Genomic DNA, 56608 nt, shown 5'->3' on the forward strand with positions numbered 1-56608 from the left:
TGGTGATGATCGTCACATCCCGGCCTGCGCCCGTCAGCGCGTCCGCCAGCAGCGCGCAGCAGCTTCCGCTCTCGATCATGACCGTCTCGCCGTCCCGCACCAGCTCCGCCGCGCGCGCCGCGATGCGGCGTTTCGCCTCATAGTGGTAGGCGATGCGCCCGTTGAGGTCGTCCGGACTGCAAAGCACGGCCCAGCCGTGCTCCCGGTGGATGACCCCCTTCTCCTCCAGCGCGTCGAGGTCCTTGCGGACCGTCACCTGCGAAACGCCGATCTCCCGCGCCAGCGCGGCCACTTCGATCCGCTTGCGCTCGGTCAAAAGCTCCAAAATCCGGTATTCCCGCTGTTTCACTGCCGTCACCTCATTTGTTGTTCCATCTTAGCACAACGCGATAACGAAATCAACCCGTTTTTCTTTCAAATGAAGCGGAAAGGGGCGGGCAGCCCTTGGCTGCCCGCCCCTTTTGTCCTGGATTACCGGTTGGTCACGGCGACCTGGAGGCCCTCCATCACGTCGAGCGCCTTTTCGTTCATCGCCGGGTCGGCGCAGGCGGTGCACCGCGCGTCGACCGACACCCGCGCCTCGGGCAGCGCGGCCTTGACGAGCACCGCGTTGGAGATCACGCAGATGTTGGAAACCAGCCCACACAGCTCGACCTCCTCATAGCCCTGCGTCTTGGCGTAGTAGGCCAGCGCCATCGATCCGAAGGCGGGCTTGTGGAAGCAGGGGGTCAGCGCGTCGCAGTAATCGGCCACCCTCCCGTAGAGCTCCCAGCCCGGCATCCCCCGCACACAGTGGGTGACGGGCAGGTTTTTGCCCTCCTGCGTCTCCAGGTAGTCCTCCCCGTGGGTGTCGAAGGTGAACGCCACGTCGTCCCCGCGGGCCTTGTACTCCTCGATCTTGCGGCAGATCGGCTCCTCGAGCGCCTCCGCGCCCGGGAACCCGAGGCTCCCGTTTACAAAATCGTTCTGGTAGTCCACCACAACCAACAGCTTGCTCACTTGCTTGTCCTCCCCTTTGAAAAGGGCCGGATTCCTCCGGCCCTCTTTTTCAGATTTCGTATACGGATACCTGGTTATTGACCATCGCGACCGAGATGCGCCGGGGCGGGTTCGTGCCCTCCACGAGGCAGGAGGCCGTCCCGAAGGCCGCCGCGAACTGCAGCGAGCGCTTGGGGTCGTACTTGTAATCGTGCGCGATGATGAAGCCCGCAAGGGCCGCGTCGCCCGCGCCGATGGTGGATTTGATCTCCGAAAGCTCGGGGACGTCGGCCTTGTATGTAACCTTGCCGTCCCCGTAGACCATCCCCTCCGCGCCCATGCTCGCGAGCACGTGGCGCACGCCGAGATCGGCAAGCTGCTTGACGGCGGCCTTGATCTGCTCGAGCGATTCGAGCGGGCGGCCGACGAGCATGCACAGCTCCTCGAAGTTGGGCTTGATCACCCACGGCTGGATCTTGGCGATATTTTCCAACGTGGCGGAGCGGGTGTCCAGCGCGACCGTGCCGCCGCACTCCTTGATGAACATGCAGATTTCGCAGAAGATGTCGTCGGTGACCCCTTCGGGCATCGCGCCCGCCACCACGACCAGCGTCGCCGGGCGGATCTCCTCCGACAGCGCCGTCTCCAGCTCGTCGATCGTGCGCTGGCGGATCTTGGGGCTCTTGCGGATCAGCCGGGTGAAGGTGCCGTCCGGGGTGACGATGCTGATGTTCTCGCGCATCCGACCGGGCGCGAGGATGACCCGCGTCCGGACATGCTCGTCGTTGAGGCGCTCGAAATAGCGCTTGCTGTTCTCCTGTCCGGCCACGATGAGCGCGGTGTTCGCGAGCTCATAGCTTTGCAGCACGCGCGAAACGTCGACCGCCTTGCCCGCCGAATCGTACAGTTCGCTGGTGACGTTGTTCTCGCTGCCCATGATGAACCCGTCCACATAGAGGGTGATGTCCGCCACGGGGTTGAGCGACAGCGTGATGATCTTGTCGAAGAGCATCTTCCTTACCTCCCGCTAAAAGTGATTCCATTCCTCCCCGAACGGCGAATGGTCCGGGTGCTCCGCGGGGGGAGCCTGCCCTCCCGGGGCGGGTTCCTCTTTGGGGGCGGTGTCCTTGGGCGGCTCAGGCTGCCGGCCGGGCGCGGCGCGGTAGAAGGAGGAGCCGGAGGTCTCCGGGACCGGCCTGCCCTCCATCATCGCGGCGAACTGGTCCTCCTCCATCTTCTCGTGCTCGAAGAGGTACTGCGCCACCTGGTGCAGCTGATCCATGTGCTCGGTGAGGATTTCGACCGCGCGCTCGAAGGCGGTGTCGATGATCTCGCGGATCTCCGCGTCGATCTCGGCGGCGACGTTTTCCGAGTAGCTCGGAGTGCTCGAGAAGTCGCGGCCGAGGAAGATCTCGTTTTCGTCGTGCCCGTAGACGATGGGCCCCAGCTTCTCCGAGAAGCCGTAGCGCATGATCATGTTGCGCGCGACCTTGGTGGCGCGCTCGATGTCGTTGGAGGCGCCGGTCGAGATGTCCTCGAGCACGAGCTTCTCCGCCACGCGCCCGCCGAGCAGGGTGACGATCTCCTCGTTCATCTCCCGCTTGGTCATGTAGGATTTGTCCTCGCCCGGCAGCGAAAGGGTGTAGCCGCCCGCCATGCCGCGCGGGATGATCGATATCTGGTGCACCGGGTCCTGCGTGGGCAGATAGTAGGTGCAGACCGCGTGCCCCGCCTCGTGGTAGGCGGTGAGCTTTTTGTCCTTCTCGGTGACCACCCGGCTCTTCTTCTCGGGGCCGGCGATCACCTTGATGGTCGCCTCCTCGATCTCGGTCATCGTGATCGCCCGGAGGTTCTTTTTGGCGGCGAGCAGCGCCGCCTCGTTCGCGAGGTTTTCGAGGTCCGCGCCGGTGAAGCCGACGGTCGACGCGGCGATCGTATGCAGGTTCACGTCGGGCGCGATCGGTTTATTCTTGGTGTGGACGCGCAAGATCGCCTCGCGCCCCTTGATGTCGGGATAGCCGACCGCGATCTGGCGGTCGAAGCGGCCGGGGCGCAGCAGCGCCGGGTCGAGGATGTCGCGGCGGTTGGTCGCCGCGATGATGATGACGCCCGTGTTGGTGCCGAAGCCGTCCATCTCGACGAGCAGCTGGTTGAGGGTCTGCTCGCGCTCGTCGTGCCCGCCGCCGAGTCCCGCGCCGCGGTGGCGGCCGACCGCGTCGATCTCGTCGATGAAGACGATGGACGGGGCGTTCTTTTTGGCCTGCTCAAAGAGGTCGCGCACACGCGACGCGCCGACGCCGACGAACATCTCGACGAAGTCGGAGCCGGAGATCGAGAAGAAGGGCACGCCCGCCTCGCCGGCGACCGCCTTGGCAAGCAGCGTCTTACCGGTTCCGGGAGGGCCCATAAGCAACACGCCCTTGGGGATGCGCGCGCCGAGAGAGTTGAATTTGGAGGGGTTCTTGAGGAACTCGACGATCTCGACGAGCTCCTCCTTCTCCTCGTCCGCGCCCGCGACGTCCTGGAAGGTCACCTTCGGGCCCTCCTCGGGGGCGCGGGGCTTCGCCTTGCCGAAGCTCATCACGCCGCCCGTGCCGCCGCCGCGCGCCTGCTTCATCATCATGTAGTAGAAGAAGACGAGCAGGCCCACGAGCACGAGGGTCGGCAGCAGGCTCACCCACCAGGGGGTCTGCTTGATCGGGAAGTGGTCGTAGACCATCGGGGCGTCGGGGTGCGCCTCGTTGTACTGCCGGACGAAGCTCTTGGTGCCGTCCGGCTTGTCGGAACTGATATCGTCGAGGAAGAGCACGACGTTGGGGACCTTGTAGTCCTTGGTCGTGTCGTCCTGGAAGGTCATCTTCAGTTCGCCGGTGCCCAGGTCGAGGGTGTATTCCTTGACCTCCTGCCGCTGGAAATACCCGAGCACGTCGGAATACTTCTCGGTGACGGGGGTCTGCCGCATCGACGAGAACATCAGCACGGCCATGAGCATCAGCAGCAGAAAGGTCGAAAGCCAGATGCCGATGCCTCTTGACTTTTTGTTCAAATCAGATTCACTCCTGTCAAATCATTGCGCGCCCAAAGCACGCCGCACGGCGGCGCGGGACTACTTTTCGTAGACCTCCGGCTTGAGCACGCCCACATAGGGGAGGTTGCGGTATTTCTCCGCGAAGTCGAGCCCGTAGCCGACCACGAACTCGTCGGGCACCTCGAAGCAGGTGTAGTCCGCCTGGATGTCCGCGGCGCGGCGGGCGGGCTTATCCAGCAGCGTCGCGATGCGGATGTCCGACGCGTGCCGCTGCATGAGCAGCTCCTTGAGGTATTTGAGGGTCAGGCCGCTGTCGAGGATGTCCTCGACGATGAGGATGTTGTAGTCCTGGGGGTTGATGTCGATATCCTTGATTATCTTAACCACTCCCGAGGATTTTACGCCGGAGCGGTAGCTCGAAACAGCCATGAATTCGATCTCGCAGGGGACGGTGATCGCGCGGATGAGATCGGCCATAAAGACGAACGATCCCTTGAGCACGCCGAGCACCAGCAGCTTTTTGCCCGCGTAATCCGCGGAGATTTTCGCGCCGAGTTCCTTTACCTTTTCCGCGATCGCATCTTCCTCGATCAGTACCTTCAGGATGTCGTCCGTCATATTCCCTTTCGCCATGCCTATTCATCCTCCGCTCGTTTGTCCCCCGCCCCGGGCTCCGGCGCGAGGGTGATCATCATGATGTTTTTCGTCCCGCGGCCGACCCGCACCCGCTCGTCCACGCCGGCGCCCTCCGCAAAGAAGACCCCTTCGCTGTCGGCCAGCACGCACAGCCGCTCGCGTCCGTCGAGCCCAAGCTCGGAAAAGAGCTTTTTGAGCGTTTTCGTACATCCGCGCCCGGCGGGCTTCATCCGGTCGCCCGCCTGCCGTGAACGTAAAAAAATATCAACATTTATTTTATCATAGTCGGCCGCGTTTTTTAATCCCTTATCCGGAATGTTCTCAAAAATTTCATAATCTGCACAGTTTATAACCGAAAATTCTATTGCTTTTCCACCGTCCAGCGGAATCCGCGCGCCGTCAAGCCGCGCCTTCTCGAGCTGCCGCGGCGCGATCGGCGCGAGGCGCTCCCCGCGCCGTTCCAGCCGCAGCACCCCTTCCCGCACGGTGACGTAGAGCCGCGGCCCGACCTGCATCGTGTGCCTGCGGCTGTTCACCAGCATGCCGGCGACCGCGCCGATCCGCTCGGCCGAGCGTTCGACGCCGCCCTCCTCGAGCAGCGAGGCGATGATGCGGGAGCGGAGCGCCGGGTGCAGCGCCGCGAGCCCCGCCGCGTCGCAGCCGCCCTCCCGGCGGAGCTTCTCCCCCGCCTCCCCCGCGAGCCGCGCGAGGCAGTCGGCGTCCCGCCGCAGAGAGTCGGTCATCCGCCCGACGGCCGCGAGCGCCTCGGGATTCACCCGGAAAAGCTGCGGCAGGACGTTGTGGCGGATGTGGTTGCGGGTGTAGCGGTCGGTCAGGTTGGTGCTGTCGGTGACGTAGCAGAGGCCGTGGGCCGCGCAGTAGTCCTCCGTCTCCCGCCTGGTGCAGCCGATGAGCGGCCGCACGACCGCCCCGCGCACCGGCGGGATGCCGCACAGCCCGGCGATGCCGGTGCCGCGCGCGAGATTCAAAAGCACCGTCTCGGCGGCGTCCGAGAGGGTGTGCGCCGTCGCGATCCTGCAACGGTATTTTTCCGCGAGCTCGTCGAAGAAGGCATAGCGCGCCTCCCTCGCCGCGACCTCGATCGACACGCCCCGCTCCCGCGCGAGCGCCTTGACCTCGACCCGGCGCAGGTCGAGCGGGATTCCATACTGTTCGCACATTGTGCGCACGAGCTGTTCGTCCCGGTCGCTCTCCTCCCCGCGCAGGCAGTGGTTGAGGTGGCAGGCGCGCACCGTCAGGCGAAGGTCGGTGAGCGAGCACAAAAAATCAAGCAGGGCGACCGAGTCGGCGCCGCCCGAAACCGCCGCCGTGACCGTGTCACCCTGCCGGAGCATGGAAAACTCTTCAATTGTCGCCCTCGCCTTACGGTTCATCGCGCCCCAGCTCCAAATTCGTAAATCTCGTGTAACGGTTGTCCCAGCCGAGCTTGACGACCCCCACCTCGCCGTGGCGGTTCTTGGCCACGTCGCACTCGGCGATGTTGCGCTCCTCCGCCTCCTCGCGCGCGTAGTAGTCCTCGCGGTAGAGCAGCAGGACGATGTCGGCGTCCTGCTCGATCGAGCCCGATTCGCGCAGGTCGGAGAGCATCGGCTTGTGGGTGGTGCGGCTCTCCGGTCCGCGGGAGAGCTGGGAAAGGGTAATGACCGGGACGTTGAGCTCCTTGGCCATAATCTTGAGGTTTCGGGTGATCTCCGAGACCTCCTGCACGCGGTTTTCGCTGCGCCGCCCGGTGGACATCAGCTGGAGGTAGTCGATGATGACGAGGTCGACCTTTTTGAGCCGGCGCAGCTTCGCCTTCATCTCCCCCACCGTGATGCCCGGCGTGTCGTCGAGGTAGACGTCCGCCTTGGAGAGCACCTGCGACGCCATCGCGATGCGCACCCAGTCGTCCCCCGTGAGCTCGCCCGTGCGCAGCAGCTGCCCCTCGACCGACGCCTGCGACGAAAGCAGGCGCTGCGCGAGCTGCTCGCTGCTCATCTCAAGGGAGAAAACGGCGACCGTGCGCCCCCCCTTGGTGGCGACGTTCTCCGCGATGTTGAGCGCGAGGGAGGTCTTGCCCATGCCGGGGCGGGCCGCGATAAGGATGAGGTCGGTCTTGTTGAGCCCGGTGATCACCCGGTCGAGCGCCGGGTAGCCGGTCGAGATGCCCTTATACTTGTCCCGGTCCTCGCCCGAGAGGTGCTGGAGCAGCTCGTAGGTCTCGGTGATCGCCGTGCGGATATGCTTGAAGGAGCTCGTGTTGCGCCCCTGGCGGATGTCGAAGATGCTCTGCTCGGCCGAGTCGAGCAGCACGTCGGACTCCGCCTGGGACTCCTGCGCCATGTCGATGATCTCCCGCGAGGCGGTGATCAGCCGGCGCACGTAATATTTTTCGCGCACGATCCTGCAATACGCCTCGACGTTCGCCGACGAGGGCACCACCTGCGCGAGATTGGTCAGGTAGATTTTGGCGTCCTCGTCGGTCTCGAAGATCTGCTCCCCCTTGACCGCGTCGAGGATCGTGATGAAGTCCATCGTCCGGTTCATATTGAACATGTTGGTCATCACGTCGAAGATCTGCTGGTGCTGGGGGCGGTAGAACGCCGCCGACCGCAGGTTCTCCATCACCAGCGCGAAGCAGGAGGGATCGATCAGCACCGCGCCGAGCACGCTCTGCTCCGCCTCGAGGCTGTAGGGCATCTGCCGGCCGTATTCCCCCGTGTCCAGATTAAATTCCGCCAACGCAGCCCCTCCTTCCCTCACAGCATCCGGTTATTCCGCTTCGCCGACGACCACGTAGACGTCCGCCGCGATGCCCGGGTGCAGCTTTACCTGCACGGTGTAGCTGCCGAACGCCTTGATGTCGGAATCCATGACGATCTTGCGCTTGTCGATCTGCGCGCCGAACTGGCGGGAGAGCTCCTCGGAGATCTCCTTGCTCGTGACCGAGCCGAACAGCTTGCCGTTCGCGCCCGCCTTGGCCGCGATCTTTACCGTCTTGCCGCCGATCTTCCCGGCCATCTCCTGGGCCGCCTGCTTTTCCACCGCGGCCTTGTGCTCGACCGACGCCTGCCGCGCCTTCATCTCGCCGAGCGCCTGGGCGCTCGCCTCGATCGCCAGCCCCTTGGGCAGCAGGAAATTGCGGGCGTACCCGTCGGAAACCTTGACGAGCTCCCCCTTCTTGCCGCTTCCCTTGACGTCCTGTGTCAGAATCACTTTCATTGTTCCGTCTCCCTTCCGGCCCCCTTCCGGGGGCCTGCCAAATGCGATCTCCGTCGGGCGCGGGCGCCTTCCGGGACTAATTTCTGCTGTTTTCCTCGAAGTATTGGTCGATCGCCGCGACCAGCCTGCGGTACGCCTCGTCGAGCGGCATGCCGGAAAGCTGCGCCCCCGCCATCGTGAGGTGCCCGCCGCCGCCCAGCTTTTCCATGATGATCTGGACGTTGAGCTGCCCCATGCTGCGCGCCGAGATCGACACGCCGCCGTTCATCTCAAAGACGAGGAAGGACGCCTGCACGCCGATGATGCCGAGCAGTTCGTCCGCGGCCTGCGCCGCCGTCACCTGGATGTCGGGCGCGTCGCGGTCGGGCGACACGGCGATCGCGCAGCCGCGGTAGACCTCCGCGTTGGCGACCAGCTTGGCGCGGCGCTGGTAGCTCTCCATCGACAGGGCGAACATCCGCCGCACCTCCACCGTATCCGCGCCGATCTTGCGCAGGTAGGCCGCGGCCTCGAAGGTGCGCACCCCCGTCTTGATGATGAAGTTCTTGGTGTCGAGCATAATGCCCGCCAGCAGCGCCTCGGCCTCGGGGCGGCCGAGCCGCAGCTTGTCGCCGAAATACTGCACCAGCTCGGTGACCATCTCCGACGCGCTCGACGCGTAGGGCTCGTGGTAGAAGATGACGGCGTTGTCGATGTGGCCGACCATCTTGCGGTGGTGGTCGACGACGACGACGTTCTTGCAGGCGTCGAAGACCGCCTCCGACTCGAGGATGTGCTTGACGTGGGTGTCGCAGATGACGAGCAGCGTCTTGCGGGTGATTCTGGGCAGCGCGTCCTCCGGCTCGAGGAACATCCCCTCGAATCCGTTCTGGAGCAGCCGCTCATATTCGAGCGTCACGAGGTTGGTGCTCCTGCGGATGACGACGTAGGCGTCCTTGCCCATGAGGCGGGCGGCTTTCATGATGCCCACCGACGCGCCGAAGCAGTCGAGGTCGGCGGCGCGGTGGCCCATGACGAGCACGTTGTCGCTGCCGGAGATCAGCTCGGCGAGCGCGGTCGCGACGATGCGCGTCTTGACCTTGGTGCGCTTCTCCATGCCGCTCGAGACGCCGCCGAAGAACTCGTAGCCCGACGCACCCCGCACCGCGGCCTGGTCGCCGCCGCGCCCGAGCGCCATATCGAGCGCCTGGCGCGCGAACCGCTCGCTCTCCTCCAGGGTGGCCGCGTCGCGGCCGACGCCGACCGACAGGGTCGGGACCATCTTGGTCTCCGTCTCGATCGCGCGCACCTGCTCGAGCAGGGTGAACCGCGCCGAAATGACGCCGCGCAGGCTTCGCTCCTCCATCACCGCGGTGAACCGGTCGCGCTCGGTCTTGAGCAGCAGCCCGCCGCTGTCGGTGACGAACTTGCTCACCGCGTATTCGATCTGGCCCATCACCCGCGCGCGCTCGTTGTCCTTCATGTTCTGCTGGAGCTCCTCGTAGTTGTCCACCAGGATCAGCATGACCGACGGGCGGGTCTCAAAGTATTCGCGCGCGTAGCGCTTGAGCTCGGTGTTCTCGAAGAAGTACACCATGTAGAGCTCTTCCTCTTCGCTGACCGCGCGCGCCACGTAGGCGGCGTAAAACCGCCCCTTGTATTCGGTGTCGTAGCCGCCCTCGGGACAGGTCCGGGTGATGTCCACGCCGGTCAGGATGGTGTAGATGCTCTTGCCGTAGCAGTTCTCCTCCCCGAGGATCTCCTTCTGCCCGAGGCGGTTGCACCAGACGATCTCCCCCTCCCCGCTGCACACGAACACCGGGATGGGGAACCCCGTCAGCGCGTCCTGCTGCACGGTGGTCAGCGTCTGCCCCATCGTGACCAGGAAGCGGCTGATCTGCCGCTTGGCAAGCTGGACCTGCCACACGAGCAGCACCGCGCACGCCACCGTGACGAACGCGCAGATATAGAACAGCCGGATATTGAAGAACAGCGTGGCCACCGTGACGGCCGCGCAGCACCCGATTGCGATCAGCAAAAAGGATTGGAACGGATGATTACTTTTCTTCACTTCAAAACCTCGTTTGTAACGATGTTGTCGGTTTCCCAAGCGGGGCCGGCCCACTCATACATAGACTATTATATCACGTCCGCCCGTCTGTTGCAATCCACAACCTGCCGCTTGACAGGCGAGGGCGCCTCTGCTATAATTCAAATTAGTAAATGACTAATTTAGTAAATGGAGGATTCCCCATGAACATCCCGACAACGTTAAAACATAAACCCGTCATCGCGGTCGAGGACTACGAGGCGATCGATGAGCACCGCTTCCCCGGAACCGACGCCAAGGGCCTCTCCCTCGGGCTTGCCCAGTGGAACGACCGCGGGAAGCTCGACATCTCCGCCAAGGTGTGGCGCCACACGGGCGGCAAATGGTCCCGCCAGTCGGAGGAGCTGCCCCTGCACCGGGTGCTCGACCTGGCCATCCTCACCGCCCGCGCCTGCCAGTTCTTCCGCGAGGAGAGCTACCGCCACCCGGAATTCTACGACCCGGAGCACCCGGTCATCGACCGGGTGGGGCTCGAGGGGGACGCGATGACCGTCTCGGTCTGCACCGAAAACCCGATGATCGGGGAGGACATCAAGCTCTTCAGCCAGGCCCTCTCCGACGAGGGGGAACGCCTCGGCGAGCGGTTTTCCGTCCTCGCGCGGCTCTTAAAGGAGATGGGATACTGATGGACGCGCATAAAAAGGAGCTGCTGAACGCCTACAAGAGCCGTCCCCTTTCGGGCGGCGTCTACATCATCCGCAACACCCGGAACGGCCGCTACCTGCTGGCCGCCGAAACGAACCTCTCCGGCTCGAAGGGCAAGTTCGAGTTTTCCCAAATGACCGACTGCTGCAACTGGCACAAGCTCTCCGCCGACTGGAAGGCGTGCGGCAAGGACGCCTTCGTCTTCGAGGTGCTCGACGAGCTCACCCAGAAGGAGACCCAGACGCCCGAGGAGTTCTGCGCCGACCTCGCCGCGCTCGGCGAGCTGTGGGCGGAAAAGCTCGACCCCTCCCTCGCCTATTAGCCTCCCCACCCATTCGTTCCCCGCCTATTTCAATGTTCCAACCACGCAACAAAGCGGCCGCCCAATCGGGCGGCCGCTTCTGTATGCAGTTCATCAGGGTGTGGTCCATGGAGGGGGACGACCCGGCCCCCTCCATGAGGCGCGCCGGGCGGGCGTCGGCGCAAAGCGCCGCCCCGGCCCATCGGGCCGGGCAGTCCCGCCCCTCCTTAACGTGCTTTTGGGCGGGAGCCAAAAGCACGCGCGCCCTAGACCTCCTGGATGACCGGCAGGATCATCGGGCTGCGCTTGGTGCGGCTGTAGAAATAGGAGGAAAGGGAATCGCGCACCTGCGTTTTGAGGTTGCCCCAGTCGCTGACATGCTTTTTGGTGCAGCCTTCAATCGTCTGCTTGGCGACGGTACGCGCCTCGGCGAGCATATCCTCCGCCTCGCGCACGTAGACGAAGCCGCGCGAGATGATGTCCGGGCCCGCGACGATCTGGCCGTTGGTCCCGTCGATGGTGGTGACTACCACGATGAGGCCGTCCTCGCCCAAATGCTTGCGGTCGCGCAGCACAATGCTGCCGACGTCGCCGACGCCGAGGCCGTCGACGAGAATGCGCCCGGACGGGACGATCTCTCCCGTCTTGACCGACACGCCGTCGAGCTCGAAGACGTGGCCGTTCTCGCCGATAAAGATGTTTTCGGGCGGGATGCCCATCGCCAGCGCGAGGCCGGCGTGGCGCTTGAGCTGCTTATACTCGCCGTGCACCGGGAAGAAGAACTTCGGCTTGGTGAGCGCGAGCATGATCTTCAGCTCCTCCTGGCAGGCGTGGCCCGAGACGTGCACCTCGTACATCCGCTCGTAGATCACGTCGGCGCCCAGCCGCATCAGGTCGTTGACGACGCGGCCGACCGTCTTTTCGTTGCCGGGAATGGGGTTGGCGCTGATGATGATGAAGTCGTTTGCGGTGACCGACACCTTGCGGTGGTCGCCCGACGCCATGCGCGAAAGCGCGCTCATCGGCTCGCCCTGGCTGCCCGTCGTGATGAGGACGACGTCCTCGGGGCGGTAGCGGTTGATGTCGTCGATGTCGATCATGACGCCCTCGGGGGGCTTGAGGTAGCCGAGCTCGGTCGAGACGAGCACGGTGTTGACCATGCTGCGGCCGGAGACGGCGACCTTGCGGCCGTATTTCGCGGCCGCCTCGCAGACGAGCTGCATGCGGTGGATGTTGGACGAGAAGGTCGCAACGATGATCCGCTTATGCTCCGCCTGCTTGAAGAGCTTGTCGAAGCTCTCGGCGACCGTCACCTCGGTGGGGGTGAAGCCGGGGCGCTCGGCGTTGGTCGAATCGGACAGCAGCGCGAGCACGCCCTTGCCGCCCAGCTCGCCGAACCGCGCGAGGTCGATGATGTCGCCGATGATCGGCGTATAGTCGATTTTGAAGTCGCCCGTCTGGATGATGACGCCCGCCGGGGTGTGGATGGCCAGCGCGACCGCGTCGGGGATCGAGTGGTTGACGCGGATGAACTCGACCTCGAAGCAGCCGAGCTTGATCGTCTCCTGCGGAGCGATCTGCACGAGCTTGACCTTGCCGTAGAGTCCGTGCTCGCGCAGCTTGTTCTCAATGAGCCCGAGGGTCAGCCGGGTGGCGTAGACGGGGACGTTGAGTTGCTTGAGGAAGTAGGCCAGCGCGCCGATGTGGTCCTCGTGGCCGTGGGTGATGACGATGCCGCGCACCTTGTCGCGGTTTTTCATCACATAAGTGAAGTCGGGCAGCACGAGGTCGACGCCCAGCATGTTTTCATCCGGGAAGGTCATGCCGCAGTCGACGAGGAACATGTCGTCCATGCACTCGTAGACCGTCACGTTCTTGCCGACCTCCAGAAGGCCGCCCAGAGGGATGACGCGCACCGGGGTCTTGCGCTGTTCCTTCTGGCCCTTGCGCCTGCGGCCCTGCTGTTTGGCCGCGTCCTGGCGCGCCTCGGCCGCCTGGCGGGCCTTGCCCGGCTCGGAAAGCTCGATCGTCGCGCCGACGACCACCGGGGCCTTTTTGCCGCCCCTGGAAGACTTTTTCGGCGCCTTCGGCGCCTGCTTGGCAGCCGCGGACTTCGGGGCCGCGGGCTGTTTCGCGGCCTGCTTGGGCGCCTGCTGCTTCGGGGCCTGCTGTTTGCCCGCCTGCTGCTTGGCGCCCTGCTTGGGCTGCTTCTGCTGTTTCTGGAGCGCGTCCTGTTTTTCATTCTGCGCCCTGGCGGCGCCGTTCCCCTGCTTCTCAGAGGTTTTGGGCGCGGCTTTTTTCGGCGTCTCCGCTTTGGGGAGCGCCTTCTGGATCAGCTTGGCCGCGGCCTCTTTCACCGGCTGCCGGGGCTTTTTCTTCTGCGCGCCGCGTTCGACGACCGAACGCTTTTCGAGCGCGTCAAGCCCCATGCCGAGCTGTTCGTCGGTCAATTTTCCACCGACTTTTTTTTCATCTGTCACAAATGTACCTCCATGTTTTATGCAATTAGCAACTGCTCTTATCAAAATCCGGCAGAAAAGATCACAAAATCAGAACCCATCCTCCAACTGCTTACCCGGTCATGCCCAATCCACGAAACGGGTCAGCATCCCCGCCGGAAAGGACATCAATCGCAGTGAGAGAATAGGCGATGAAATTCCGTCAGCCGAATTCTTCTACCATCAAACGCATTGTGAAAATGCGTAAACCGAACACATGATTATTATACATTTTACCCGATTTCCCCCTCTTTGTCAAGCAAGCTCTCCAGCCGCCTGGTAAAATCTGTACAAAGCTCCTCCGCGATCTCCCAGCTCGCGGCCTCCGCGAAGACGCGGATGGCGCCGCCGTTTTTGCGCGGGCGCAGCAGCACGACGCCGCGGTCGCCCCGCACGACGACCCCCTCCCCCGCGCGCTCCCCGGCAAACTGCCCGAGCGCGCGCGCGGGCGGCGTCCGGATGGGCACCATCCGTTCCGCCTCGGCAAAGGGCGGGAGCTGCCGGTCGAGCTCGCGCAGCGAAAGCCCCCCGCGCTTCATGAGCGCGAGCAGCTGCACGGCGAGCATCAGCCCGTCGCGCGCGCACTGCTGGCGCGCCGCGAGCTTCCTGCCCTGCGCGTCCGAGCCGTCCGCCGGACAGAGCAGGTAGCGGTAGACCCGCCGTCCCCGCTCGCCGGCCAGCGTGTCGAGCGCCCGCGGAAAGTCGTTTTCCACCGCGACGTCCTCCTGCTGCTCGAACTGCGCGAGGCACCACGCCGCCACCGCCCGGTGGCACCCGAGCTTCGTCTCCCCCTCCGAGAGCTCCAGCCGCCGCCCGTCCTCCGAGAGGGTGAGCTGCAGCGCCGCCTCCTCCGCGATCTCGCAGCCGAGCTTCGTCAGCACGTCGGAGAGCAGCCGCCCCGCGGCGGCGTTGCCGCAGGCGACCCGCGCGCGCATCCCGTCGAGCCCGTCGGGGGCCTGCCGCAGCAGCTCGGTCAGGTACATGACCCCGATGCCGCTCATGTCCACGCAGTCGCCGAACCCGTCCGCCCCCGCGCGGGCGAACTCCCCGCGCGAAAGCGCCAGCTCGATCTCCCGCTCGACCCGGCGGGTGGCGGGCAGCCCCGCCTCGCAGAGCACCTTGATCGCGTTCTGCTCCCCGGCGCAGAGGTAGACCCCCAGCGTCAGGGCATTGTAGCCCATCGCGAAGCCGAAGAGCGCCTCGAAGACGCTCCCGAAGTCGAGCACCGGCGCGCCGGTCGAGCGCACCCCCGCGATGAGCGCCGCGCCGAGCACCTTGGCGCACCGCGCGTCCCCCGTCGCCACGCCGACCGGGCGGCCCTTGGCGAGGGTGCCGACCGCGCAGCCGATCCGCACGGCAAGCTCGGGGGTCAGCTCCACGCCGACCTCGCCGCACATCCCCTCGTCGTCGAAGGCGCAGGCCGCGCCCCCCTTTGCCGAGAGATGGTCGGAGACGGCCGCGCCGTCCGGGACCTTCACGCCGCCCGCGACCCGGATGCCCGCGCGGATCTCCGCGCCCGCGCCGACGGCGGCGCCTTCGCCGACCGCCGCGCCCTCCCCGAGCCGGGCGCGCGACTTGACCGCCGCGCCGGGGCAGAGGACCGCGCCTTCGGCGGCGGCGTGCTCGCCGAGCACGCTGCGGGGCAGCAGCACGCTCCCCCGCACCTGCGCGCCCGCGCCGACGGTGCAGCCGTCGTCGAGCACGCTGCCCTCCCCGACCTGCGCGTTGCCGCCGATCCGCACCCCTTCGCCGACCCACACGGGCGGCGTCAGCTCGTAGCGGCCGGCGGGCCGCCTGCCCGCGAAGTAGTTGCCGGCGGCGTCCCGCTCCCCGCGCAGGCGGCAGCGCACCCGCCCCGCGAGCAGGTCCGCCTGCGCGCGCCGGTAGGCCCCGAGATCTCCGATGTCGCACCAGTAGCCCGACAGGGTGCAGTTTTTGAGGAGCATCCCCCGCTCGAGCATCGCGGGGAAGAGATCGGATGCAAAGTCGAATTTCCGGCCCTCGGGAATCATATTGACCGCCTCGGGGGACAGGATATAGATGCCGGTGTTGGCAAGCTCGCTCGTCGCCTGCGCGTAGGAGGGCTTTTCCACGAAGCCGGTGATCCGGTCGGTTTCGTCCGCCACGACCAGCCCGTATTCACGCGGGTCGTCCACCTTCGCGGTCACGATGGTGACCGCCGCGCCGCTCTCCCGGTGCGCCTCCGCCGCCTGACGCAGCGGGAAGTCGCAGAGCGCGTCGCCGCTGATGACGAGCGCGGGGCCGTCGGGCGCGCCGAGCGCGTTTTTGACGCTGCCCGCCGTGCCGAGCGGCGCCTCCTCCTCGCAGAAGGAGAGCTTCACCCCCGCGAACTCCGCGCCCTCAAAATGGCCGGTGAGCCGCTCGGGCAGGTACTGCAGGGTGAGCACGCTCTCAAAGATCCCGTTTTCCGCGAGCAGCTCGAGGATGTATTCCACGACGGGGCGGCCGCACAGCCGCGCCATCGGTTTGGGGACGTTTTCCGTGAGCGGGCGCAGGCGCGAGCCCTGTCCGCCCGCCATAATGACCGCTTTCATCAGATGGGGAACCCTCCGTACAAACAGATTTACCGCTAGTATGGACGAAATCCCCCATCTTTACACTTTCCCGGCCGTCTGGGCGCAAAAAAACGGCCGCGCCCCTTGTAAAAAAGAGCAAAATCGTCTACAATATTTTCCGGTGTCTATCGCCGGGAAACCGGCAGTTTCACGGCACGGAGGAACGGATGCGTAAACAGGTCGAAATCTTTACCGACGGCGCCTGCTCGGGCAACCCCGGCGCGGGCGGCTGGGGGGCGGTCCTGCGGTTCGGGCGGCACGAGAAGGAGCTCTCGGGCGGCGAAATGCAGACCACCAACAACCGCATGGAGCTCACGGCGGTGATCATGGCGCTATCGGCGCTCAAGGAGCCCTGCACTGTCACGATCACCACCGATTCCAAATACGTCGCGGACGCGGTCTCCAAGGGCTGGGTCTACGGCTGGCAGAAGAAAAACTGGATGCGCGCCCCCGGCGAGCCGGTCAAGAACCCCGACCTGTGGAAGCGGCTGCTCGCGCTCCTCGCGGAGCACGACGTGACCTTCCGCTGGGTGCGCGGGCACAACGGGCATCCCGAAAACGAGCGGTGCGACGCGCTCGCGGTCGCCGCGATCGAAAAGGTGCGGGAAAATCCGTGATTTTTCGCGGAACCCCTTGCAAAATATACTTTATCGGTATACAATAGAGGCGTAATCAAAAACAACCCTCACATTTCCGGATAGAATGGTGGTAAGCGAATGAAACGGTTTGTATACGCGGACAACGCCGCGACAACACAGATTTCCCCCGAGGTGCTCGAGGCGATGATGCCCTGGCTCACCGAGGGCTACGGCAACCCGTCGAGCATCTACGAGCTCGGGCGCAGCGCGGGCTTCGCCATCGAGGATGCGCGCAAAAAGGCCGCCGCCGCGCTCGGCGCCCAGCCGAACGAGATCTACTTCACCGGCTGCGGCTCGGAGAGCGACAACTGGGCGATCAAGGGTGCGGCGCACAAGCTCGCCGCCAAGGGCAAAAAACACATCGTCACGACGGTGTTCGAGCACCATGCGGTGCTGCACACCTGCGCGGCACTCGAAAAGGAGGGCTTCGAGGTCACCTACCTGCCGGTGGACGAGCGGGGCCTCGTCACGGCGAAGCAGGTCGCGGACGCCATCCGCCCCGACACGGCGCTCGTGACGATCATGTACGCGAATAACGAGATCGGCACCATCCAGCCGATCCCCGAGATCGGCGAGCTCTGCCGCGAACGGGGCGTCTGGTTCCACACCGACGCGGTGCAGGCGGTCGGCAACGTTCCGATCGACGTGCAGGCCCAGAAGATCGACATGCTCTCCCTCTCCGGCCACAAGATCCACGCCCCCAAGGGGATCGGCGCCCTCTACATCAGGAAGGGCATCCTGCTGCCCAACCTCATCGACGGCGGCGAGCAGGAGCGCGGACGCCGCGCCGGCACCGAAAACGTCGCGTCGATCATCGGACTCGGCCGCGCGATGGAAATCGCCTGCGCCGACATCCCCGCCAAGATCGCTAAGGTCACCCCGCTGCGCAACCGCATCATCGACGAGCTGCTCACCCTTCCCCTCTCCCGCCTCAACGGCGACCGGGAACGGCGGCTCGCGGGCAACGCGAACCTCTCCTTTATCGGCGCGGAGGGCGAGGCGCTCCTGCTGGGACTCGACATGCAGGGGGTGTGCGCCTCCTCCGGCTCCGCCTGTACGACCGGCTCCCTCGACCCGAGCCACGTGCTCCTCTCGCTGGGGCTCTGCCACGAGGTCGCGCACGGCTCGCTGCGCCTCACGATCACCGACTGGACCACCCCCGACGACGTCGAGCAGATCATCGCGGCGGTCAAATCGGTCGTGGAACGCACCCGCGCGATGTCCCCGCTGTGGGAGGATATCCAAACCGGTAAAAAAGCCTTTAGGGTCTAAGCATAGAAAGGACTGGATGCAGAATGTTATATTCGGATAAGGTGCTCGAGCATTTCGCCAACCCCCACAACGTCGGAGAAATCCCCGACGCGGACGGCGTGGGCGAGGTCGGCAACGCCAAATGCGGCGACATCATGAAGATGTACCTCAAAATCAAGGACGGCGTCATCGAGGACGCGAAGTTCAAGACCTTCGGCTGCGGCGCGGCGATCGCGACCAGCTCGATGGCCACCGACATGATCAAGGGCTCGACCATCGAAGACGCTCTGAAGCTCTCCAATCAGGCGGTGGTCGAGGCGCTCGACGGCCTGCCCGCGAGCAAAATCCACTGCTCGGTGCTGGCCGAGCAGGCGGTCAAGGCGGCGCTCGCCGACTACTACCGCAAAAACGGCGTCGACCCCGACCCCATCGTCGGGACGATCACCGAGTGCGAGGCCTGCCACGGGCTGTAAACGAGAATTGAAAGAGCCGCCCATCTGGGCGGCTCTTTTTCTGCCTTGCGGCGGACGTTCAGTGGAACATATCCTTCTTGACGAGGATGAAGGTGCCGATGCCGGCAATGATCAGCGAGATGACGATCGGCACCCACCAGACGGGGAACGGCAGCCCCGAAACGTTCATGCCGTAGAAGCTGAACACCATATTGGGGATGGCCATGACGATCGTGATGGCGGTGAGCACCTTCATGACGATGTTGAGGTTGTTGGAGATGACCGACGCGAAGGCGTCCATCATGCCCGAGAGGATGCCCGAATAGATATTGCACATCTCGATGGCCTGCTTGACCTCGATCAGCACGTCCTCGAGCAGGTCCTCGTCCTCCTCGTAGAGCTTGATGATGCGGCCGCGCAGGATTTTTTCGAGCGTGACCTCGTCCGATTTGAGGGAGGTGGAGAAATAGACGAGCGACTTTTCCAGCCCGAGCAGCTGGATGAGCTCCTTGTTGCGCATCGACTGGTGCAGGCGGCTCTCGGTGGTGGAGGAGAGCTTGTCGATCTGCTTGAGGTAGATGAGGAAGCGCGCGGCGATGCGCAGCAGCGTCAGCAGCAGAAAGCGGGTCTTGAGGGAGGTCTGCAGCCCCTTGACGCGGCCCTCCGCCATGTCCATGATCGTGAGGTTGTCGTTGAGGCAGACGGTGATGACATAGTCCCGCGTGATGATGATGCCCATCGGCAGGGTGGTGTAGAGCAGCGTCTTGTTCTCGTCGGTCTGCTCCTCGGCGGAGGGATAGTCGACGATGACGAGGGTCTGGTCCTCCTCGCTCTCGATGCGCGAGCTCTCCTCCTCGTCGAGCGCGGCCCGGACGAAATCGGGCTCCACGCCGAGGTCGCCGGTCAGGTAGGCGACCTCCGCCTCGGTGGGGCTGACGACCGAAATCCAGCAGCCCGGCTCGGGCGCGTCGATCTTGAGGATGCGGTTGTCCACCGTCTTATAGAAATTCAGCATAGAATGGCCCCTTTCTCAGGGGCTTCTAAGCACGGTGGGATGCGCCCCTGACGATATTGTGTTTTTTGACACAGAGCTTCCACCAGCGGGTACTTCCCGGGTCAGGGTTCACATCGGCACCTCCAAACTGTTTGATCGGTTCAAATTCCATATCCGGCGCCCGTTTGACGCCTTTCCCATTATAGCACATGATTCCCCGATTGCAAGCGCAAATTCCCGCAATCCGGACCCTCTTCCGCCTAGCCGCGCAAAAACCGTCCAAATCGGCCTGATTTCCGAAAATCCGGGTCAATACCGTCAAAATTGCGTAAAACTGGACCGCGAGAAAGCCCCCGCGGGAACGGTACGTTCCCGCGGGGGCGTCCGGCAGTCAGAACTGCGCTTCAAAGGTCTTTTCCACGGAGGAGGTGTCGTCCGCCATGACGAGCAGGACATAATTCCCGTGGGTCAGCACGAGCGCGCCGCCAATCTTGGTCATCTCCTCGGGCTTGTAGTCCTCGTAGGAGAACTTCTGGTCCTCGATGCGCACATCGATCGCGTCCTTGATATGCTGCACGTCCGCCGCGTCCTTCGCCTTGATGACGGTGACCTCCTCGGCGGTCGAGCGGGTGCCGCTCATGTACATCGACGCGTCCGCGACCTTCTCCTTGTCAAGCGAACTGTAAAGGCTGTAGAAGACCGTCTCGTCCGCCGTGACCATCTGGTCCTTGAGGTCGAGGCCGCCGGCCACCGCCGCGACAACGTCCGCCGCCGCGGGCTGCTTTCCGGAATCCGCCTGCTTGCCGCACGCCGCCAGCGAGAGGACCGCCAGCGATGCGAGCAGGACTGCTAAAATACGTTTCATGATGACAGCTCCTTATTTATGATACGGTGTGGGTTTTGAGGTATTCAAACCACTTGGTGTAATATTCCGGCCCAAAGTGCATCCCGTCGGTCGGGGAGGCCTCCTCGGGCAGTTCACCCCTGTCGTTCTTGAGCGCCTCGGCCACGTTGACGAAGTAGACGCCCTTCTCCTTGCTGAGCTCGAGCAGCGCCGCGTTGAAGGCGTCGATGTGGCTGTTGTCCAGGTTGTAGATGTTGTCCGGCGTCACCGGAAGGATCGACTGGACGTAGATCAGCGCGTTCGGCTGGAGCGCCTTGATGTCGTCGAGCAGCTTGCCGTAACGGGCGATGAAGGTCGCGGTGTCCTCCCGGGCCTCGTTCCCGCCCAGCATGATGTAGAGTTTGGCATAGGGCTTCTGCCCGAGCGCGTCCATGATCGTGATGCGCCCCTCCTCCGTCTTGACGACCTCGCGCGTGTAGACGGTGTCAAGGTTGACGCTGGTGCCCGCGAGCACCGTGGTGTTGGACATGAGCCCGTAGAGGCCGATCCCCTCGGTGATCGAATCCCCGACGAACGCCGCGTCGTCAAAGTAGGTGCCCATCACCCGCTCCGATTCGGGGACCGCCCCATCGGGCAGCGCGGGCTTCTCCGGCGCCTCCGGTTCGCTGCTCTCCTCCGGCTCGGAGGAGGACGCCTCCGGCTCGCTCGATTCCGGCGCGGCGCTTTCCGCCACGGAGGGCGCGCTCTCCTCCGGTTCGGCGGCCACCTTCTGCCAAATCCCGGCCACGGCCAGCGAAAAAACCAGCGCGAACGCCAGCAGGCCGAGCACCGGCCAGAGCATATTCCGATTGTGCCCGCGGATCACCTTGGGCGGTTTCTTTTCAAACATCCCTTTACTCCTAACGGCGGGAGCCGCCCCCCGCGTATTCCGTCCGTCCCCCCGCCGCCCCTCCGGCCGCGGTAACGTGCTTATTATACAACATCGGCATTTGCCTTGTAAAGCCAGAAAATGGATGCCCGCAGCGCCCAAAAGGTTGCAAAACCGGCGAAAGCAGAGGCGTTCCGCCCCATTTCTGTGACTGTGGCAAACGGTTCACAGAATATACACAAAGTTATAAACACTTTCCACCGAGTTTTCCACAGGACCGTTTCCCCGTAATCAGCGAGACGGCCCCCTTCTCCCCCGTCGTTTCAACAGCTTATCCACTGTATATTCGTCCGGGGCGCGGAAAATATACATGCATTTGTCCGCCAATGAAGGGCGGCGCCTGTCCGGAAGAAGGATTATACTTGAAGTCATACACCCCTTACGTGTCAAAATCTAACCGGATTCCTGCACACCGCGCCCGCTTTTTTCCATCGCGGTGCCTCCGGTGCGGGAAGGCAAAAAAATCCGGACGCTTTGCGTCCGGATTTTCGGCATGTCCGGAAGAGCGCCGCTATTCGGCGGCCTCCGTCTTTTCCCGCGCGCGTCGGGGTAGGATCGGCGGGAACAGCCCCATTTTCACGCCGATGCGGTGGAAGAGCAGCGCGAACCCGACCAGCAGGACGAGCTGCATTGGGACGACGATGTATCCGTTGAGGGTGTCGTAGCCGTAAACGGCGTGCCCGCCCTCCATGTCCACCATCAGGTCGGTGCGGGTGAGCCCGCCGTAGGGGGCGAATCCCTCGACAAGCTCCGCCGGCAGCTCCCCATGGACGATCGTCCCCACCGGCAGGAGGATGTCGTGGCTGTAGAGGCCTGGTTCCCCGTCGTCCCGGATCGCGTCATGGTTGATACTCGCCGCGATCCGGCTGCCGTCCTCCAGTTCGAGCGCCTCCCACCGCCGGCTTTTGTAGAAGGGGCCGCCGTTGTTGAGGACGGCGTACAGGTCGCCGCCGAAGGTGAACGTCCCGTGCTCCAGCATCTCGTCCAGTGTGCGCGCCCGGAAGGTGTCCCCGGCGGCGGGCGCGCCCACCGTCCCCGCCTCACCCGCGTTGGAAGCGGCGTAGGACTCGTAGAGCGCGGGGAAAACGGCGTGGTTGAAGAGCCAGACGATCCCCAGCATGATCGGCAGAGCCAGCAGCAAGGAAAGCCAAATGTCAAAACGCAGTCTCCGTCTCAAGGAAAAGCCTCCTCTATTCGACGCCCGGCGCGCCGGACAAAAATAAAAACACCAGCCGCCGCAGCGACTGGTGTCTTTTTTGGTGCGGTGGATGGGACTTGAACCCACACGCTCGCGCACACGCCCCTCAAACGTGCCTGTCTGCCGATTCCAGCACCACCGCATGTCCATCAGGACCGAGGGCAAATCAAAAGCCGAGCTTCACTCGACGAATTATACCTTACCATATTGATGCGGGAATGTCAAGGTGAAAAAGAGAATTTGTTGGAAAAATTGCCTTTACAACGGACAGCTTTTTGATCACGCCGCGCAGCCGCGGCGCGGATGGTTTTTCCTCCGCCGTTCGACAGATTTCGACATTCCCAGTATTTTCCGGAGGGTACAATGGGTGCAGGAGGTGTTGTCCCATGAAAAAAATGCTCTGCGTCCTGCTGTCCGTCCTGCTGCTTTCGCTGCCGGTTTCCGCCCATTCGGGGCGCACCGATTCCGCCGGCGGCCACCACGACAACAAAAACGTCAGCGGGCTCGGCCCCTACCACTACCACCACGGCTATCCCGCGCACCTGCATCCGAACGGCGTCTGCCCCTACGAGAGCGCGCCGGCGGCCCCCGCCGCTTCCGCGCCCGGCGCGGCCTCCGCCCCCGCGGCGGCGGCCGCGCCGGCCGTGACCGGCAAGACGGACGCCGAGAAGGCGCTCTTCCTCGACACCTATATCGCGCTCATCCAGGGGGAGGGCTCCACCGTCTACCACAGGCTCGGCTGCACCGACTTTGACGAGACGGCGGGCTTTGTGGCCTACAACACGGCGAACGCCGAGGCGATGGGTTACACCGCCTGCACGAAATGCCACTGAGCGGGCAGCGTCCCGCGCCGCAGAAAAGCAGCCGCTTACGCGGCTGCTTTTCATTTTCCCAATCCCCGCCTACGGCTTCTCCGGGGCGGCCTGCCAGAGCGGGAAGGGCGGCTCCGCCAGCGGCTTCACCGCGATGGACATGAGCAGGGCGGGGTTGTCGTCCGCCGCGATCCGGTTCGAGCTGAGCGCGCCGCACGCCCGGCAGCGGTGGATGAGGGCCCACTCCCCGTCCTTGCGCACCCAGACGCCGATGGGGTCCATCGTGCCCCCGCAGAGCGACGCCCGGTCCCCCGGGCGGTTGTCGACATGGACGCTCGACAGGCAGCGGGGACAGTGGTTGCGGTGGCGGCTCCCGGCGTCCTCCGGCGTCACCAGAGCGCCGCAGACCTTGCAGGTGAAGCTCTCCATGCAGGGCTCATGGCGGTAGTCCGCCTTCTTCCACTGCCGCAGGGTCTTGGAGAGCTCCTTCTGCCGGCGCTGCTTTTCCCGCAGGAAATCCGCCTTGCTTCCGGAAAGCCGCGATTCCTCCCGGAGCTTCCGGTAGGACTCCCAGCGTTCGGGCGAAAGCTCGCCGCGCCGGATCGCCTCCGCCACCGCGCAGCCGGGCTCCCCCTGGTGGCGGCAATCGCTGAACCGGCAGTGCCCGAGGTGCTCCTCGACGTCGGGGAAGCCGCGGGAGATTCCCTCCTCCGCCTCCCACATCCCGAGCTCGCGCATGCCGGGCGTGTCGATTGCCAGCACGCCGTTTTCCAGCAGGAGCAGCTGGCGGTGGGTGGTCGTGTGCCTGCCCCGCCCGTCCTTTTCGCGGATGCCGGAGGTGCGCATGACCTCCCCGCCCGCCAGCGCGTTCACAAGGGTCGACTTTCCCGCGCCCGACGGGCCGAGGAAGACGACCGTCCTGCCCGGCTTCAGGTAGTCGGCGAGCTGGTCGAGGCCGTACCCCGTGCGGGCGCTGACCGCGAAGACCCCCGTCCCGGCGGCGAGCTTTTCCGCCGCGCGGAGCTGGTCCGTGAAGTCCTCCACGGCGTCCGCCTTTGTGAGCAGGACCGCCGGGACGGCGCCCGACTGCCACGCGAGCGACAGGTACCGCTCCAGCCCGCGCGGGCGAAATCCGCTCCCGAGCGGCTGCAAAATGAAGACATAGTCGAAGTTCGCCGCCACCGCCTGCTCCCCGTGCCCGGACGAGGAGGGGTCCCGGCGGGAGAACCGGGTCCTGCGGGGCAGCGTCTCCAGGATGCGGCTTTCCCCGTCCTCCCGCCAGTCGAGCAGGACGAAATCCCCGACCGTCGGGCCGGTCTCCCCGTCCTCGCGGCGGGCGTCCGCCGCGAGGCGCGCGAGGCCGGCGCCCCTGTCGCAGACGATCTCAAAGCAGCCGCGGCGGACCGCCGTTATGCGCGCCGGGATTCCCCGCGCATCCTGCGGCAGGTCTGTCCGGCGAAATCCATATTGTTCGATATTCAAATGTTGTTCCCTCCGAATAAAATACAGGTTCCAAATGTTCGGCCGTTCCGGCCTCTCCTTTCCATCCAGGCTTTCCTCACCAAGACGCAAAAATCCCGCGGAAACAGAACCTTTCAGCCTGTCTCCGCGGGATTGTCCGGCGTGCCGCTGCGCGCGATCAGGGCGCAAAAAAGGACACGCCAAACGTGTCCTGCGCTGCGCGACAGTATTCACGAAAGGTGGCGCAAACGTCGCAAAAGCGCCGGGCGTTCCCCGCGCTCCCGCTCCGTTCCGGGCTATTCGGTTTTAGTGGAAAGCCACCTCATAAATTGCCGACATCAAGCGTTACTCCCTGTATGTTCCGATCAAACGGAAGGATTTGCAGATATCATATCCCATTTCGCGCAAAAATGCAAGGGGGAATTTTTCCCGCGCCGCGCGGCCGCAGGAAAAACCGGCAAAATCTCCGCCGGGTCGGGGGCAGGCGCGCAACCGTCACGCCGTCCTGGACGGCGGCGCGCCGGGGCTCGACGCCTGCGCCTAGAGCCGCGCGGAACTCTTCCGAGGCGCGGCCCGGCAGGGCATCTGACAAAAAAGGCCCCGGACAATGTCCGGGGCCTTTTACCGTTACCGGTAGGACTCCTCCAAAATTTTCAGCGCGTCCGCGTCGGAGAGGGGCGCGGGGTCGACCTCGTAGAGGCCGCCCATCGTCTCCCGCGCGTTGCGGGCGTACTTTTCAAGCTCCTCCCGCTTCATGCCGTAGTCGCTCATCCTGATGTCGTCCACGCCGCAGGCGCGCATGAGCTCCTCGAGCGCGGCGACAAAGTCCATCGGCTCCTTCGCGTCCTTCCTGCCGAGGGCCTTTGCCATATCAACCATCCGCTCGTCGCAGCAGCCCGCCTTCGCCCAGTGGGTATAGTAGGCGCGGCTCACCGAGATGAGCGCTGCGCCGTGCTCGAACTGCGGGTGATAGGCGCTGATTGCGTGGGCGAGGCTGTGCTCGGAGGTGCAGCCGGAGGTCGATTCGACCATGCCTGCCAGCGTGTTGGCCAGCGCGACGTCGGCGCGCGCCTCGAGGTTGCCGCCGTCCGCGACCGCCGCCGCGAGGCTTTTGCCGATCAGCTCGATCGCCTTGAGTGCGTAGAGGTCGCTGAGCACGTAGGCGGTGCAGTTGAGGTACCCCTCGGTGCTGTGGAAGAGGGCGTCGAAGCCCTGGTAGGCGGTCAGCCGCTTCGGCACCGTCAGCATCAGCTCGGGGTCGACGACCGACAGCACCGGGAAGGTCTTGTCATAGCCGCCGCCGATCTTCTCGTTCGTCTCGGTCTTGGTGGTCACCGTCCAGGGGTCGGCCTCGGTGCCGGTACCCGCCGTCGTCGTGATCGCGACGACGGGAAGCGGGTCGTTCGGAGGGGTGAGGCCCTTTCCGGTGCCGCCCGAGATATAATCCCAGTAGTCCCCCTCGTTGGCCGCCATGATCGCGATCGCCTTGGCGGAGTCGATCGCGCTGCCGCCGCCGAGCCCGACGACGAAGTCCACGCCGTTTGCCTTGGCGAGCGCCGCGCCCTCCATAACGTGGTCCTTGATCGGATTGGGCAGGATCTTGTCGAAGAGCAGGTGCTCCGCGCCCGCCTTGTCAAGCTGCTCCTCTACCCGCGCGAGGTAGCCGTATTTTTTGACCGAGGTTCCGCCCGTCGTGACGATGAGCGCCTTTTTGCCGGGCAGCTCCTGCCGCGACAGCCGGTTCAGCATCCCCTTGCCGAAGAGGATGCGGGTGGGAATGTAGTAGTTGAATTTCATCTGATATCGCTCCTTTATCTCGTTTGAATCAGGGCAGGACGTTGCCCGCCGCCTGATAGATCGCGTACCACTCCTCACGGGAGAGGATGACGTCCGCCGCGCGGCAGATATCCGCGAGCCGCCCGGGATTCATCGTGCCCGCGACCGGCTGCATATGGGCCGGATGGCGGAGGATCCACGCGATGGCGACCGTCGTATTGCTGACCCCATGCCGCTCCGCGATCCCGTCGATCACGCGGTTGAGCGCGGGAAATTTGTCGCTGCCGAGGAAGACCCCCTCGAAAAACCCGTACTGGAAGGGGGACCAGGGCTGGATCGTGATGTCGTGGAGCCGGCAGAAGTCGAGCACGCTTCCGTCGCGGCAGAGGGCGGAGTCGTTTTCCATGTTGACGTTGAAGCCGTTGGAGATCATGTTGCAGTTGGTGATGCTCAGCTGGAGTTGGTTGGCCACGATCGGGCGGGGACCCATCGCGCGCTGGAGCAGCTTCATCTGGCCGGGGTTCTGGTTGGAGACGCCGAAGTGCCGCACCTTGCCCGCGGCGGCGAGCTCCTCGAACGCGCCGGCGACCTCGTCGGGCTCCATCAGCGCGTCGGGGCGGTGGAGCAGCAGCACGTCCAGATATTCGGTCCCGAGCCTGCGCAGGCTGCCCTCGACCGACTCGATGATGTGCCGCCTGCTGAAATCGAACATGCGCGGGTTCTTGACGATGCCGCATTTGGACTGGAGGATCAGTTTTTCCCGCACCGACGGGCTCATGTGCGCCGCCTTCGCGAAGATCTCCTCGCAGGCGCCGTCCCCGTAGATGTCCGCGTGGTCGAAAAAGTTCGCGCCCAAATCGAGCGCCGCCTGCACGAACCGTTCGGCGGCGGGGCCGTCAAGGTTGTTTATCCGCATACAGCCGACCGCGACGACCGGAACGGTCGGCCCGGCGGCGCCCAGCTTCATCGTTCTCATGCTTTCACCGCATCCTTTCTCCGCTGATGATATTCCGCCGCTTGCGCCGCGGCGGCGTTTCTGGTACGATATGATTATAGACCTTAGAGTATGCTCGAAGTCAATACCCCCAAAAAATATTCTTCCCCGGTGAAAGGAGGCGTCCCGGCGTGATCGGTCTCTACCTGAGCGGAACCGGCAACACCAGATACTGCGTCGAATACCTGCTGCGCCTGCTCGACGAAACGGCGGAGGCGGTGCCCATCGAGGAGGAAAACGCCGCCGAACGGGCCGCGGCGCATTCCTCGATCGTTTTGGCGTACCCCATCCAGTACTCCAACGCCCCGCTGATGGTGCGCGCGTTCATCCGGGACCACGCGGAGCTCTGGCGAGGAAAGCAGGTCCTCTGCCTGGCGACCATGGGCGCGTTCAGCGGCGACGGCGCGGGCTGCGCCGCCAGAATCCTGAAGAGGTGCGGCGCCGCCGTCACCGGCGGCCTGCACCTGCGCATGCCCGACTCCGTCTGCGACAGCAGGCTTCTGAAAAAGCCGCTCGAGGAAAACCGGAAAATCGTCAAAGCGGCGGAAAAAAAGATGCGGGAGGCCGCCCCCCGCATCCTGGCCGGGGACTTCCCAAGGGACGGGCTGGGGCTCTCCCGCCGCATCGCGGGCCTGCTGGGGCAGCGCCTCTGGTTTTACGGCAAGACGGCGCGCTATTCCGATGGGCCCAAATTCAGCGGGGCGTGCGTCGGCTGCGGCCTCTGCGAAAGGGTCTGCCCCATGTGCAACCTTTCCATGCAAAACGGAAGGCCCCTGCCGCGCGGCCGCTGCACCATGTGCTACCGCTGCATCAGCCTCTGCCCGCGGAAGGCCATCACCCTCCTCGGGAAGGAAGTCACAGAACAGTGCCGCATCGAAAACTACCTGTCGAATGAAAAGGAGGACGCGGAATGAGCTACACCATCGCGCAGGCGGCGCGGCGCGCGGGGCTGACCGCGCACACGCTGCGCTATTACGACAAGGAGGGGCTGCTGCCCTTCGTGGACCGGTCCCCCTCGGGGTTCCGCGCCTTCAAGGAGAGCGATTTCGAGTGGCTGTCGGTCATCACCTGCCTCAAGAGCACGGGGATGCCCATCCGGGATATCCGGCAGTTCATCGACTGGTGCGTGCAGGGCGATTCCACGCTGGCCGACCGGCTGGCGATGTTCCGGCGGCAGAAGTCGATCGTCGAGCAGCAGATCTCCCAGCTTCAAAAGCACATGGAAAAGATCAACCACAAGATCCGCTATTACGAGATCGCCTGCGAGGCCGGCACCGAGGACGCGGTCCGCGGCATCCCCTGCGACGAGCTGTGAGGAGAAAAGGCCGGGAGCCCCGCGGGGCTCCCGGCCTTTCTTCTCAGCCGTCCTTTTTGCGGAAATGGAGGACCAGCATCGCCGCCGCCCAGGCCCCGAGCGGGACGAGCAGCCACCGGTAGGACACGGCGATATACGCCGAGGTCAGCGCCAGCAGAATGAGCGCGACCAGGGCGACGCAGAGCAGCCCGACGAGGAACAGCTTCTTTCCCGACATCCCGTTCCCTCCCCCACTTTTTTCTGCCCCTATCATACCATATCGCGCGCCCAAGAAAAGCCCCCGCGCCGATTTCTAACGGAATCTTAATCCGCGCCCGCGCCGGACGGCGAAAGGCCCGCGGCAGCGCCGCGGGCCTTTCGCTTTCGGGGAGCTCTATTCATCCGTGGGTTCAGGAGGAGCCTGTTCATCGGACGGCACGCCGCCCGCCGCAACCAGATATTCCGCCTCCGGTACGCCATCCCCGGGCGCGTCCCCGTCCTCCCGCAAAACGGGGGCCGGTTCCTCCTGGCAGAGGGGCAGCGTCACCGTGGCCTTGAAGAGGTCGCCGTCCAGCTCGATCGACAGCGCGCCGCCCGAAAGCTCCACAAAGCTCTTGGCGATCGCGAGCCCGAGCCCGCTGCCCTCTCCGGTGCGGGAGGCGTCCCCCCGCTGGAACCGCTCGACGATGTCCTCGGCGGTGAAGGTCATCTCATAGCTCGCCACGTTTTTGAAGGAGATCTCCGCCGTCTCCTCCGCCTGCCGCACGACGATGTAGACGCGGGTGCCGGCGAGGGAATATTTGAGGGCGTTGCCCAGCAGGTTTTCAAAGACGCGGTGCAGCTTCCTGCCGTCCGCCCATACGAAGAGCCGCTGGGGGGCGAGCTGCGCCTTGATCTCCACGCCGGACGGGTTCATCCTTTCGTCCATCTCGGCGATCGTCTGCTCGGCCAGCGCGACCACGTCGATCCGCTCGGGTTCCAGATCGATCGCGCCGCTGTTCGCCTTGGAGATTTCAAACAGGTCCTGCACGAGGTGGCTGAGCCGTCCCGCCTTCTGCCCGATGATTTTCACATAGTCGTTGGCGAAATCGGGGGTCAGGTTCTCCTGCCCGAGCAGGTCGGCGTAGTTGATGATCGAGGTGAGCGGCGTTTTGAGATCGTGGGAGACGTTGGTCACCAGTTCGACCTTCATCCGCTCGCTGCGCACCTGCTCCTCGACCGCGCGGCTCACGCCGCTCATGATGTCGCTGAGGTCCTCCCCCAGCCCGGCGAAGTCGCCCCGCAGCAGAAGCGGCCCCTGGACCGTGCCGCCGCGGACGCCCGCCGTGTAGTCCACCACCTTGGAGAACTCGTCCATGTTGCGGTTATATTCGAGCACGAAGCGCGCGAGCAGGAAGATGCCGAGCGCCAACACGCCGACGTCGAGGATCCATCCGACCGGCCCGAGCAGGATCAGCACGCCGAACACGACCAGAAGGATGAGTTCCACGCCGATCAGCACGGCCAGCCGGGTCTTCATCCGCTCGAGGAACTCATAGGGGCTCTCGAGGCTCCTCATGAACCGCACGACCGACATGGGGATGTTGTTCCGGAAAAACTCCCTGCCGTTGACGGCAAGGTCGGCCAGCACGAGCCAGCACCACCAGAAGCAGAGCAGAAAGACGGAGATGCCGGGCGCGGGGCCAAGCTCCCCGCTGAACGTCGCCCACAGCGTCCACCCGCCGAAGCCGAGCGCGGCGGCCGAGAGGAGGAGCTTGACCTCCATCCACAGCCGGCCCATCGCGGAGGCGATGGCGCGGTGCGCCGCGCCGAGGGTGCGGTGGGCGATCAGCGTGCCGAGCAGCACCAGCAGGGCGAGCCCCGCGACGGCGCCCGCGGCGGAAAGCACCATCATCCACCGGAACCAGCGGTAGTATTCGCTGTAGACGGGACCGTAGTTGAGCATCTGGTCCCGCGCCTTGACCGCGATGGCGATCGTCGGGGATTCGACCCCAAGCCCCCCGGAGGAGAAGCTCGCGGCGTAGGGGGAGCGCCAAAGGGAGTCGTATTCGCGCTCCTGAACGCCGCTGCCGAAGGTGAAGAGCCGTTCCTTCATATGGATCCCGTTGATGTAGACCACGTGGTCGTACTGTCCCGCGCCCACCTGCTCCAGCAGGTCGGCGGCGAGCAGCTCCCCGTTTCCGGAGGCATTCTTCGACCAGTTCTCCCGGGTGGCCCCGTCATAGATGTCGAAGCTGACGTTGTCCTCCCCCCACAGCAGGGTGTCCGCCTCCTGCTTGCCGCGCGCGATGTCGTAGGCGTCCCCGATGAGGGAACCCATCAGCCTGCGGTAGCTCGCGGTGTCCTTGTAGTCGGCCGCGACCTCGTTTTCCAGCGCGAACGGCGTGAGAATCCCCGCCGTCAGCAGGATCGACAGGCTGAGGAAAAAGAGGAAGAAACACAGCCCCGGCCTACGCTTTTTCGATTTTGTAGCCAATGCCCCACACCACCTTCAAATATTTTGGTTCCCGCGGATTGATTTCGATCTTCTCGCGGATGCGGCGGATGTGGACCGCGACGGTGTTTTCCGGCGCGAAGCTCGGCTCGTTCCACACCCGTTCGTAGATTTCATCGATCGAGAACACCCGCCCCTGGTTGCGCATGAGCAGCTCCATGATCTTGTATTCGATCGGGGTGAGCTTGACCTCCTCGCCGTCGACGGTGAGGCGCTTCTGGTGCACGTCGAGGGCGAGCCCGCCCACCGACAGCACCTCCGACGCGCCGCCCGCGTCCGCGGCGGTGCCGAGCTGCACATAGCGGCGGAGCTGGCTTTTGACCCGCGCGATCAGCTCAAGGGGGTTGAAGGGCTTGGTGATGTAGTCGTCCGCGCCGAACTCCAGCCCAAAAATTTTGTCGGTGTCCTCGCTCTTCGCCGAGACGAGGATGATGGGGATGTTGTGCTCCTCCCGGAGCTTCAGCATCGCCTTGATGCCGTCTAGCCGGGGCATCATCACGTCCATCAATATCAGGTGGATGGTGTGGCTGGCCACGACGTCGAGCGCCTGCAGGCCGTCGTACGCTTTATAGATCTGTAAATTTTCCCTGCTCAGATAGATCGCGATCGATTCCACGATCTCCCGGTCGTCGTCCACGACCAGCACACTCAGTCTCTCTTCCATTCGTTTTGTCCCCCCGCAGGCGATTTGCGGCCTCGGCGCAATCCGTCCGGCCGCGACCCTCGTTTTCATGATTATACCACACCTCCCCTCTCTCGTCATGCTTCGATGATACCAGACAGTTCTTTCCTGCGGGTCGACAAAATTCTTACAATTCCCTTAACAATTTGCGACAAAATACAAAAAGGGCGGGTCCCAAACGGGACCCGCACCTCATTAAAATCAGTGCAGCTTACGGTTCATTGCCTTCCGTGTAGACATAAACCTTTCCTTCTTCCGACTCATAGCGGCTGCTGCTCGGTTTGAATTTGTAAGTATAGGAGCGGCCGTTGTCAATGGTATTGCTGCCGTTACTGACCCAGGAAACAGTACCCTTGACCTCGTCGCCGTTGTCGTCGTAAGCCCTGACCATCTTCTTCAGGTCGCTAAGCAGCGATTTCAGTTTAACATCGTCGTCTTTCGCAACGAGATAGCCCGGGCTCTTGAGCTCGAGGTCGATCTCACCGGAGGCCACGTCGAGATAGATCTTTACCGAACCGTCGACCGGCGCGTAGGACTTGTCGTCCGGCGTGAAGGTGAAGGTGTAGCTCTTTCCGCTCTGGACCGAACGGTTGTTGGAGGTGGTCCATTTGGCGTCGCCCGCGAGGTAGGTGCGGGTGGCGTAGTCATAGACCTCGAGGTTGTCGTTGAGCTCGTCGAGCACGTCGCCGAGGGTCGCTTCATCCTCGTCCCAGTAGATCGAATCGATCTTGACGCGGTAGTCGCCCTTCGAGCCGGTGGAGGCGGAGGAAGAGGCGGCGGGCTTCGTCGCCGCGGGCTTCGTCGCGGCAGGCTTCGTCGCGGCAGGCTTCGTCGCGGCGGCGGTCGGGGCGGCCGTCACGGCGGCGTTCGCCGAGGTGGTGATCTTCGCGGTCTTGGAGGTGACGTCCTTCTTGGTGACCGTCGCGCCCTTGGCCAGCGTGATGTTGGCGGCCGCGGTCACCTTGAGGGTGCCGACCTTGCCGTTGATCGCGACCGGGTTCGGGGTGTCGACCGTCATTGTGGTGACGTTTGCGGTCGCGCCGAGGGTCACGGCCACGCCGTCGTTGAGCTCCTTGGCGAGCGTCAGAGAGGCCATCGGGCCGCTGAGCGTCAGGGAGGTCTGTTTGCCGACCGTCACGTTGCGGGCCTTGCCGGTCGAATCGGTAAAGCAGACGAGCAGGTCGCCGTCCTTATGGGTGGTCAGCTTGATGTTGGCGGTTTTGATCGGGTAGGAAGCCGACGCGCCGTTACGCGTGAAGAGAATCTTGTCCGCCTGCGCGGTGACGCTGTAGGTGCCGGCGGTCTGGGTGGTCGCGGCGCTCGCCATCACGGCGAGGCTCAGCACCATCATGGCGGCCAGCAGGACCGCGGTAAACTTCTTGCCAAGCTGTTTCATCATCTTGTCCCCTTTTCTGTTGACGTTGGTGTTTGGGTCCGTCCCGCCCGCTGCGGGATGCTGTTTTCATTATACTATGGAAATGTTTCCAGTTCAATTATAATCTGTGTCCGTTCTGTGTTTTGTCAAATTTCGTCAGCCGGACGGGACGCGTCCTTCTTCATCTCCCGCTTGCGGCGGTACATCTCCCGGTCGACCCGCGCGATAAGCGGGGCCAGGTCGTCCTCCCCCTCCCGCAGGCTGTCCCAGCCCACGGCAAGGCTGACCGGCAGATTGCCCGCGGCATTGTGCGCCTCTATCGCGGGATAGAGGTTTCCCAGCAGCGCCGAAACCTTGTCGGACGGCTTGCCGCAGGAGAGCAGCATGAATTCGTCCCCGCCCAGCCGGAAGATCTCAAACGCCTCCCCCAGAAGCTGCGTCAACAGCTGCCCCGTCTCGCGGAGCAGGCGGTCGCCCCATTCGTGACCGCGCGCGTCGTTGACCTCCTTGAGGTTGTTCAGGTCCGCCGACACGCACCATACCGGCCGGTTGTGGACAAGGTCCGCCTCGATCTCCTTCCGCCGCCGCTCAAAGGAGGCGCGGTTGGCAAGCCCGGTCAGGCTGTCGACATAAGCCATCCGGTAGTAGACCTGCTGCAATTCGAGCTGGCTTTTTTGCAGTTCCAGCCGCGTCTGCAGCAGCAATTCGCTCTGCTCGCTCTCGGAGAGCTTCACCATGCGCACGATCGCCTGGTAGATCACCACGTAGGTCGCCAGCACCGTCGCGCAGAAGAATAGCACCACGGGGATGTATTCCCTCCGCCCGATCAGCGGGGCCGGATAGGTCACGAGCAGGTAGAGCATCGCATAGAAAAGGACCGACACCGCGGCCAGCATCCCCCAGCCGGTCGAATGCTCCGCCATCACCCGCCGGTAATTGCCGCGGATGCGCAGGAAGAACGCCACCAGCAGCCCCATCAGCACGAGCCGGAAAAAAAGGCTGACCCAGTCGTCGCCGCCGAGCAGGACGGCGGAGATGCGGGAAACGGCGATCAGCATGAACCCCAGCACGTCGATCGTGCAGAAGGTAAAGAGGAACCGCCCGTCCCGGTATTTGGAGAGCAGCAGGCAGGCCGTGAGGCTTGGGATCGAAAAACAGACGAGGGAGGCCTGCCCCGGCGTAAGCCCAAGGCCGAGGACTGCGGCGATGTAAGCGGCGGCGGTCACCGCGAAGACCGCGGATAACAGGGCCGCCGTGCGGCGCATGGGATAGCGCGGCTCGGTGAGCAGCAAAAAGAGCAGCATCAGCCCGCCGCAGGAGACGATATCCCCCGCCAGAGCCAGCGCGTCCGCCATTACCATCCCTCCAGCATCGAACTGCCTCCAGTATATCACAAACCTTCCGGCAATCCAAGGGGGCCGGAGGGATCAACGCGGCTTACAGGTACCGGTAGGCCTCGCGGCTGCGCCAGAGGAAGAGGGCGGCGACCCCCGCGGTGGCCAGCTCCGCGAAGGGGACGGCCAGCCAGATCCCCGTCACGCCGACCGCCTTCGGCAGCAGGACCAGCGCAACGATCAGGAAGCCGAAGGTGCGCAGGAAGGAGATGGCGGCGGAAACCCGCCCGTTGGAAAGCGCGGTGAAAAACGCGGAGGCGAAAATATTGACCCCGGCGAAGAGGAAGCTCAGGGAAAAGAGCAGGAAGCCCTCCCGCCCGATCTCATAGACCGCCGTGCCGGGCGGGGAAAAGACCCCCACGAGGGGCCCCGCCAGCAGCAGCGAAACCCCGAAGACGACCGCCGACGAGCCGCCGATGAACAGGGCGCAGATCTTGAAGAGCCGCTTGAGCTGGAGGGTGTTCCCGCTTCCGTAGTTGAAGCTGACGACCGGCGCGACCCCCATCGAAAAGCCGAGGTAGAGCGCGGTCAGCAAAAACTGCGCGTAGAGCACGATGGTGATCGCGGCCACCCCGTCCTCTCCGAGGTAGCGGAGCATGAGGATGTTGAAGAGGAAGGTGGTCACGCCGGTGGAGATGTTGGTCACCATCTCGGAGGAGCCGTTGAAGCAGCTCTCCCCAAGCGTCCGCCAGTCGAGCTTCGGGCGGGCGAAGCGCAGCGGGTTTTGGGAAAAGAGGAAATAGGCGACCCCCGCCAGGGCGGGGATGCACCAGCCGATGGCGGTGGCCACCGCCGCGCCCGTGATGCCCATCCCGGCGGGCACGATAAGCAAATAGTCGAGCACCGCGTTGGAGATCCCCGCCGCGATCGTCAGCCCGAGCCCGAGGCCGGGCCGCCCCGCCGTGACAAAGAAGCTCTGGAAGAGGATTTGCAGCACCGAGGCGGGCACAAAGAGCATCAGCGTGCCCAGGTAGGCCTTGCAGTCGGCCATCAGGCGGCCGTTCGCGCCGAGCATCGAGCAGAGCGGTTCGAGGAACGCGAGGCCCAGAACGCCGATGACGGCGCCCGCCGCCACACCCGCCGCGACGATGAGGGCAAAGCTCTCCCGGGCGCCCTGCGGGTCGCCCTCGCCCAGCTTGCGCGCGACGATCGCGCTGCCGCCGGTGGAGAGCATGATGGCCACCGCCAGCACGAGGTTGAGGGCCGGATAGACGATGTTTGTGGCGGAAAGCGCGTCGGTGCCGACGAACCGGGAGACAAAGATGCCGTCCACAATGGTATACATCGACATGAAGATCATCATGATCACGGTCGGCAGCGCGAACCGCAGCAGGGATCCGAAGTGGAACTCCCTGGAAATCGCGGGATGCATGAGAAATACCTCCTGTTGTAAAAAAAATCACTGCGGTCTATAATAAACCATCGGGTAACCCGATAGTCAAGGGGGAATTTAATAAATGGGAAAGAATCCGCAGTACCTCACGACGGGCGAGTTCGCGCGGCTGTGCGGCGTAAGCAAGCACACCCTCTTCCACTACGACGAGCTAGGCGTCTTCTCCCCCGCCGTCAAGGCGGAAAACGGCTACCGTTACTATTCGATGGCGCAGATCGACGTCTTCTTCGTGATCTCCACCCTCAAGGAGCTCGACATCCCGCTGCGGGAGATCAAGGCCTACCTCGACCGGCGCAGCCCGGAGGAGCTGGTCCGGCTGCTCCAGGGGGAGGCGCGCCTGCTCGACGAAAAGATCCGCCGCCTGCGGCGGATGAAGGAGCTCATCCGCCGCAAGGCGGAACTCACCGAAAGCGCGCTCGCATCCGGTCCGGAGGGTCCCTGCGTCCGTCCATTTCCCGAGAAATACCTCGTGCGCACCCAGGTGCCGCCCCTCACCAGCGAGCGCAGCGCCGCCCTGTCGCTGGCCGAGCACGTCCGTTTCTGCGGCGAGCACGAGATCGTCAGCCCCTACGCGACCGGCTCGATGATCGGGCTTTCCGAGGTCGAGCGGGGGGATTTCACCCGCTATTCCCACTTCTACACCCAGCTGGACGCGCCCCCCAGGGGCCTGCCCGTCTACGTCAGGGAGGCGGGCAGCTACCTCACCGCCCGCCACTGCGGCGGCTACGACTCGGCGCATGAGACCTACCGGGACCTGCTCCGGTACGCGCGGGAGCAGGGGCTCCCGCTGACGGGCAGCTTCTTCGAGGACGTGCTGCTCGACGAGCTGTCGGTCAGCGGATATGAAAACTACGTCCTGCAAATCTCCATCCGCCTGGATGAGGCGGGATGGGCGGAGCAATAAAGGGCCGGAGGCGGTCGCCTCCGGCCCCTGCCGTTTGATTGCTCCCATCCGCCGGGCCGCGCCAGCCGGTCGGGCGGGAGAGCGGGAAGGGGCTCTTCGCCCCGCTTTTGTCCCGGGGCGGCCGTCCGCCTCACGGCTCCTCCCGGCGGAAGGCCGCGAGGTAGGCCTCCACCGAACGGGTCATCTCGCAGGAAAAGGCGGAGTTATACTTGCGCCCGCAGAAGGCCGCGAGCCACGCCTCATAGCCGTCCGCGCCCGATTTCGGGGCGAGCATCTCCCGCAGCTCGTCCGCCCCCATCCGGCGGTAGCGGTTCTCCCGCACGATCCGCTCCATCGCGCACCGTTCCGGTTTTTTGCGGGCCTTCTGCCCGGCGGTCGGATAGCCGAACACCACCATCGCCGCCGGGAAGACATAGTCCGGCAGGCCGAGCAGCGCCCGGTGCTCCTCACACCGCTCCATCACGTCCCCGATGTAGCAGGAGCCGACGCCGAGGCTCCACGCCGCGGTCACGGCGTTCTGCGCCGCGATGAGGCTGTCGTCCACCGCGAGCAGCAGGTCCCCCGCGCCCGGCAGGCGCGGCGCGCACCCGCCCGCCAGGAAGGCGTCGTACCACTTCTGGCAGTCTGCGCAGAAGATCAGCACGAGCGGGGCCTTCGCGATAAACGGCTGGTGGTCGCAGCTTTCGGCGAGCCGCGCCTTGAGCTCCGGGTCGGTGACGTCGAGGATGGTGTAGAGCTGCTGGCAGCCCGCCGTGGGGGCGTTGACCGCCGCGAGCAGGATGGCCTCCTTTTCCGCCGCGGGGACCGCCCGCTCCTCAAAGGCGCGGACCGACCTGCGCGAAAGCAGGCTTTCGATGATCTCGTTCATGGGGGCTCCTTTCCCGCAAACGGGATGCGGCTTTCGCCGCATCCCGTCAGGCTCAGACGATTTCGAGCGCCAGCTCGACCATGTCGTTGAAGCTCGTCTGCCGTTCCTCCGGCGAGGTGATCTCGTCGGTGACGACGTTATCGCTCACCGTCAGCAGGGTGAGCGCCTGGATGTGGTGCTTCGCGGCCAGCGTATAGAGCTCGCAGGTCTCCATCTCAACCGCGAGGATGCCGTAGTCCGCGAGCATCTTCGTCTTTTCGGGCAGGTCGTCGGAATAGAAGCGGTCGCTCGTGAAGATCGGCCCGACGGTGGCGCGCATCCCCCTCTCCCGCGCCGTCTGATAGGCGCCCAGCAGCAGTTCAAAATCCGCCGACGGCGCGAAGGAGATCGGCCCGAACCGACATTTGTTGATGTTGGAATCGGTGGAGGCCGCGGATGCGATCACGACGTCCTTGAGCTTCAGTTCCGCCCGCAGGCCGCCGCAGGTGCCGACGCGGATGATCCGTTTGGCGCCGTACTCCTGCATGAGCTCGCTGGCGTAGATGTGCATCGACGGCATCCCCATGCCGCTGCCTTGCACCGAGACGCGCTTGCCCTTGTAGGTGCCGGTGAATCCGTACATCCCGCGCACCTGGGTATAGCAGACCGCGCCCTCCAGAAAGGTCTCCGCGATATGCTTCGCCCGCAGCGGGTCGCCCGGCATCAGCACCCGGTCGGCGATCTCGCCCGGCTTTGCTCCGATGTGGATACTCATTTGACTGCCTCCTTTATCTCTGTAATCCGTCCGTTTCCGAAAATTGGCCGCATTGCCTGTCCCCATTATACGTTACCCGCGCGCCCTTTTCAACCGGAAAGCGGACGGGCGGCGGCCCCGCGCGGGATCGAATCGCCGAGCCGGACGGCCGCGTCGGCGGCCGCGGGGATTCTCTCCGAGCCTGAAAAACGGGGGCCGGTCCTGCGACCGGCCCCCGTTGATTCCTTTTACGCCTCCGCGTCCCCGCCGTCCTCCCCGGGGCGTTCCAGCCGCGCTTCGATATAGCGCGGCACCTCCTCCCTGGGGATGCCCAGCGCGGCGGCCAGCTCCCCGAAGAGGAGCTCCTCGGCGCGCTTCATGAACCGTTCGTCCACCGTGCCGAACTTTTGGCGCTGGCCCTCCAGCTCCCGCTTTTTCGCGTAGATCGACATGGTCAGCTCGACCAGTTCCGCGCTGTCATAGGTTTTGAGGGCGTTCGCGTAGTGCTCGGCCAGCTCCCCCAGCACCCGGCTGTAATAAGCCTTTGCCTGCACGGTGGGGATGCTGTCGACCAGCTCCTCCGCCTCCTTCTTTGTGAGGATCGGCCGCATGAACACCTTGTTGCCGTTCACCGGGGTGCGGATGACGCACTCCTGATAGAGCGGCTTCATCGTGTAGTAGGGCTGCTCCCCCGACGCGCCCGGCACCTTCCGCATGGCGATGTCCGCCACCTCGCAGACGCCCGTTCCTCCGTAAAAGACCAAATCTCCAACCTGATACATTTCCGATTACCTCCGAGGTCCTCTTGCCCGCTCCGCCCGGGGGCGTGAGCCGTCGCAGCAGTTCTTCGCGATCCGCGCCTTCGCATGGCTGTCCGCCGCGCGCCGCATCTATATTTTACCACAAAAAGCCGCCGGGATGTAAGAAGAAAATTTTTTCCCGCACAGGAATATTCGCCGCCGCGGCCCAGCGCGCAAAAATCCCGCCGCGCGGGCGGCGGGATTCGACCCTACCGGGCGGCGGGACCGCCCGATTCGAGGTATTCGCGGATGGCCTGTTCCACCTGCGCCACCTCCTCGCGGAAGGCGTCGGCGGAAATCCGCAGCGCGCCGTGCCCGAGGATGATGAGCTGTTCGAGCGCGTCGGAGGTCGCCACCCGCACCCGGTTGTGCTTTCCGAGCTCGCGGGTGACCTTCTCGATATACATGTCGGCCGTCTCGGCCTCCTTCGTATACACCACGCTGATGTTGTGCACCCGCTCGACCTCCCCCGGGTTCCCCTTCACCCGGTAGGCGTCGAACACCACGATCACCTCGCACTGCCGGAAGCCACGGTAGTTGCAGAGCAGGTCGACCAGCCGCCCGCGCGCCGCGTCCAGGTTCTCCTGCGCGATGGCGTTCAGGTCGTCCCACGCGAAGATGATGTTGTAGCCGTCCACCAGCAGGTATTCCGGCCCATCGAGTCCCTTGGGGGGCTGGGAGGGGGGCCGCCGGGCGGGCTCCCTCCTGACCGGGCGGAACGCCTTGCGCGGGTCCCGGCGGATGGGGCCGTAGGTGCGCTCGAAAATCTCCAGCAGCTCCCGGTCCTCCGCCACCATCGCGCAGTAATCGGCCGCCCGCCGCTCGGCGGCGCGCTCCCCGGGGACGCCGGCGGGTTCCTTCGGCGCGTCGAGGACGCTCTCGAGGTGCATGTGCGCCGGCACCTCGTCCCATTTGACGAGGAAGCCCGCCCCATGGGCGCAGAAGACCGAATCCGCCGGGTTGTCCAAATCCGCGTCGCAGTCGTAGCCTGCGGCGGCAATCACCTCTTCGGCGTTGTGGCAGGGCTCGTAGCCCCTGAGGGAGCAGGAGAGCCGCCCTCTGCCGCGCGTGTACCCGGTGACCTCCATCTGGTAGCCCCGCATTTCGGACACGGGGGCGCTGCCGGTCAGCACCGACCGGTCCCCCTCCGTCTCGGGCGGCGCGAAGGAACCCCCCATCCGCTGCAGATCGGACATCGCCCGGCCCACCGCCTCGGACGGCAGTTCCAGCCGGAAGTCGTACCACGGCTCGAGCAGGACGCTTTCGGCCTGCCGCAGGCCCTGCCGCACCGCGCGGTAGGTCGCCTGGCGGAAATCGCCCCCCTCGGTGTGCTTCTGGTGGGCGCGCCCCGCCGCCAGCGTGATCTTCATGTCGGTGATGGGCGCGCCTGTCAGCACGCCCGGATGGGTCTTCTCCTCCAGATGGGTCAGGATGAGCCGCTGCCAGTTGCGGTCGAGGTTGTCCTCGCGGCAGGCGGAGGCGAACCGCAGCCCGCTTCCCCGCTCCCCCGGCTCGAGCAGCAGGTGCACCTCGGCGTAGTGGCGGAGCGGCTCGTAGTGCCCGACCCCCTCCACCGTCGAGGCGATCATCTCCCGGTAGAGGATGCTGCCCTGCCCGAAGCCGACCTCCATCCCGAACCGTTCCCGGACGAGGCTGCCCAGCACCTCGAGCTGCACCTCGCCCATGAGCTGCACATGGAGCTCCTGGAGCGCCTCGTTCCACACGACGTGCAGCTGCGGGTCCTCCTCCTCAAGCTGGCGGAAACGGGTGAGCGCGGTGTGCGCGTCCACTCCCCGCGGCAGTTCCACCCGGTAGCCGAGCACCGGGCGCAGCGACGGGAGCTCGGAATCCGGCTCCGCGCCGAGGCCCTCCCCGGGACGGGTGCGGGAAAGCCCCGCGGCGGCGCACACCATGCCGGGGAGCGCCTCCTCCACCGTCCGGAACTTCGCCCCCGCATAGACGCGCAGCTGGTTGACCTTCTCCTCCCACGGCTCCCCCTCCCGGCTTCCGGAAACCGCCGCCTTGACCCGGAGGCTGCCGCCGGTGACCTTCAGGTAGGTGAGCCGGACGCCCTGCTCGTCCCAGCCGATCTTGTAGACCTTCGCGCCGAACGCCTCCCGGCGCGGGGGCTCGCGGGTATAGCGCGCGAGCCCCGCGAGGAACGCGTCCACCCCCTCGAGCCTGAGCGCCGAGCCGAAAAAGCAGGGGAACACCCGCCGCTTCGCGACGGCCTCCGCAATCTCCCCGTCTTCGAGCGCGCCCGCCTCGAGATACCGCTCCATCAGCTCCTCCGAGCAGAGGGCGACGGACTCCTCCAGCGCGCCGCGCGGGCGGTCCGCGCCGAAGTCGGCGCAGCCGCCGTCCAGCCGCGCCTGCACTTCCGCCAGAAGCGCCCCGCGGTCCGCGCCCGGCAGGTCGAGCTTATTCACAAAGAGGAAGGTCGGGACGCGGTAACGCTCGAGCAGCCGCCAGAGCGTTTCGGTATGGCTCTGCACCCCGTCGGTGCCGCTGACAACGAGGACCGCGTAGTCCAGCACCTGGAGCGTCCGCTCCATCTCGGTGGAAAAATCCACATGCCCCGGGGTGTCCAGCAGGGTGATCTCCGCCCCGTCCAGGTGCAGCAGCGCCTGCTTGGAAAAGATCGTGATGCCCCGCTCCCGTTCGAGCGCGTAGGTATCCAGAAAGGCGTCCCCGTGGTCCACCCGTCCGAGCCGGCGGGTCTCCCCCGCGCGGTAGAGCATCCCCTCCGAAAGGGTCGTCTTGCCCGCGTCCACGTGCGCCAGAATCCCGATTACCAGCCGTTTCATCTCATCGTTCCAATCGCTTTGGTCTCTTGGCGGGACGGTGCATGTCCCGCTATCTAGTATACCGGAAAAGCGCCGCGATGCAAGCCGGCGCGAAATTTTCCCGCGCGCGGCCCCGGCGACGCAAAAAATCCCCCGGCTTTCGCCGGGGGATTCGGCATCCGCCGTCAGGGCCGCAGGTCGGTGCCGCCCTGGATTTCGATCGTCTGTCCGGTGATGTAGGAGGCGTCCTCCGACGCGAGGAAGACGCACAGCCGCCCGATGTCCTTTTCGGCGTCGCCGAACCGCTGGAGGGGGATATGTTTGATCGTATCCCGGTAGAGCTGCGGGTAGTCCCTGCTCCACTGTTCCAGCGCCTGCGTCATCACGAGCGGGCAGACGACGTTGACGCGCACGCCGAATTCTCCCCACTCGGTCGCCGCCACGCGGGAGAGGCCGCGGATGCCCTCCTTGGCGGCCGCATAGGAGGACTGGCCCGATTTACCCGACAGCCCCGCGCCCGACGCGAGGTTGATGACGAGCCCCTTCGCCCGCTTGAGGTAGGGGAAGGCGGCCCGCATGTAGTAGAAGGCGGCGTAGAGGCCGCTGTGGAGCGCGAGCTCGAAGTCGGCGGTCGTGTGGTCGACGAGCAGCACCCCCGATTTGGAGGCCTGCGCGTTGTTGACCACCACGTCGACGCCGCCGAACCGGTCGGCCGTCTGCTTGACGGCCGAGGCCACCGCGCGCTCGTCCGCGCCGTCCGCCACGACGGTCAGCACCTGCGCGCCGTACCCTTCCAGCGCCTTTTTGGCCTCCTCGAGGCCCTGCTCGTTCAGGTTGGTGATCGCGATGTTCGCGCCCTCCCTGGCAAAGGCGGTCGCGATGCCGAAGCCGATGCCCCGGCCGCCGCCAGTGACGATGACCGTTTTACCCTGCATCTTCATTCCGCGCCCCCCTCTCAGCCCGTGATCTTTTCCAGATGTTCTTTGCCCCGCCCGCAGATCGGGCAGACAAAGTCGTCCGGAACCGTGTCGGAATCCAGCACGTAGCCGCAGATCCTGCAGCGGTAGCCCTTTGCCGGCTCGGGCTGGTAGACCGAGGCCCTGGGCGGTGTGACGCCGTTTTTGATCTGGTGGTAGTAGGCGTAGCTCATCGGTCCGGTGGAGTCGAGCACCTCGGCGGCCTCCACCTCCCCGAGGAAGATGATGTGGGTGCCCGCGTCCATGCTGCTTACCACCTTGCAGCTGAAGCGCGCGGAGGCCTGCTCGCAGACGAAGGGAACGCCGCTCTCGTCGACGCGGGTGCGGAAGGACTCAAATTTTTCGGTGTCGCGGCTGCAGTGGAACCCGAACCTGCCGATCAGCTCCATCATGGCCGACTGGGAGAGCACCACCGCCGTGAAGCGGCCCGACTTCCGGATGATTTCGGTCGTGTAGTTCTGCTTGTTGATCGCGATGGTCACCTGCGCGGGCGAGGTCGTTACCTGGGTCAGCGTGTTGACCACGCAGCCGGACGAGATGTCCCCGCACCGGGACGACACAAGGTATACCCCATAGGTAATCTTCTGGAACGCCTTCAAATCCAGCATCGGAATCCTCCTAATTTTATAATAGTAACTATTACTGTTATTAGTAATAACTGTTTTTGCAGGAAAAGTCAAGCATGCGGGTAAAATTCTGCCAATTCCACAAAAGGCGGCTCAAATTTCTATGCATAATTGCAAAGCGCGCCTCCCCGCAGAGCGGGGAGGCGCGCAAAACCACTCCTATTGTTCCGGCCGCGCCAGCGGGGAGAGCAGCCGCTCCCGCCGCAGGCCGTACCAGAGGAAGCCGGCCAGGTCCGCCAGCAGCCACCCGATGGGGATCGCCCACCAGATGCCCAGCAGGCCGATCCGCGGGATGGGCGCGAGCGCGTAGGCCAGCGCCACGCGCACACCGAGGGACACGACGGTCAGCAGGATGGACATCTGCGCCCGCTCAAGGCCCCGGTAGAGCCCGTAGAGCAGGAAGAGCAGCCCGATCCCGATGTAGCAGCTGCCCTCGATGCGCAGGTATTGGATCCCAACCGCGAGGATCTCCGTCTCCCCCGCCGGCACGAAGATCTCCATGAGCGGGCGGGCGAAGGCCGCCACCAGCGCGGAGATCGCCAGACAGAAGGCGGCCGCCCCCGCCACCGACGCGCGCAGCCCGGCGCGGATCCGTTCCCGCTTGCCCGCGCCGTAGTTCTGCGCCACAAAGGTCGAGAAGGCGTTGCCGAACTCCTGCACCGGCAGGTAGGCGAAGGAGTCGATCTTGACCCCGGCGGCAAAGGCGGCCATCACCGCCACGCCGAAACTGTTGACCAGCCCCTGGATCATCAGGATGCCGAAGTTCATGACCGACTGCTGGATACTCGAGAGGACCGAGCATTTCATGATGCGGACCATCAGACGCCCGTCGAGCCGGAGATCGGCGCGCTCCAGGCGGAAGGCGGGTACGCGCAGCAGGCTGTAGACGGTCACGATCAGCGCGGATAGCGCCTGCGCGAGCACGGTGGCCAGCGCGGCCCCCGCGACCCCCATGCCGAACGGCAGCACGAAGAGCAGGTCGAGCGCCACGTTCGCGGCCGCCGCCACGGCGAGCGCGGCGAGCGGGACGGCGGAATTGCCGATGCTGCGCAGCGCGGCGGCAAAGAAGTTGTAGAGGAAGGTGAAGCCGATTCCCCAGAAGATGATCCGCAGGTAATCGCGGGTGTCCGCCCGGATGTCCGCTGGGATGTGCAGCAGCGTCAGGATGCGGTCGAGATTGCCCGCCGCGAGCAGGAAGATCGCGAAGGAGACCGCCGCGATGAAGAGGAAGGCGTTGAAGATGCCGCGCCGGAGGGCGTCGGGTTCCCGCGCGCCGAAAAAGATCGAAAAGATGACGCCGCTCCCCATGCAGAGTCCGAGCACCACCGAGGTGAGAAAGACCATCAGCGTATAGGAGGAGCCGACCGCCGCCAGCGCCCCCGCGCCGATGAAGTGGGAGACGATCAGCGTGTCGACGACGTTATAGAGCTGCTGGAGCAGCGCGCCGCCCATCATGGGCAGCGAAAAGCGCACGATCGCGCCGGTTGTCCCGCCCTCGGTCATGTCCCCTGCCAAGCGCTTCCCCTTCTTCCATTATGTAATATTATAATTCCGTTATGTAACTAACGACAGTTTATCACGCACTGCTGGAAATGTCAATTCTGCAAAAAGAAAGTTCCGCCTTGTTTTCCGGCGGAAAATGCGGTAGAATAACGGGGAAAGGGGTTGACCGGCATGTATCTCAAGGGACTGGACGAGCTCGACCGCAAAATCGTCGCCCTGCTCACCGAAAACGCGCGGATGTCCTATTCCGATATCGGCGAGGCGGTGGGCGTCTCCCGCGTGGCGGTGCGGGCCCGCATCGACGCGCTGGAAAAGCGCGGCGTCATCGAGGGCTACACGACGATCATCAACCCGCAGAAGATCGGCAGCGCCGTCTCCGCCTACTTTGAGATCGAGACCGAGCCCGCGCAGCTCCAGCCCGCGGCGGATGCGCTCGACCGCTGCGACACCGTCACGCAGATCTACTTCGTGTCGGGCAGCAGCAAGCTGCACGTCCACGCCGTCGCCGCCAGCAGCGAGGAGATGGAACGGTTTTTGCAGGAGTTCCTCTACCGCCTGCCCGGCGTCGTAAAGCTCAGCTGCAACATCATCCTCTCCCGCAAAAAGGACGTCAAGGGCCTGCGGCTCTGACCGGGCCTTCTTGACAGGCGGCCTCCCGCCGCCTATAATGAACCTCAGAAAGCAGAAAGGACGCTTTGTCATGAAGCTCTGTATCATAAGCCGCTCCGGACAATTGGAAACGATGAAACATTGTGCGGAGCTTTACGATTTCATCGGCGGATAGACAGTTCCCCGGCGGGTCCGTTCGGACGGACCCGTCCGGTTCTGCGTGCCCGCCGGATGATGCGGATCGATTTTGCCGCGGACGATGTTTCGTCCGCGGCTTTTTGCGTCTTCCGCGCGGTATGCGCAGGGGAGGCGGGGGCCATGCCCCCGCCTCCCCTTTCATTTTATGGAAACGAGGAATTTTACCATGGAACGCGATCTCACCGTCGGCAGCGTGCCGAAACAGCTTCTCTCCTTCGCGGCGCCCCTCTTTCTCGCAAACCTGCTGCAATCCCTCTACAGCATCGTGGACATGGCCGTGGTCGGCCGGTTCGTCGGCAGCGCGGGGCTCGCGGCGGTCAGCAGCGCCGCCATGCTCAGCTTTATCATCCAGTCGGTCTGCACCGGCGTCACCACGGGCGGCGCGGTGCTCATCGCGCAGTATAAGGGCGCGCGCGACACGCGCGGCCAGCGGGAAACGACCGGCGCGCTCTTTTCGGTGTCGGCGCTGGCCGCCCTGCTCGTCACCGCGGCGGGCCTGCTCGCCTACCGCCCCGTCTTTTCCCTCATGAACCTGCCCGCCGAGGCGCTGCCCCACGCGCTCCGCTACATGCGGGTCATCTGCCTCGGCACCGTCTTCGTCTTTGGCTACAACGCGGTCTGCTCGGTGCTGCGCGGGCTGGGCGACTCCAAAAGCCCCCTCTTCTTCGTGGCGGTCGCCACCGCCGTCAACATCCTGCTCGACCTGCTGCTCGTCGGGCCGCTCGGCCTCGGCACGGAAGGCGCGGCGATCGCAACCGCCGCGTCGCAGGGCGTTTCCTTTTTGACCGCCGTGTTTGTCCTGCGGCGGCGGGGGCTCCCCCTCGACTTCTCCCCCTCCTATTTCCGCACCGCGCCCAAGACCTGCCGCGCCATCCTGCGCATCGGCTTTCCCACCGCCGTGCAGATGACCGTGCTCAACCTCTCCTACCTTCTCGTCACCGGCATGCTCAACGGCTACGGCGTGGCGGTGGCCGCGGCGGCGGGGGTGGGCCTCAAGGTCAACTCCTTCGCCGCCATGCCCTGCTGGGCGGTCGGCCAGACGGTCACCACGATGGCCGGGCAGAACCTCGGCGCGGGGGATACCGGCCGGGCGGAAGAGACCGCCAAGAGCGGCCTGCGCCTCGCCCTGCTCGTCACGGCGGCGAGCATCCTCGCGGTACAGCTCTTCACCGCGCAGATCATCGGGCTCTTCAACACCGACCCCGAGGTCGTGCGGGAGGGCGTCTTCTACCTGCGCGTCTGCTGCTCCTTCAACAGCCTCGTCTACGCGGTCATGTACACCTTCGATTCCTTCGCGACCGGCGCGGGCGACTCCCTCTTCGCCATGCTCAACGCGATGCTCCATTCCGTGGTGATGCGCCTGTCGCTCAGCTGGCTGCTCAGCGTCCCGCTGGGGCTCGGCTTCGCCGGGCTCTGCTGGGGCGAATGCCTCTCCCCCCTGCTCCCCTTCGTGTTCGGGATCCTCTATTTCCGTTCCGGACGCTGGAGGCGCAAAAGGCTTGTCTCCTGAGCGGAGGACGCAAAGAGGACCCGCGGGCCGTCGGCCCGCGGGTCCTCCCGATTTTTGATCCGCCTATTTCGTAAAGGAGGGCAGGAATGCCTTCACGGGAGCGGCGGGCTCCCCGGCGGGCGCTTCCCCAGCGGTTTCCGCGGGGGCCCCGGCCGCTTCCGCATCCGATGCGGCCGGCTTCCCGGCGATGATATAGGTGCCGAGCCGGCGGGTCTTCGTGCGCAGGACGTAGTCGCCGTCGTCCGTCTCAACGAACTGGAACTCGGAGGTGATATCGACCGGCTCTCCGTCCTCGCCGATCGTGTAGACGACCGCGTTCTCCGGGTCGACGGTCAACTCGCCGTCCTCGTCCACGAACGGATACCGCAGGTCAAGGGTCGCGCGGCTCGTCGAGGCGATCTGCGGATTGCCGATGAAGTCATAGAGATAGGCGTCCTGATCCGCGAAATAGTCCGTGTAATCCTGGTCGCTCCATTTGGTGGTCATCTTCGGGTAGAACTTTGCCGCGTTGTCGTCGCTCGTGAAGGCGAGCCACGCCAGCGTGTCGTTTTCACTCTCCCAGGTGATCTCGTTGTCCTCGTTCTTCTGCGGCTTCACGACCACGCCGCCGTCGCCCGCCTTGAAGTCGGCGTCCGCGCCGCGCTCGTCGTTTTTGACGTAGAACTTGAAGTCCACGATGACCTTGCCGTTCTTCGCGAGATACAGAGCGCCTTCACCCCAGTCCCACGGAGTGATGTCAAGATTGTCCTTCGCCTTATAGGTGGCGGTCAGCCCGATCTTCGTCTCGTCGTCGGTGAAGCCCTCCTTCATCTCTCCCTCGATGAAGCCCCAACGCTCAGCGGCGCCGTCAAAGTAAAAACTGCCATTGCTGACCACATCACCGATCTTTTTCGAGACGAGCTTGAGCGATTTGATTGCTTTCGCGCCTTCCTCCTTCTTGAACTTCGCGGTGAAGAAGTCGGTCACGTCCCTATCGCAGCCAAGATAATAATACAGGTCTGAATAGTAGAGATCATCGGCCGAAATCGTCGAGCCGTCGTCCGCGACCGCGTCCGAATAATCGTCCGGGCTGTTTTCTTCCCCCATATCGGGAATCAGGTAGATTTTCGCGGTCGTGGGGACTTCTTCCTCATAGTAATTTCCCCGCATGTCGTAAAAGAAGACGCCGTCCGCGCGCAGGTGGATTTCCCGGACCACCTTCGCGCCCTCAGGGATCGGGGCGTCCTTCGCGAGCGCGGTCACGCCGAGGGAGAGCGCCAGTACCAGCGCCAGGGTGAGTGCCATCAGCTTTTTCATGTATTCTCCTCCTTTTGTCTTCGCGGCCGCCCGGCAAAGGGAATTGCTGCGCCGCACAGCGGCGCAGCACAAAGCGGGGCCCCGCTTTGCCATGTTCCTGTTGCTTCATTTTATCATGGCCCGGGAGATATGAGAATTCAATTTTTGTTGATTTTCTCCCCCGCGGATTCCGGCCTTGTGAAACGGCGAAAATTTGGTATACTATTGAAAAAGCAGTATGGAGGAGTCGGCATGAAAGCATTGGTGACGGGCGCGAGCTCCGGGCTCGGGCGGGATATCGCACGGGTACTGGCCGCGCGGGGATGCAAACTGATCCTGACGGCGCGCAGCCGCGACAAGCTGGAGGCGCTCGCCAAAACGCTGCCCGGCGGCGCGCAGGTCGTCTGCGCGGACCTCTCGGACGAGAAGGAATGCCGCCGCCTCTACGAGCAGCTGCGCGCGGAGAAGATCGACATCCTCGTCAACAACGCCGGGTTCGGGCTGTGCGGCATGTTCGACAAAACCGACCTCGACGCCGAGCTGCGGCTGATCGATACGAATATCCGCGCGGTGCACATCCTCACCAAGCTCTTCCTGCGGGACTTCATCGCGCGGGACAGCGGCTACATCCTCAACGTCGCCTCGTCGGCGGCCTTCTTCCCCGGCCCGCAGATGGCCGCCTACTACGCCTCCAAGGCCTATGTCATGCGGCTGACGCTCGGCGTGCGGGAGGAGCTGCGCCGCCGGGGGAGCCGCGTCTATCTCGGGGCGTTCTGTCCCGGCCCGGTGGATACCGCCTTCAGCAGGACCGCCGACGTGCGGTTCGCCGTCGGCGGGATGCCGAGCCTGGAGGCCGCACGCCGCGCCGTCGACGGGATGTTCGCCCGCCGCGCGCTCATCATCCCCGGCGGGCTGATGAAAGCCGCCAAGCTGGCCGCGCATTTCGCGTCCGAGCCGTTCGCCGCGCGTCTCTGCTGGCACATGCAGCGGCGGACCAAATAAGCGTTCCGAGCCTTTAAAATCAAAAAATGGCCGCCCGTTGGGCGGCCATTACCATTCCTTGGAGACCTGAAGACATTGGGAGATCGCGCCCTCAAGTCCCGCGATGACCATCTCCTGCGCGAACGGAGGAAGGCGGTCGAGCATCTGCTGGTACCGCGCGAGATCGTTTTTGGGAAGCAGGTCGATCACCTGCTCGGGCTGGAGCAGCTCCTCCAGCTCCACGCCCAGCGCGGCCGCCACAAGGTCCATCGTTTCAAAGGTCGGGTTCGCTCTGCCGCATTCGATGTCGCTGAGCAGCTTTGTGCTGATTCCCGCGCAGGCCGCAAGGTTTTCCTGATTGATCTTCATCCGCTCTCTGCGGGCCTTGATGATCTGTCCCAGATTTGCGACTGTCATCGGCGATTCTCCCCTTTTTATAAAATTATAGGTAAAATCGCAGATTTTCTGAATAAACCATGTTACGCGTACTATTTTACCAGTCACATAACTTCAGTTGATACCCATTTTTTCTCATTTTCATGACAGCGCCTCACGCGGCCGCCGGCCCGCGAGCAAAAACCGGCGCTTTCCTATTCCCGCCCGCGGACGGTCTCGAGCCACATGGCCAGAGCGCCCTCCGCCCCCCGGACAAACAGCTCCTGCCACGCCTCGGGAAGGCGGTCGACCATGGGCTGCAGGCGGGAAAGCTCTCTTCTGGGCAGCAGGTCGACCTCGATATCCGGCTGAAGCAGCTCCTCGATCTGGAGGCCGAACGCCGCGGCGATACAGTCCATCGTATCAAAGGTGGGGTTCCCGTTGCCGCACTCGATGTCGCTGAGCTTCCGGTGGCTGATGCCCGCCCTGGCCGCGAACTCCTCCTGTGAAAGGCCCTCTCTCCGCCTGAGATACCTGATCTTCTGCCCCAGAACCTGTACCGTCATTGACATCACTCCCTATGTCGAAGTATAGGGGATTTTGTCGAAGAATGGAAATAACTGTAATTCTGCAATTATGGTGCGCATTCAAAAGCCGCCCCGTTCCGTTCCCTTTGCTTTCGGATGCGTGAACCGCCGCCAGCCGCCATACTTGCAGGGAAGGTTTTGAAAATCGCCGCGCGCTTTCCTCCGGGAGGGTCGAAAAAGGCCGGGGAGCGGTTTTTCACCGCTCCCCGGCCTTCCGTATATCCGCCCGCCACAATTACGCCGGCCGAGCGGGCCGGCGTCAATCGTGCAGCCTGTTGACGCGGGGGGCTTCATTCATCACTTGGGCGGCGTCCGGTCCTCCCGTCCGCGGTGGGATATGCCGCCGCTCTGATATCCGGCGGCCGCGATCAGGGCGGCGGAAACCGCCAGCAACGCAAACGCCGCAGCGGGCAACGGGCCGTCGCCCGTGTTCGGGATCGACAGCGGGATGGGCAGGTCATCGATGAGCTTGAGGTCGTCCGGAAGGTCGAGCGGCACGAGCACCCGCACCGAATCGCCGCCCCCACCGCCGCCCGACGGGCCGATGTAGGGGGAGTTTTCGATCCGCAGGTAAAACCGCGTCGACGCGCTGAAGCTGTTCCCGGGATCCCTTTCGAATTCCGCGAGGCCGCCGACCGCCGCCGCCTCCTTCGTCCCGTGCCCGCCGCTTTCCGCGTGGGAGGGCGCGCCCATCGGCTCCCCGGTGTCCGTTTCCGCCGCCAGCGCCGTGATTCCCATGCACAGCGCCAGCACGCACCCCAGAAGCGCCGCCAGAACCCTGTTCATCCGTTTCATCCTTGTCCCTCCCGTGATCAGCTTAAGACGGTGATCGTCAATTTCGCGCCCGCCGACCCGATATATTCTTCCGTCTCGGGGTCGTATGCGTTAAAGACCGCCGTCGCGAGGTATTCGCCCTTTTCCAGCTCCACATCCAGCTTCGCCGACTGGATGTGGTGGTTGGGCTCGATGAGCCCCGTTTCGTAGATCAGCTCGCCCGTGTCGTCCAGCGTGATCAGCACCTGCATGAGATACCGGTTGCCCGGCACGTTTTCGATCTGGAGCGGGCCCTCGGCCTTTCCGTTTTCAAAGGTGGGCGCCGTGTTGATCGAGATATTGAACATGCCCTCTTCCACGATCCGGTTGAGCTCCGCCTGGATTTCCTCCTCCGTCTTGCCCTCGAGCTGCCCGGCGAGCGCCGCCGCTTCCCGCGCGAGGCCGGACGGCCCCGCCTTGGGCGCGCGCAGCAGCAGAAACGCCAGGATTCCCAGCACGAGCAGCAGCAGGATACACGCCGCGGCGAGCAGCTTTTTGCCGCCGTCCCGGGTTGCGTTCGCCCGCTCCTCCGTCTTTTCTCCGTTCATCGTCCATCCCGCCTTATTTTGTTTCTATTTCAAGGCTTGCGCCGTTTGTTTCCTTGTTGGGGCGCGGATCGCTCCGCGGGCTCGGGTGGATATCCTGCAGGCCCGAAGGCCCCCGCGCGGGGGAGTTCCCCGCGCGGGATGTTAAGGAAGAAATTAAGCCGCCGTGACAAAATACATCACGTTCACAACGTTGGTGTCGTCGCCTTCGTTCACGCCGCCGGGGGCAATATACGCCTGCAGGGGGAGTTTCAGCTCGCCGTCGGTGGTACCGTTATTTTTAACGACCTTCCAGGGGGCGGCCAAATCCGTGTTTTCACTGTCGGAAATCGTGGAAAGGTCCACGCCGTTGACCGTCATCGCCATCGTCTTTGCCGCGGTCAGCGTGTTGTTCGCACGGACATAGCCGCCGCCGCTGTAAACGCTGCTATCGAAGGTGTTGAACGTCCAGCCCTCCTGCGGCAGCGCCCGCATGGCATAGACCTTGATGTCCGTATCCGTTCCGGTGTTGAGGATTTTGTACGCGTCGGCCGGCGTAACAACCATGCCGTCGCCGCCGTAGGCGTACATGCAGACCCACAGCGGGATCGTCGCGCTGATCTGGGTATCCCCGGACACGGCGTTTTTATCGATGTTCAGGTAGAAATCCGTCTTGCCGAACTGGCTTCCGCCGCTGGTGGCCAATTCCTTCTGCTCGCCGACCGCAGCTTCGGAGTCAATGCCGTGTGTACCGCCATCGTGCGCCGCGAACGCGACAACGCCCATGGACATGACGATCGTGATTGCCAAGAGAACCGCTAACAGTTTTTTCATTGTTTTGACCTCCTAAGATGTTTTGTATTGGGATTGTTTTGAAACCTTATAAAAAGTGATTCGCTCACATACCCCCTCCTCAGTTCTGCGGCCGCATTCAGTTTTCTACCTCGAGGACCAGCTTCGCGCCCGCCTGCCCGGCGATCGAATGTTCGTCGTCCGGCATGTGCGCGGTGAAGACCGCGGTCGCGTTATAGACACCCGCCGGCAGGTCCTCGGACAGCCTGATATACTGGATGTACTGTCCGGGCCTGATACCTTTGGATTGGTAGACCGTTTCGCCCGTGCTGTCGAGCGTGATCTGGACCGTCATGTTGTAGCGGTTGGCGGCGATGTTCTCGATGTTCGCGAGCCCTTCGCCGTTCCCGTCCGGGAAAATGAGATAGGTGTTGATCGCAATGTTGAACATGCCCTCTTCCACCACGCGGTTGAGCTCCGCCTGGATCTCCCCCTCCGTTTTGCCCGGGAGGTGGCCGGTCATGGCCGCCACGTCGAAGAAGGTGTCCTGCTGGCTCTGCCACCAGTACCAGCCTCCCACGCCCGCCGCGATCAGCAGGATCAGGAGCAGCAGAAGCAAGAGCAGTTTCCCGCGGCCCTTTTTCGGGGCCGCGCTTTCCGTTTCATTCATCGCTTATCACCCCCCGTCACCGGCCGCGCCGCTGATGCCCACCGTATAGGTCACGGCGGCGATCTGGGTCTCCCCGTCCGCCGTCACGCCCCCCGCGGGGATGTAACATTCGACGGGCACCGCGCGTTCCGCCGCCGCCCCGATGGGCTTGAAGAGCGGGCCGATTTTATCCGCCGCCGTCCAGTCCGCGCCCACGTCCGCCGAAACCCACTGGGTATCCAGCCGGAGCGCCGCCTGACCGGCGGAGAGGTTGTTCCTGGAGACGTCGTAGCTCCCGTTCGTGAGGAACCCGCCTGCCGGGGGCTGTACGAACGACCAGCTTTCCATCGGGCTCACCGACATTCCGGTGACCTGCACCGGGAAGAGGGAGTTGTTCTTGATGACGTAGCTCCCCTCCTCCGGCGTGACGACCTTGCCGTCCCCGCCGTAGCCGTACATGCACACCCACAGGGGCACCGTCGCGTCGATCGAGACCGGGTTCGTATGGAACGGAATCCGCGCCATGTCGTCCGCGTAGGCGTTTGCCGCGCCACGCTCAAGCAGGGATATCTTCATCGACAGCCAGCCGTCCCGGGATTCGCTGATGGCATTCGCATTGTAAAAATTGAATGGGAGAGTAACCGTCTGGTTCCACCCGCGTGTCTGGCTGACCGGATATTCCGTGCCCTCGTAGGGCCTCGTCCATGCAAACTTATTCATGGCGTCATTGCGGCCCCACTCCGTGCGTCCGGCCGTGACGGTCTCCTTGCTGACAAGCTGCGGGGTGTAATCCGCGTCGGCGCTCTCCATCGTATAGCTTCCAATGCCCACGGAAAGCGATGTCGAAGTGCCGCCGGCCAACGGCTGCTGGATGGCTATGACGATCGACGCCGTGTCGTTGGGGCCGGAATCATCCGCGCCGAGCGTCGAGGTCTGCACCGCAGTGCGGTCGCCCGCACTGTACTGTACCTTCCAAAGTGAAAGGCTGAACGAACCGCTTTTCGCGACGGTCCCGTTGGCGTCCGTGGCTTCCAGGTGGTAAACTCCGTCATCGCCCCAGTTCGGCGTAAAGGTGACCGAAACCGATGCTTTGCCCTCGTTGCCCGAATTGACCACGCCGCCAAACGACGTGTCGATCTTATTTGTTCCACGATAGAGTTCGCAGCTGACCACGTCGTCGGAGGACACCTCCGCCATGATCGTCGCCGGGACGCCCGCCTGTTTCAGGAAGTCCCGCTCCAGGTCCATGAAGTGGAAGGGCTCGCCCAGCTCCAGGGTATTTGCTTCCGTGGGGGATTTCGCCAGCGTGTAATCGATGCTCTCCGCGAGCAGGAACTTCGCGGTTTCGTCCGCGACGTCCTCCACGACGCCGTTTAAATAGACGGCGACGTTACGGCCGGGGCCGTAGTCCGCGTCCGCGCGGTCCATGTCCACCGGGATCGCCGCGGAATCCGGAAGCGCCCCGTCCACGTTGATGACTTTTCCCTTCGGCAGGTAGACGTACTGGTCTGCGCCGAAGGAGGTCGCCCTGCCGCGCAGGCGCAGCGTGCCGTTCTGGTAGATTCCGTTGCCGCCGCTGCCGCCGGTGACCGTGTTGCCCGAAAGCGTCAGGTTTTCCGCCGTCACCGTGCCGCCGCCGATCGCAATGCCGCCCGCGTACTGGGCGCCCGTGTTGTCCGCGATCACGCAGTTTTTCAGCGAGGCGCTCCCCGACTTGAGCCAGAGGCCCGCGCCCCGGTTTTCCCGGATGCTTCCGCCGGTAATTTCAACCTGCCCGCCGAACGTCGCGATGCCGCCGATCATATTCTGCGCTTCGTCCCCCTCGTTTTCGGAAATCTCCCCGTCCGTCATGACCAGGGAGGCTCCCACACCCAAGAAGATTGCGCCCGCGCCGTTATTAGCACTTAACCCGCTGTTTCCGGTGATCCTACCGCCGTTGATTTCGATCGTCGCGGCCTCAGCCTGCAAAGGCGTGGAGATTGCGCCGCCAAGGAGCCCTGCGGTGTTGTTTTGCAGGACCGCCCCCTCGTTCAGGATCAGGCTTCCTTCATTCACGGCGATGGCGGTTTCACTGATAATGCCCGGCGCGGCGATCTCCGCGGCTCCGGTCACACCGTGGCGGTGCCCGTCGACGGTAATCTCCTCCAGCGTCAGGCTGCCGCCGTCAACTGTAAAGATGGAGCCGCTGTTGCTTGTTACCGCGTAGTTATCCCCGAGGCTTCCGTGCGCCTCCGGCTGGGAATAGCGCATGATCGTCACCGGACCGCCCGCGTCCACATAGCCCATTCCATAGAGCTCCTGTCCGCTCAGCGTGATGTTCTGGCCCTCCGGGATCGCAACTTCTCTCACCACGTAGAGGGTGCCGCCCTTTTGCGCGGCGAGCTTTTCATACGCCTTCGCGAGGGTCTTGACCGCCTGGGCGGGCGATCCGCCGTCCCTATCGTCGCTGCCGTTTATGCCGTCGATATAGACCGCGCCCTTCGCCTGCAGCTCGAGGACGTTCCCGCCCTCCCGCTTTCCGGCGGTGAAGCCCGCCGATACCCGGCCGGACAGCGCGGCCTTCGACGGGTCGACAACGATCGTATCCGGATTCTGCGCGTCATAGGTGATGATCGTCCTGCCTTTGTAGGCGTCTGTCAGATCGATCTTCAGGGCCCCCCTCGGTGCAAAGGCGTTGAAGGTTTCAATATATTTTTCCGTCCCGAGGAAGACCTCTCCCTCGACCGACAGATCCTCATCCGTGCCCGCCGCCGAGGAGATCATCAGCTGGCCGGCCTGGTAGACCGCCGAACCCTCCTCCGCGTGGGTGTTTGCAATCGTGGAACCGCCGTAGAGCTTGTATGTTCCGCCCTCCGCGATATACACCGCGCCGCCCTGTCCGTCTGCCGAAGTATTCCGGTTGTTGCGCAGGACCGCGCCGTCGTCGGTATGGAAGCTTCCGCCGGACCGCACCGTCACGAGCGGCGCCTGCGCCTCGACCGCGGGCGCGGCCAGCGCCTCCGCGCCCTGCGTCACCGCCTCGCTGTGGCCGTCAAGCGTCGTGCCCGCGACCTGGAGGGTGCCGCCGTTTTCAACAATGAAAAGCTCCGCCGTGTTGGACGCCTTGCCGTACCCGGGCAGCGGCAAAACCGGCTTGGAGTAGCGC

Annotated in this window: 51 protein-coding genes and 1 tRNA gene (1 of these 52 cut by a window edge); 12 read left to right on the forward strand and 40 right to left on the reverse strand. The window is 64.4% G+C overall.

Going from position 1 to position 56608, the window contains the following annotated elements:
• The 9 genes from ACZO3G_RS05155 to ACZO3G_RS05195 all read right to left on the reverse strand — a co-directional run.
• Positions 1-349: DeoR family transcriptional regulator (locus ACZO3G_RS05155; RefSeq protein WP_486846885.1), on the reverse strand; the 349-nt coding region annotated here is incomplete at its 3' end.
• 122 nt (positions 350-471) lie between these two features.
• Complete coding sequence (locus tag ACZO3G_RS05160) at positions 472-999, reverse strand: cysteine hydrolase family protein (protein ID WP_101550237.1); 528 nt, start codon at positions 997-999, stop codon at positions 472-474.
• Between the two features lie 49 nt (positions 1000-1048).
• Entirely contained in the window at positions 1049-1990 is a 942-nt protein-coding gene (locus tag ACZO3G_RS05165) for a 1-phosphofructokinase family hexose kinase (RefSeq protein WP_276872034.1), read from the reverse strand.
• 15 nt (positions 1991-2005) lie between these two features.
• On the reverse strand, positions 2006-3970 hold the full coding sequence (gene ftsH / locus ACZO3G_RS05170; RefSeq protein ID WP_277138569.1) for an ATP-dependent zinc metalloprotease FtsH: 1965 nt from the start codon (positions 3968-3970) through the stop codon (positions 2006-2008).
• Between the two features lie 114 nt (positions 3971-4084).
• Positions 4085-4639 (reverse strand): hypoxanthine phosphoribosyltransferase, encoded by a 555-nt coding sequence (hpt, locus tag ACZO3G_RS05175; RefSeq protein WP_242970823.1) that lies wholly within the window; start codon positions 4637-4639, stop codon positions 4085-4087.
• A 2-nt stretch (positions 4640-4641) separates the two neighbouring features.
• Complete coding sequence (tilS, locus tag ACZO3G_RS05180) at positions 4642-6036, reverse strand: tRNA lysidine(34) synthetase TilS (RefSeq protein WP_276873285.1); 1395 nt, start codon at positions 6034-6036, stop codon at positions 4642-4644.
• Positions 6026-7342 carry a replicative DNA helicase gene (gene dnaB, locus ACZO3G_RS05185; protein ID WP_101553199.1) on the reverse strand — a complete coding sequence of 439 codons (1317 nt, stop codon included), beginning with the start codon at positions 7340-7342 and terminating at the stop codon, positions 6026-6028. The genes tilS and dnaB overlap by 11 nt, the downstream gene beginning before the upstream one ends.
• Before the next feature lie 72 nt (positions 7343-7414).
• Entirely contained in the window at positions 7415-7864 is a 450-nt protein-coding gene (gene rplI / locus ACZO3G_RS05190) for a 50S ribosomal protein L9 (protein WP_101550231.1), read from the reverse strand.
• Positions 7865-7940: 76 nt separating this feature from the next.
• Positions 7941-9914 (reverse strand): DHH family phosphoesterase, encoded by a 1974-nt coding sequence (locus tag ACZO3G_RS05195; protein WP_276873283.1) that lies wholly within the window; start codon positions 9912-9914, stop codon positions 7941-7943.
• Positions 9915-10096: 182 nt separating this feature from the next.
• On the opposite strand from ACZO3G_RS05195, the gene ACZO3G_RS05200 reads away from it, so the two are divergent.
• The gene (locus ACZO3G_RS05200; RefSeq protein ID WP_101550226.1) at positions 10097-10579 is read left to right on the forward strand and encodes a DUF6530 family protein; all 483 of its coding nucleotides are present in this window, start codon (positions 10097-10099) and stop codon (positions 10577-10579) included.
• Positions 10579-10920 (forward strand): GIY-YIG nuclease family protein, encoded by a 342-nt coding sequence (locus ACZO3G_RS05205; RefSeq protein WP_276873280.1) that lies wholly within the window; start codon positions 10579-10581, stop codon positions 10918-10920. Before ACZO3G_RS05200 ends, ACZO3G_RS05205 begins: the two co-directional genes overlap by 1 nt.
• 245 nt (positions 10921-11165) lie before the next feature.
• Here ACZO3G_RS05205 and ACZO3G_RS05210 read toward each other — a convergent pair whose 3' ends face one another.
• Together ACZO3G_RS05210 and ACZO3G_RS05215 are read right to left on the reverse strand one after the other, a co-directional pair.
• Complete coding sequence (locus tag ACZO3G_RS05210) at positions 11166-13379, reverse strand: ribonuclease J (RefSeq protein WP_276873278.1); 2214 nt, start codon at positions 13377-13379, stop codon at positions 11166-11168.
• Between the two features lie 251 nt (positions 13380-13630).
• The gene (locus tag ACZO3G_RS05215) at positions 13631-15952 is read right to left on the reverse strand and encodes a sugar phosphate nucleotidyltransferase (protein WP_302549972.1); all 2322 of its coding nucleotides are present in this window, start codon (positions 15950-15952) and stop codon (positions 13631-13633) included.
• A gap of 188 nt (positions 15953-16140) precedes the next feature.
• On the opposite strand from ACZO3G_RS05215, the gene rnhA reads away from it, so the two are divergent.
• From rnhA to nifU, 3 genes are all read left to right on the forward strand, one after another.
• Positions 16141-16590 carry a ribonuclease HI gene (rnhA, locus tag ACZO3G_RS05220; RefSeq protein WP_101550221.1) on the forward strand — a complete coding sequence of 150 codons (450 nt, stop codon included), beginning with the start codon at positions 16141-16143 and terminating at the stop codon, positions 16588-16590.
• Between the two features lie 99 nt (positions 16591-16689).
• Positions 16690-17883: a cysteine desulfurase NifS gene (nifS, locus tag ACZO3G_RS05225; protein ID WP_276873937.1), complete on the forward strand. Its 1194-nt coding sequence runs from the start codon at positions 16690-16692 to the stop codon at positions 17881-17883.
• A 23-nt stretch (positions 17884-17906) separates the two neighbouring features.
• Positions 17907-18335 carry a Fe-S cluster assembly scaffold protein NifU gene (gene nifU / locus ACZO3G_RS05230; protein WP_101550217.1) on the forward strand — a complete coding sequence of 143 codons (429 nt, stop codon included), beginning with the start codon at positions 17907-17909 and terminating at the stop codon, positions 18333-18335.
• A gap of 58 nt (positions 18336-18393) precedes the next feature.
• On the opposite strand, the gene ACZO3G_RS05235 is transcribed toward nifU, so the two are convergent.
• The 5 genes from ACZO3G_RS05235 to ACZO3G_RS05255 all read right to left on the reverse strand — a co-directional run bounded on the left by ACZO3G_RS05235 (position 18394) and on the right by ACZO3G_RS05255 (position 22420).
• Positions 18394-19329 carry a magnesium transporter CorA family protein gene (locus tag ACZO3G_RS05235; protein ID WP_101550215.1) on the reverse strand — a complete coding sequence of 312 codons (936 nt, stop codon included), beginning with the start codon at positions 19327-19329 and terminating at the stop codon, positions 18394-18396.
• Between the two features lie 370 nt (positions 19330-19699).
• A complete protein-coding gene (locus ACZO3G_RS05240; protein WP_101550213.1) occupies positions 19700-20173 on the reverse strand; it encodes a DUF4358 domain-containing protein in 474 nt (157 codons plus the stop codon).
• 16 nt (positions 20174-20189) lie between these two features.
• Positions 20190-21041, reverse strand: a complete 852-nt coding sequence (locus ACZO3G_RS05245) for a GDSL-type esterase/lipase family protein (RefSeq protein WP_101550211.1) — start codon at positions 21039-21041, stop codon at positions 20190-20192.
• A 550-nt stretch (positions 21042-21591) separates the two neighbouring features.
• On the reverse strand, positions 21592-22257 hold the full coding sequence (locus tag ACZO3G_RS05250; RefSeq protein ID WP_276873931.1) for a hypothetical protein: 666 nt from the start codon (positions 22255-22257) through the stop codon (positions 21592-21594).
• 80 nt (positions 22258-22337) lie between these two features.
• A tRNA-Leu gene (locus ACZO3G_RS05255) sits at positions 22338-22420 on the reverse strand.
• Positions 22421-22664: 244 nt separating this feature from the next.
• On the opposite strand from ACZO3G_RS05255, the gene ACZO3G_RS05260 reads away from it, so the two are divergent.
• Positions 22665-23111 carry a YHYH domain-containing protein gene (locus tag ACZO3G_RS05260; RefSeq protein ID WP_353939248.1) on the forward strand — a complete coding sequence of 149 codons (447 nt, stop codon included), beginning with the start codon at positions 22665-22667 and terminating at the stop codon, positions 23109-23111.
• Positions 23112-23180: 69 nt separating this feature from the next.
• On the opposite strand, the gene rsgA is transcribed toward ACZO3G_RS05260, so the two are convergent.
• From rsgA to ACZO3G_RS05275, 3 genes are all read right to left on the reverse strand, one after another.
• Positions 23181-24572 carry a ribosome small subunit-dependent GTPase A gene (gene rsgA / locus ACZO3G_RS05265; protein WP_276873744.1) on the reverse strand — a complete coding sequence of 464 codons (1392 nt, stop codon included), beginning with the start codon at positions 24570-24572 and terminating at the stop codon, positions 23181-23183.
• A 606-nt stretch (positions 24573-25178) separates the two neighbouring features.
• Entirely contained in the window at positions 25179-26348 is a 1170-nt protein-coding gene (locus ACZO3G_RS05270) for an iron-containing alcohol dehydrogenase (protein ID WP_121586150.1), read from the reverse strand.
• Positions 26349-26376: 28 nt separating this feature from the next.
• A complete protein-coding gene (locus ACZO3G_RS05275) occupies positions 26377-27303 on the reverse strand; it encodes an aldo/keto reductase (protein ID WP_276873751.1) in 927 nt (308 codons plus the stop codon).
• 149 nt (positions 27304-27452) lie between these two features.
• Here ACZO3G_RS05275 and ACZO3G_RS05280 point away from each other — a divergent pair, with 149 nt between their 5' ends.
• Positions 27453-28235 carry an EFR1 family ferrodoxin gene (locus ACZO3G_RS05280; protein ID WP_276873754.1) on the forward strand — a complete coding sequence of 261 codons (783 nt, stop codon included), beginning with the start codon at positions 27453-27455 and terminating at the stop codon, positions 28233-28235.
• The gene (locus tag ACZO3G_RS05285; RefSeq protein WP_101550199.1) at positions 28232-28636 is read left to right on the forward strand and encodes a MerR family transcriptional regulator; all 405 of its coding nucleotides are present in this window, start codon (positions 28232-28234) and stop codon (positions 28634-28636) included. The genes ACZO3G_RS05280 and ACZO3G_RS05285 overlap by 4 nt, the downstream gene beginning before the upstream one ends.
• 43 nt (positions 28637-28679) lie before the next feature.
• Here the strand turns inward: ACZO3G_RS05285 and ACZO3G_RS05290 are convergent, their stop codons facing one another.
• The 6 genes from ACZO3G_RS05290 to ACZO3G_RS05315 all read right to left on the reverse strand — a co-directional run bounded on the left by ACZO3G_RS05290 (position 28680) and on the right by ACZO3G_RS05315 (position 35932).
• Complete coding sequence (locus tag ACZO3G_RS05290) at positions 28680-28853, reverse strand: hypothetical protein (protein WP_276873765.1); 174 nt, start codon at positions 28851-28853, stop codon at positions 28680-28682.
• Positions 28854-29009: 156 nt separating this feature from the next.
• Positions 29010-31091 carry a sensor histidine kinase gene (locus tag ACZO3G_RS05295; protein WP_277138652.1) on the reverse strand — a complete coding sequence of 694 codons (2082 nt, stop codon included), beginning with the start codon at positions 31089-31091 and terminating at the stop codon, positions 29010-29012.
• Entirely contained in the window at positions 31066-31761 is a 696-nt protein-coding gene (locus ACZO3G_RS05300; protein ID WP_277138654.1) for a response regulator transcription factor, read from the reverse strand. The genes ACZO3G_RS05295 and ACZO3G_RS05300 overlap by 26 nt, the downstream gene beginning before the upstream one ends.
• A gap of 241 nt (positions 31762-32002) precedes the next feature.
• Positions 32003-33187 carry a hypothetical protein gene (locus ACZO3G_RS05305; protein ID WP_276872909.1) on the reverse strand — a complete coding sequence of 395 codons (1185 nt, stop codon included), beginning with the start codon at positions 33185-33187 and terminating at the stop codon, positions 32003-32005.
• A 125-nt stretch (positions 33188-33312) separates the two neighbouring features.
• Positions 33313-34521 carry a GGDEF domain-containing protein gene (locus tag ACZO3G_RS05310; RefSeq protein WP_276872910.1) on the reverse strand — a complete coding sequence of 403 codons (1209 nt, stop codon included), beginning with the start codon at positions 34519-34521 and terminating at the stop codon, positions 33313-33315.
• Between the two features lie 82 nt (positions 34522-34603).
• Positions 34604-35932 (reverse strand): MATE family efflux transporter, encoded by a 1329-nt coding sequence (locus ACZO3G_RS05315; RefSeq protein WP_276872912.1) that lies wholly within the window; start codon positions 35930-35932, stop codon positions 34604-34606.
• Between the two features lie 85 nt (positions 35933-36017).
• On the opposite strand from ACZO3G_RS05315, the gene ACZO3G_RS05320 reads away from it, so the two are divergent.
• A complete protein-coding gene (locus tag ACZO3G_RS05320; RefSeq protein WP_486846894.1) occupies positions 36018-36857 on the forward strand; it encodes a MerR family transcriptional regulator in 840 nt (279 codons plus the stop codon).
• A gap of 130 nt (positions 36858-36987) precedes the next feature.
• Here ACZO3G_RS05320 and ACZO3G_RS05325 read toward each other — a convergent pair whose 3' ends face one another.
• The 7 genes from ACZO3G_RS05325 to ACZO3G_RS05355 all read right to left on the reverse strand — a co-directional run bounded on the left by ACZO3G_RS05325 (position 36988) and on the right by ACZO3G_RS05355 (position 45162).
• Positions 36988-37725 (reverse strand): nitroreductase family protein, encoded by a 738-nt coding sequence (locus ACZO3G_RS05325; RefSeq protein WP_276872914.1) that lies wholly within the window; start codon positions 37723-37725, stop codon positions 36988-36990.
• A gap of 52 nt (positions 37726-37777) precedes the next feature.
• Complete coding sequence (gene deoD, locus ACZO3G_RS05330) at positions 37778-38479, reverse strand: purine-nucleoside phosphorylase (RefSeq protein ID WP_101550182.1); 702 nt, start codon at positions 38477-38479, stop codon at positions 37778-37780.
• Positions 38480-38706: 227 nt separating this feature from the next.
• Positions 38707-39240, reverse strand: coding sequence for a CarD family transcriptional regulator (locus tag ACZO3G_RS05335; protein WP_101550179.1), 534 nt, complete (start codon positions 39238-39240; stop codon positions 38707-38709).
• 227 nt (positions 39241-39467) lie between these two features.
• Entirely contained in the window at positions 39468-42065 is a 2598-nt protein-coding gene (locus ACZO3G_RS05340) for a translation factor GTPase family protein (RefSeq protein WP_276872921.1), read from the reverse strand.
• Positions 42066-42229: 164 nt separating this feature from the next.
• The gene (locus tag ACZO3G_RS05345) at positions 42230-42985 is read right to left on the reverse strand and encodes an SDR family NAD(P)-dependent oxidoreductase (protein WP_276872923.1); all 756 of its coding nucleotides are present in this window, start codon (positions 42983-42985) and stop codon (positions 42230-42232) included.
• 14 nt (positions 42986-42999) lie between these two features.
• On the reverse strand, positions 43000-43629 hold the full coding sequence (locus ACZO3G_RS05350; protein WP_101550173.1) for a flavin reductase: 630 nt from the start codon (positions 43627-43629) through the stop codon (positions 43000-43002).
• A gap of 177 nt (positions 43630-43806) precedes the next feature.
• Complete coding sequence (locus ACZO3G_RS05355) at positions 43807-45162, reverse strand: MATE family efflux transporter (protein ID WP_276872925.1); 1356 nt, start codon at positions 45160-45162, stop codon at positions 43807-43809.
• A gap of 159 nt (positions 45163-45321) precedes the next feature.
• Here ACZO3G_RS05355 and ACZO3G_RS05360 point away from each other — a divergent pair, with 159 nt between their 5' ends.
• Positions 45322-45780: an Lrp/AsnC family transcriptional regulator gene (locus ACZO3G_RS05360; protein ID WP_276872927.1), complete on the forward strand. Its 459-nt coding sequence runs from the start codon at positions 45322-45324 to the stop codon at positions 45778-45780.
• Between the two features lie 343 nt (positions 45781-46123).
• Positions 46124-47467, forward strand: coding sequence for an MATE family efflux transporter (locus ACZO3G_RS05365; RefSeq protein WP_288234560.1), 1344 nt, complete (start codon positions 46124-46126; stop codon positions 47465-47467).
• A gap of 63 nt (positions 47468-47530) precedes the next feature.
• Here ACZO3G_RS05365 and ACZO3G_RS05370 read toward each other — a convergent pair whose 3' ends face one another.
• The gene (locus ACZO3G_RS05370) at positions 47531-48763 is read right to left on the reverse strand and encodes a hypothetical protein (protein WP_288283768.1); all 1233 of its coding nucleotides are present in this window, start codon (positions 48761-48763) and stop codon (positions 47531-47533) included.
• Between the two features lie 231 nt (positions 48764-48994).
• Between ACZO3G_RS05370 and ACZO3G_RS05375 the strand changes: the two genes are divergently transcribed.
• A complete protein-coding gene (locus ACZO3G_RS05375) occupies positions 48995-49744 on the forward strand; it encodes an SDR family NAD(P)-dependent oxidoreductase (protein WP_288234757.1) in 750 nt (249 codons plus the stop codon).
• Between the two features lie 48 nt (positions 49745-49792).
• Here ACZO3G_RS05375 and ACZO3G_RS05380 read toward each other — a convergent pair whose 3' ends face one another.
• The 7 genes from ACZO3G_RS05380 to ACZO3G_RS05410 all read right to left on the reverse strand — a co-directional run.
• Positions 49793-50140 carry a helix-turn-helix transcriptional regulator gene (locus ACZO3G_RS05380; protein WP_101550161.1) on the reverse strand — a complete coding sequence of 116 codons (348 nt, stop codon included), beginning with the start codon at positions 50138-50140 and terminating at the stop codon, positions 49793-49795.
• Between the two features lie 173 nt (positions 50141-50313).
• The gene (locus ACZO3G_RS05385) at positions 50314-50664 is read right to left on the reverse strand and encodes a helix-turn-helix domain-containing protein (protein ID WP_288234755.1); all 351 of its coding nucleotides are present in this window, start codon (positions 50662-50664) and stop codon (positions 50314-50316) included.
• Between the two features lie 318 nt (positions 50665-50982).
• A complete protein-coding gene (locus ACZO3G_RS05390; protein ID WP_276871911.1) occupies positions 50983-51480 on the reverse strand; it encodes a hypothetical protein in 498 nt (165 codons plus the stop codon).
• A gap of 17 nt (positions 51481-51497) precedes the next feature.
• Positions 51498-52046, reverse strand: a complete 549-nt coding sequence (locus ACZO3G_RS05395; RefSeq protein ID WP_276871915.1) for a hypothetical protein — start codon at positions 52044-52046, stop codon at positions 51498-51500.
• A gap of 153 nt (positions 52047-52199) precedes the next feature.
• On the reverse strand, positions 52200-52856 hold the full coding sequence (locus tag ACZO3G_RS05400) for a hypothetical protein (protein ID WP_101550155.1): 657 nt from the start codon (positions 52854-52856) through the stop codon (positions 52200-52202).
• Between the two features lie 97 nt (positions 52857-52953).
• The gene (locus ACZO3G_RS05405) at positions 52954-53484 is read right to left on the reverse strand and encodes a hypothetical protein (protein ID WP_276871917.1); all 531 of its coding nucleotides are present in this window, start codon (positions 53482-53484) and stop codon (positions 52954-52956) included.
• 6 nt (positions 53485-53490) lie between these two features.
• Positions 53491-56608: the end of a right-handed parallel beta-helix repeat-containing protein gene (locus ACZO3G_RS05410; RefSeq protein ID WP_276871918.1), read on the reverse strand. Its footprint extends 6422 nt past the window's final position; the window shows 3118 of its 9540 coding nt (coding positions 6423-9540); its start codon lies beyond the right edge, outside the window; it ends in the stop codon at positions 53491-53493.

It is taken from the genome of Anaerotruncus sp., assembly GCF_057433415.1.

Coding starts and splice junctions, on each gene's coding strand:
- ACZO3G_RS05240 (WP_101550213.1), bottom strand. CDS start 20,173: ATGAAACGTATTTTAGCAGTCCTGCTCGCATCGCTGGCGGTCCTCTCG.
- ACZO3G_RS05320 (WP_486846894.1), top strand. CDS start 36,018: ATGGGAAAGAATCCGCAGTACCTCACGACGGGCGAGTTCGCGCGGCTG.
- deoD (WP_101550182.1), bottom strand. CDS start 38,479: ATGAGTATCCACATCGGAGCAAAGCCGGGCGAGATCGCCGACCGGGTG.
- ftsH (WP_277138569.1), bottom strand. CDS start 3,970: ATGCTCATGGCCGTGCTGATGTTCTCGTCGATGCGGCAGACCCCCGTC.
- ACZO3G_RS05245 (WP_101550211.1), bottom strand. CDS start 21,041: ATGTTTGAAAAGAAACCGCCCAAGGTGATCCGCGGGCACAATCGGAAT.
- ACZO3G_RS05365 (WP_288234560.1), top strand. CDS start 46,124: ATGGAACGCGATCTCACCGTCGGCAGCGTGCCGAAACAGCTTCTCTCC.
- ACZO3G_RS05350 (WP_101550173.1), bottom strand. CDS start 43,629: ATGCTGGATTTGAAGGCGTTCCAGAAGATTACCTATGGGGTATACCTT.
- ACZO3G_RS05315 (WP_276872912.1), bottom strand. CDS start 35,932: ATGCATCCCGCGATTTCCAGGGAGTTCCACTTCGGATCCCTGCTGCGG.
- ACZO3G_RS05285 (WP_101550199.1), top strand. CDS start 28,232: ATGAGCTACACCATCGCGCAGGCGGCGCGGCGCGCGGGGCTGACCGCG.
- ACZO3G_RS05270 (WP_121586150.1), bottom strand. CDS start 26,348: ATGAAATTCAACTACTACATTCCCACCCGCATCCTCTTCGGCAAGGGG.
- dnaB (WP_101553199.1), bottom strand. CDS start 7,342: ATGCCCTACAGCCTCGAGGCGGAGCAGAGCGTGCTCGGCGCGGTGCTG.
- ACZO3G_RS05405 (WP_276871917.1), bottom strand. CDS start 53,484: ATGAATGAAACGGAAAGCGCGGCCCCGAAAAAGGGCCGCGGGAAACTG.
- ACZO3G_RS05200 (WP_101550226.1), top strand. CDS start 10,097: ATGAACATCCCGACAACGTTAAAACATAAACCCGTCATCGCGGTCGAG.
- ACZO3G_RS05275 (WP_276873751.1), bottom strand. CDS start 27,303: ATGAGAACGATGAAGCTGGGCGCCGCCGGGCCGACCGTTCCGGTCGTC.
- hpt (WP_242970823.1), bottom strand. CDS start 4,639: ATGGCGAAAGGGAATATGACGGACGACATCCTGAAGGTACTGATCGAG.
- ACZO3G_RS05400 (WP_101550155.1), bottom strand. CDS start 52,856: ATGAAAAAACTGTTAGCGGTTCTCTTGGCAATCACGATCGTCATGTCC.
- ACZO3G_RS05375 (WP_288234757.1), top strand. CDS start 48,995: ATGAAAGCATTGGTGACGGGCGCGAGCTCCGGGCTCGGGCGGGATATC.
- ACZO3G_RS05165 (WP_276872034.1), bottom strand. CDS start 1,990: ATGCTCTTCGACAAGATCATCACGCTGTCGCTCAACCCCGTGGCGGAC.
- nifS (WP_276873937.1), top strand. CDS start 16,690: ATGAAACGGTTTGTATACGCGGACAACGCCGCGACAACACAGATTTCC.
- ACZO3G_RS05390 (WP_276871911.1), bottom strand. CDS start 51,480: ATGAAACGGATGAACAGGGTTCTGGCGGCGCTTCTGGGGTGCGTGCTG.
- ACZO3G_RS05380 (WP_101550161.1), bottom strand. CDS start 50,140: ATGACAGTCGCAAATCTGGGACAGATCATCAAGGCCCGCAGAGAGCGG.
- ACZO3G_RS05260 (WP_353939248.1), top strand. CDS start 22,665: ATGAAAAAAATGCTCTGCGTCCTGCTGTCCGTCCTGCTGCTTTCGCTG.
- tilS (WP_276873285.1), bottom strand. CDS start 6,036: ATGAACCGTAAGGCGAGGGCGACAATTGAAGAGTTTTCCATGCTCCGG.
- rnhA (WP_101550221.1), top strand. CDS start 16,141: ATGCGTAAACAGGTCGAAATCTTTACCGACGGCGCCTGCTCGGGCAAC.
- ACZO3G_RS05215 (WP_302549972.1), bottom strand. CDS start 15,952: ATGAAAGCGGTCATTATGGCGGGCGGACAGGGCTCGCGCCTGCGCCCG.
- ACZO3G_RS05335 (WP_101550179.1), bottom strand. CDS start 39,240: ATGTATCAGGTTGGAGATTTGGTCTTTTACGGAGGAACGGGCGTCTGC.
- ACZO3G_RS05385 (WP_288234755.1), bottom strand. CDS start 50,664: ATGACGGTACAGGTTCTGGGGCAGAAGATCAGGTATCTCAGGCGGAGA.
- ACZO3G_RS05395 (WP_276871915.1), bottom strand. CDS start 52,046: ATGAACGGAGAAAAGACGGAGGAGCGGGCGAACGCAACCCGGGACGGC.
- ACZO3G_RS05340 (WP_276872921.1), bottom strand. CDS start 42,065: ATGAAACGGCTGGTAATCGGGATTCTGGCGCACGTGGACGCGGGCAAG.
- ACZO3G_RS05360 (WP_276872927.1), top strand. CDS start 45,322: ATGTATCTCAAGGGACTGGACGAGCTCGACCGCAAAATCGTCGCCCTG.
- nifU (WP_101550217.1), top strand. CDS start 17,907: ATGTTATATTCGGATAAGGTGCTCGAGCATTTCGCCAACCCCCACAAC.
- ACZO3G_RS05305 (WP_276872909.1), bottom strand. CDS start 33,187: ATGAAACAGCTTGGCAAGAAGTTTACCGCGGTCCTGCTGGCCGCCATG.
- ACZO3G_RS05205 (WP_276873280.1), top strand. CDS start 10,579: ATGGACGCGCATAAAAAGGAGCTGCTGAACGCCTACAAGAGCCGTCCC.
- ACZO3G_RS05325 (WP_276872914.1), bottom strand. CDS start 37,725: ATGAACGAGATCATCGAAAGCCTGCTTTCGCGCAGGTCGGTCCGCGCC.
- ACZO3G_RS05235 (WP_101550215.1), bottom strand. CDS start 19,329: ATGCTGAATTTCTATAAGACGGTGGACAACCGCATCCTCAAGATCGAC.
- ACZO3G_RS05290 (WP_276873765.1), bottom strand. CDS start 28,853: ATGTCGGGAAAGAAGCTGTTCCTCGTCGGGCTGCTCTGCGTCGCCCTG.
- ACZO3G_RS05310 (WP_276872910.1), bottom strand. CDS start 34,521: ATGGCGGACGCGCTGGCTCTGGCGGGGGATATCGTCTCCTGCGGCGGG.
- ACZO3G_RS05370 (WP_288283768.1), bottom strand. CDS start 48,763: ATGAAAAAGCTGATGGCACTCACCCTGGCGCTGGTACTGGCGCTCTCC.
- rplI (WP_101550231.1), bottom strand. CDS start 7,864: ATGAAAGTGATTCTGACACAGGACGTCAAGGGAAGCGGCAAGAAGGGG.
- ACZO3G_RS05345 (WP_276872923.1), bottom strand. CDS start 42,985: ATGAAGATGCAGGGTAAAACGGTCATCGTCACTGGCGGCGGCCGGGGC.